Origin of the sequence: Roseateles chitinivorans (genome assembly GCF_050632235.1) — a bacterium.
Classification (GTDB): Bacteria; Pseudomonadota; Gammaproteobacteria; order Burkholderiales; family Burkholderiaceae_C; genus Roseateles; species Roseateles chitinivorans_A.
The window spans coordinates 2,436,715-2,491,727 of the sequence record NZ_CP192584.1 but is presented as its reverse complement, the minus strand read 5'-3'; the positions used below and the strand labels follow the sequence as shown (position 1 = coordinate 2,491,727).

Annotated in this window: 57 protein-coding genes and 5 pseudogenes (2 of these 62 only partly in view); 20 read left to right on the top strand and 42 right to left on the bottom strand. The window is 65.6% G+C overall.

Annotated elements, in window-relative coordinates; all coding sequences use genetic code 11:
* On the bottom strand, positions 1–591 hold the 5' end (the start) of the coding sequence (gene hemN / locus ACQ859_RS11285) for an oxygen-independent coproporphyrinogen III oxidase (protein WP_431265852.1). It extends 897 nt beyond the left edge of the window; only the first 591 of its 1,488 coding nucleotides appear in the window; the start codon lies at positions 589–591; its stop codon lies beyond the left edge, outside the window.
* Between the two features lie 305 nt (positions 592–896).
* Here hemN and ACQ859_RS11280 point away from each other — a divergent pair, with 305 nt between their 5' ends.
* Entirely contained in the window at positions 897–1,568 is a 672-nt protein-coding gene (locus ACQ859_RS11280) for a cyclic nucleotide-binding domain-containing protein (RefSeq protein ID WP_431265851.1), read from the top strand.
* A gap of 52 nt (positions 1,569–1,620) precedes the next feature.
* Here ACQ859_RS11280 and ACQ859_RS11275 read toward each other — a convergent pair whose 3' ends face one another.
* The 8 genes from ACQ859_RS11275 to ACQ859_RS11240 form a co-directional block, all read right to left on the bottom strand.
* Complete coding sequence (locus ACQ859_RS11275; protein ID WP_431265850.1) at positions 1,621–1,905, bottom strand: hypothetical protein; 285 nt, start codon at positions 1,903–1,905, stop codon at positions 1,621–1,623.
* Positions 1,906–1,954: 49 nt separating this feature from the next.
* Positions 1,955–3,400, bottom strand: a complete 1,446-nt coding sequence (gene ccoG / locus ACQ859_RS11270; RefSeq protein ID WP_431265849.1) for a cytochrome c oxidase accessory protein CcoG — start codon at positions 3,398–3,400, stop codon at positions 1,955–1,957.
* A 44-nt stretch (positions 3,401–3,444) separates the two neighbouring features.
* Complete coding sequence (ccoP, locus tag ACQ859_RS11265) at positions 3,445–4,347, bottom strand: cytochrome-c oxidase, cbb3-type subunit III (RefSeq protein ID WP_431265848.1); 903 nt, start codon at positions 4,345–4,347, stop codon at positions 3,445–3,447.
* Complete coding sequence (locus tag ACQ859_RS11260; RefSeq protein WP_431265847.1) at positions 4,340–4,516, bottom strand: cbb3-type cytochrome oxidase subunit 3; 177 nt, start codon at positions 4,514–4,516, stop codon at positions 4,340–4,342. The genes ccoP and ACQ859_RS11260 overlap by 8 nt, the downstream gene beginning before the upstream one ends.
* A 20-nt stretch (positions 4,517–4,536) precedes the next feature.
* The gene (ccoO, locus tag ACQ859_RS11255) at positions 4,537–5,163 is read right to left on the bottom strand and encodes a cytochrome-c oxidase, cbb3-type subunit II (RefSeq protein WP_431265846.1); all 627 of its coding nucleotides are present in this window, start codon (positions 5,161–5,163) and stop codon (positions 4,537–4,539) included.
* A gap of 21 nt (positions 5,164–5,184) precedes the next feature.
* Positions 5,185–6,645, bottom strand: a complete 1,461-nt coding sequence (gene ccoN / locus ACQ859_RS11250; protein WP_431266514.1) for a cytochrome-c oxidase, cbb3-type subunit I — start codon at positions 6,643–6,645, stop codon at positions 5,185–5,187.
* A 112-nt stretch (positions 6,646–6,757) separates the two neighbouring features.
* Positions 6,758–6,904: a cbb3-type cytochrome oxidase assembly protein CcoS gene (gene ccoS / locus ACQ859_RS11245; protein WP_431258473.1), complete on the bottom strand. Its 147-nt coding sequence runs from the start codon at positions 6,902–6,904 to the stop codon at positions 6,758–6,760.
* Between the two features lie 13 nt (positions 6,905–6,917).
* The gene (locus tag ACQ859_RS11240) at positions 6,918–9,227 is read right to left on the bottom strand and encodes a heavy metal translocating P-type ATPase (protein ID WP_431265845.1); all 2,310 of its coding nucleotides are present in this window, start codon (positions 9,225–9,227) and stop codon (positions 6,918–6,920) included.
* A 35-nt stretch (positions 9,228–9,262) separates the two neighbouring features.
* Here ACQ859_RS11240 and ACQ859_RS11235 point away from each other — a divergent pair, with 35 nt between their 5' ends.
* Positions 9,263–9,739: a DUF192 domain-containing protein gene (locus tag ACQ859_RS11235; RefSeq protein ID WP_431265844.1), complete on the top strand. Its 477-nt coding sequence runs from the start codon at positions 9,263–9,265 to the stop codon at positions 9,737–9,739.
* Positions 9,740–9,885: 146 nt separating this feature from the next.
* Here the strand turns inward: ACQ859_RS11235 and ACQ859_RS11230 are convergent, their stop codons facing one another.
* Positions 9,886–10,470, bottom strand: a complete 585-nt coding sequence (locus ACQ859_RS11230) for a superoxide dismutase (protein WP_431265843.1) — start codon at positions 10,468–10,470, stop codon at positions 9,886–9,888.
* 115 nt (positions 10,471–10,585) lie between these two features.
* A complete protein-coding gene (gene xseA, locus ACQ859_RS11225; RefSeq protein WP_431265842.1) occupies positions 10,586–11,950 on the bottom strand; it encodes an exodeoxyribonuclease VII large subunit in 1,365 nt (454 codons plus the stop codon).
* Between the two features lie 327 nt (positions 11,951–12,277).
* On the opposite strand from xseA, the pseudogene ACQ859_RS11220 reads away from it, so the two are divergent.
* From ACQ859_RS11220 to ACQ859_RS11190, 7 genes and pseudogenes are all read left to right on the top strand, one after another.
* Positions 12,278–12,882, top strand: a pseudogene (locus ACQ859_RS11220) (MotA/TolQ/ExbB proton channel family protein); the annotation flags it as partial.
* Positions 12,883–12,977: 95 nt separating this feature from the next.
* A complete protein-coding gene (locus tag ACQ859_RS11215) occupies positions 12,978–13,391 on the top strand; it encodes an ExbD/TolR family protein (protein ID WP_431258479.1) in 414 nt (137 codons plus the stop codon).
* Between the two features lie 25 nt (positions 13,392–13,416).
* Positions 13,417–14,472, top strand: coding sequence for a tetraacyldisaccharide 4'-kinase (lpxK, locus tag ACQ859_RS11210; RefSeq protein WP_431265841.1), 1,056 nt, complete (start codon positions 13,417–13,419; stop codon positions 14,470–14,472).
* Complete coding sequence (locus tag ACQ859_RS11205; RefSeq protein ID WP_431265840.1) at positions 14,453–14,656, top strand: Trm112 family protein; 204 nt, start codon at positions 14,453–14,455, stop codon at positions 14,654–14,656. The genes lpxK and ACQ859_RS11205 overlap by 20 nt, the downstream gene beginning before the upstream one ends.
* The gene (kdsB, locus tag ACQ859_RS11200) at positions 14,653–15,411 is read left to right on the top strand and encodes a 3-deoxy-manno-octulosonate cytidylyltransferase (protein WP_431265839.1); all 759 of its coding nucleotides are present in this window, start codon (positions 14,653–14,655) and stop codon (positions 15,409–15,411) included. The genes ACQ859_RS11205 and kdsB overlap by 4 nt, the downstream gene beginning before the upstream one ends.
* Before the next feature lie 147 nt (positions 15,412–15,558).
* The gene (gene adk, locus ACQ859_RS11195; RefSeq protein WP_431265838.1) at positions 15,559–16,212 is read left to right on the top strand and encodes an adenylate kinase; all 654 of its coding nucleotides are present in this window, start codon (positions 15,559–15,561) and stop codon (positions 16,210–16,212) included.
* 103 nt (positions 16,213–16,315) lie between these two features.
* Positions 16,316–17,074, top strand: a complete 759-nt coding sequence (locus tag ACQ859_RS11190; protein WP_431265837.1) for a 3-hydroxyacyl-CoA dehydrogenase — start codon at positions 16,316–16,318, stop codon at positions 17,072–17,074.
* Between the two features lie 111 nt (positions 17,075–17,185).
* Here ACQ859_RS11190 and ACQ859_RS11185 read toward each other — a convergent pair whose 3' ends face one another.
* The 15 genes and pseudogenes from ACQ859_RS11185 to tadA all read right to left on the bottom strand — a co-directional run bounded on the left by ACQ859_RS11185 (position 17,186) and on the right by tadA (position 34,190).
* Complete coding sequence (locus ACQ859_RS11185) at positions 17,186–18,436, bottom strand: hypothetical protein (RefSeq protein WP_431265836.1); 1,251 nt, start codon at positions 18,434–18,436, stop codon at positions 17,186–17,188.
* 84 nt (positions 18,437–18,520) lie between these two features.
* Entirely contained in the window at positions 18,521–18,952 is a 432-nt protein-coding gene (locus ACQ859_RS11180; RefSeq protein WP_197507166.1) for an ExbD/TolR family protein, read from the bottom strand.
* A gap of 12 nt (positions 18,953–18,964) precedes the next feature.
* Positions 18,965–19,393, bottom strand: a complete 429-nt coding sequence (locus tag ACQ859_RS11175) for an ExbD/TolR family protein (protein WP_431265835.1) — start codon at positions 19,391–19,393, stop codon at positions 18,965–18,967.
* 28 nt (positions 19,394–19,421) lie between these two features.
* Positions 19,422–20,117, bottom strand: coding sequence for a MotA/TolQ/ExbB proton channel family protein (locus tag ACQ859_RS11170; protein WP_431258484.1), 696 nt, complete (start codon positions 20,115–20,117; stop codon positions 19,422–19,424).
* 256 nt (positions 20,118–20,373) lie between these two features.
* On the bottom strand, positions 20,374–21,012 hold the full coding sequence (locus ACQ859_RS11165) for an energy transducer TonB (protein WP_431265834.1): 639 nt from the start codon (positions 21,010–21,012) through the stop codon (positions 20,374–20,376).
* Positions 21,013–21,598: 586 nt separating this feature from the next.
* The gene (locus ACQ859_RS11160) at positions 21,599–22,312 is read right to left on the bottom strand and encodes a 2OG-Fe(II) oxygenase (RefSeq protein ID WP_431265833.1); all 714 of its coding nucleotides are present in this window, start codon (positions 22,310–22,312) and stop codon (positions 21,599–21,601) included.
* A gap of 92 nt (positions 22,313–22,404) precedes the next feature.
* Complete coding sequence (locus ACQ859_RS11155) at positions 22,405–25,089, bottom strand: TonB-dependent receptor (RefSeq protein WP_431265832.1); 2,685 nt, start codon at positions 25,087–25,089, stop codon at positions 22,405–22,407.
* 512 nt (positions 25,090–25,601) lie between these two features.
* A complete protein-coding gene (locus tag ACQ859_RS11150) occupies positions 25,602–26,363 on the bottom strand; it encodes an ATP-binding cassette domain-containing protein (RefSeq protein WP_431266513.1) in 762 nt (253 codons plus the stop codon).
* Positions 26,281–26,595: pseudogene (locus ACQ859_RS11145) on the bottom strand (ATP-binding cassette domain-containing protein); the annotation flags it as partial. The pseudogene ACQ859_RS11145 and the gene ACQ859_RS11150, both read right to left, overlap by 83 nt.
* 5 nt (positions 26,596–26,600) lie before the next feature.
* Positions 26,601–27,539 (bottom strand): annotated as a pseudogene (locus tag ACQ859_RS11140) (ABC transporter ATP-binding protein); the annotation flags it as partial.
* A 13-nt stretch (positions 27,540–27,552) separates the two neighbouring features.
* Entirely contained in the window at positions 27,553–28,995 is a 1,443-nt protein-coding gene (locus ACQ859_RS11135; RefSeq protein ID WP_431265831.1) for an ABC transporter permease, read from the bottom strand.
* Between the two features lie 45 nt (positions 28,996–29,040).
* A complete protein-coding gene (locus ACQ859_RS11130; protein WP_431265830.1) occupies positions 29,041–30,024 on the bottom strand; it encodes an ABC transporter permease in 984 nt (327 codons plus the stop codon).
* 463 nt (positions 30,025–30,487) lie between these two features.
* Positions 30,488–31,912 (bottom strand): annotated as a pseudogene (locus ACQ859_RS11125) (ABC transporter substrate-binding protein); the annotation flags it as partial.
* Positions 31,913–32,482: 570 nt separating this feature from the next.
* Positions 32,483–33,486 (bottom strand): annotated as a pseudogene (locus ACQ859_RS11120) (LD-carboxypeptidase).
* Positions 33,483–34,190: a tRNA adenosine(34) deaminase TadA gene (gene tadA, locus ACQ859_RS11115; RefSeq protein WP_431265829.1), complete on the bottom strand. Its 708-nt coding sequence runs from the start codon at positions 34,188–34,190 to the stop codon at positions 33,483–33,485. The pseudogene ACQ859_RS11120 and the gene tadA overlap by 4 nt, the downstream one beginning before the upstream one ends.
* 49 nt (positions 34,191–34,239) lie before the next feature.
* On the opposite strand from tadA, the gene ACQ859_RS11110 reads away from it, so the two are divergent.
* Positions 34,240–35,382 carry a DUF72 domain-containing protein gene (locus tag ACQ859_RS11110; RefSeq protein ID WP_431265828.1) on the top strand — a complete coding sequence of 381 codons (1,143 nt, stop codon included), beginning with the start codon at positions 34,240–34,242 and terminating at the stop codon, positions 35,380–35,382.
* Between the two features lie 36 nt (positions 35,383–35,418).
* Here ACQ859_RS11110 and ACQ859_RS11105 read toward each other — a convergent pair whose 3' ends face one another.
* From ACQ859_RS11105 to ACQ859_RS11095, 3 genes are all read right to left on the bottom strand, one after another.
* Positions 35,419–35,970 carry a 2'-5' RNA ligase family protein gene (locus ACQ859_RS11105; RefSeq protein ID WP_431265827.1) on the bottom strand — a complete coding sequence of 184 codons (552 nt, stop codon included), beginning with the start codon at positions 35,968–35,970 and terminating at the stop codon, positions 35,419–35,421.
* A 40-nt stretch (positions 35,971–36,010) separates the two neighbouring features.
* Complete coding sequence (locus tag ACQ859_RS11100) at positions 36,011–36,223, bottom strand: hypothetical protein (protein WP_431265826.1); 213 nt, start codon at positions 36,221–36,223, stop codon at positions 36,011–36,013.
* 75 nt (positions 36,224–36,298) lie between these two features.
* On the bottom strand, positions 36,299–37,039 hold the full coding sequence (locus ACQ859_RS11095; protein WP_431265825.1) for an NIPSNAP family protein: 741 nt from the start codon (positions 37,037–37,039) through the stop codon (positions 36,299–36,301).
* 246 nt (positions 37,040–37,285) lie between these two features.
* Here ACQ859_RS11095 and ACQ859_RS11090 point away from each other — a divergent pair, with 246 nt between their 5' ends.
* Both ACQ859_RS11090 and ACQ859_RS11085 read left to right on the top strand, forming a co-directional pair.
* The gene (locus tag ACQ859_RS11090; protein WP_431265824.1) at positions 37,286–37,501 is read left to right on the top strand and encodes a hypothetical protein; all 216 of its coding nucleotides are present in this window, start codon (positions 37,286–37,288) and stop codon (positions 37,499–37,501) included.
* A 26-nt stretch (positions 37,502–37,527) separates the two neighbouring features.
* Entirely contained in the window at positions 37,528–38,004 is a 477-nt protein-coding gene (locus ACQ859_RS11085) for a type II toxin-antitoxin system VapC family toxin (RefSeq protein WP_431265823.1), read from the top strand.
* A 474-nt stretch (positions 38,005–38,478) separates the two neighbouring features.
* On the opposite strand, the gene ACQ859_RS11080 is transcribed toward ACQ859_RS11085, so the two are convergent.
* The 5 genes from ACQ859_RS11080 to ACQ859_RS11060 all read right to left on the bottom strand — a co-directional run bounded on the left by ACQ859_RS11080 (position 38,479) and on the right by ACQ859_RS11060 (position 44,169).
* Entirely contained in the window at positions 38,479–38,760 is a 282-nt protein-coding gene (locus ACQ859_RS11080; RefSeq protein WP_431265822.1) for a hypothetical protein, read from the bottom strand.
* Positions 38,757–38,966, bottom strand: a complete 210-nt coding sequence (locus ACQ859_RS11075) for a hypothetical protein (RefSeq protein WP_431265821.1) — start codon at positions 38,964–38,966, stop codon at positions 38,757–38,759. The genes ACQ859_RS11080 and ACQ859_RS11075 overlap by 4 nt, the downstream gene beginning before the upstream one ends.
* An 87-nt stretch (positions 38,967–39,053) precedes the next feature.
* Positions 39,054–39,620, bottom strand: a complete 567-nt coding sequence (locus ACQ859_RS11070; protein ID WP_431265820.1) for a hypothetical protein — start codon at positions 39,618–39,620, stop codon at positions 39,054–39,056.
* A 629-nt stretch (positions 39,621–40,249) separates the two neighbouring features.
* On the bottom strand, positions 40,250–42,031 hold the full coding sequence (locus ACQ859_RS11065; protein ID WP_431265819.1) for a UvrD-helicase domain-containing protein: 1,782 nt from the start codon (positions 42,029–42,031) through the stop codon (positions 40,250–40,252).
* Positions 42,031–44,169: an AAA family ATPase gene (locus tag ACQ859_RS11060; protein ID WP_431265818.1), complete on the bottom strand. Its 2,139-nt coding sequence runs from the start codon at positions 44,167–44,169 to the stop codon at positions 42,031–42,033. The genes ACQ859_RS11065 and ACQ859_RS11060 overlap by 1 nt, the downstream gene beginning before the upstream one ends.
* Before the next feature lie 138 nt (positions 44,170–44,307).
* Here ACQ859_RS11060 and ACQ859_RS11055 point away from each other — a divergent pair, with 138 nt between their 5' ends.
* From ACQ859_RS11055 to ACQ859_RS11025, 7 genes are all read left to right on the top strand, one after another.
* Positions 44,308–45,006 (top strand): hypothetical protein, encoded by a 699-nt coding sequence (locus ACQ859_RS11055; protein ID WP_431265817.1) that lies wholly within the window; start codon positions 44,308–44,310, stop codon positions 45,004–45,006.
* A 233-nt stretch (positions 45,007–45,239) separates the two neighbouring features.
* On the top strand, positions 45,240–46,010 hold the full coding sequence (locus tag ACQ859_RS11050) for a hypothetical protein (RefSeq protein WP_431265816.1): 771 nt from the start codon (positions 45,240–45,242) through the stop codon (positions 46,008–46,010).
* A gap of 639 nt (positions 46,011–46,649) precedes the next feature.
* Positions 46,650–46,820, top strand: coding sequence for a hypothetical protein (locus tag ACQ859_RS11045; protein ID WP_431266512.1), 171 nt, complete (start codon positions 46,650–46,652; stop codon positions 46,818–46,820).
* Complete coding sequence (locus ACQ859_RS11040) at positions 46,817–47,041, top strand: hypothetical protein (RefSeq protein WP_431265815.1); 225 nt, start codon at positions 46,817–46,819, stop codon at positions 47,039–47,041. Before ACQ859_RS11045 ends, ACQ859_RS11040 begins: the two co-directional genes overlap by 4 nt.
* 136 nt (positions 47,042–47,177) lie before the next feature.
* The gene (locus ACQ859_RS11035) at positions 47,178–47,396 is read left to right on the top strand and encodes a hypothetical protein (protein WP_431265814.1); all 219 of its coding nucleotides are present in this window, start codon (positions 47,178–47,180) and stop codon (positions 47,394–47,396) included.
* Between the two features lie 223 nt (positions 47,397–47,619).
* Positions 47,620–47,958 (top strand): H-NS family nucleoid-associated regulatory protein, encoded by a 339-nt coding sequence (locus ACQ859_RS11030; RefSeq protein WP_431265813.1) that lies wholly within the window; start codon positions 47,620–47,622, stop codon positions 47,956–47,958.
* Positions 47,959–48,010: 52 nt separating this feature from the next.
* Positions 48,011–48,412: a T6SS amidase immunity protein Tai4 family protein gene (locus tag ACQ859_RS11025; protein WP_431265812.1), complete on the top strand. Its 402-nt coding sequence runs from the start codon at positions 48,011–48,013 to the stop codon at positions 48,410–48,412.
* Positions 48,413–48,824: 412 nt separating this feature from the next.
* Here ACQ859_RS11025 and ACQ859_RS11020 read toward each other — a convergent pair whose 3' ends face one another.
* The 7 genes from ACQ859_RS11020 to ACQ859_RS10990 all read right to left on the bottom strand — a co-directional run bounded on the left by ACQ859_RS11020 (position 48,825) and on the right by ACQ859_RS10990 (position 53,945).
* Positions 48,825–49,028, bottom strand: coding sequence for a hypothetical protein (locus ACQ859_RS11020; protein WP_431265811.1), 204 nt, complete (start codon positions 49,026–49,028; stop codon positions 48,825–48,827).
* A gap of 318 nt (positions 49,029–49,346) precedes the next feature.
* Positions 49,347–49,922: a hypothetical protein gene (locus tag ACQ859_RS11015; RefSeq protein ID WP_431265810.1), complete on the bottom strand. Its 576-nt coding sequence runs from the start codon at positions 49,920–49,922 to the stop codon at positions 49,347–49,349.
* Positions 49,906–50,427, bottom strand: coding sequence for a glycoside hydrolase family 19 protein (locus ACQ859_RS11010; protein WP_431265809.1), 522 nt, complete (start codon positions 50,425–50,427; stop codon positions 49,906–49,908). The genes ACQ859_RS11015 and ACQ859_RS11010 overlap by 17 nt, the downstream gene beginning before the upstream one ends.
* A gap of 1,057 nt (positions 50,428–51,484) precedes the next feature.
* On the bottom strand, positions 51,485–52,501 hold the full coding sequence (locus ACQ859_RS11005) for a hypothetical protein (protein ID WP_431265808.1): 1,017 nt from the start codon (positions 52,499–52,501) through the stop codon (positions 51,485–51,487).
* A gap of 99 nt (positions 52,502–52,600) precedes the next feature.
* Complete coding sequence (locus tag ACQ859_RS11000) at positions 52,601–52,909, bottom strand: hypothetical protein (protein ID WP_431265807.1); 309 nt, start codon at positions 52,907–52,909, stop codon at positions 52,601–52,603.
* Between the two features lie 440 nt (positions 52,910–53,349).
* Complete coding sequence (locus ACQ859_RS10995; protein WP_431265806.1) at positions 53,350–53,583, bottom strand: hypothetical protein; 234 nt, start codon at positions 53,581–53,583, stop codon at positions 53,350–53,352.
* 65 nt (positions 53,584–53,648) lie between these two features.
* The gene (locus ACQ859_RS10990; protein WP_431265805.1) at positions 53,649–53,945 is read right to left on the bottom strand and encodes a hypothetical protein; all 297 of its coding nucleotides are present in this window, start codon (positions 53,943–53,945) and stop codon (positions 53,649–53,651) included.
* Between the two features lie 107 nt (positions 53,946–54,052).
* Between ACQ859_RS10990 and ACQ859_RS10985 the strand changes: the two genes are divergently transcribed.
* Complete coding sequence (locus ACQ859_RS10985; RefSeq protein ID WP_431265804.1) at positions 54,053–54,337, top strand: hypothetical protein; 285 nt, start codon at positions 54,053–54,055, stop codon at positions 54,335–54,337.
* A 123-nt stretch (positions 54,338–54,460) separates the two neighbouring features.
* Here ACQ859_RS10985 and ACQ859_RS10980 read toward each other — a convergent pair whose 3' ends face one another.
* On the bottom strand, positions 54,461–55,013 hold the 3' portion of the coding sequence (locus ACQ859_RS10980) for an IS5 family transposase (RefSeq protein WP_431265803.1). Its footprint extends 407 nt past the window's final position; 553 of the gene's 960 nt are visible here — the last part of the coding sequence; the start codon falls outside the window, past its right edge; its stop codon occupies positions 54,461–54,463.

Here is a 55,013-nt window from a genome sequence, read left to right as displayed (position 1 = left end):
CTGCTCGCGGTGCACGGCGCGCTGCACGTCGGGATCGAAGTCCTGCACGCCGAAGCTCAGGCGATTGAAGCCCAGCGTGCGCAGGTGGCGCAGGCGCGCGACGTCGATGGTGCGCGGGTCGACCTCGATCGAGATCTCGGCGTCCGCGGTCAGGCGGAAGTGGCGGTGCAGCAGCGCCATCAGCATCGACAACTCGCGGTCGGCAAGGAAGGTCGGCGTGCCGCCGCCGAAGTGCAGCTGCGACACCAGCGTCCGGTCGCCGAGCCGGCGGTGCACCAGGCTCATCTCGACCTCGAGGGCATCGACGTAGGCCGCGGCGCGCTCGTGATGCCGCGTGACGACCTTGTTGCAGGCGCAGTAGTAGCAGACCGAGGCGCAGAACGGGATGTGCACATAGAGCGACATCGGCTGCCGCGCCGCGGGACCGAACGCGCGCAGCGCGAGCATCTCGCCCTGGCGCCCGGCATCGACGCCCGGATGGAAACGGTCCGCGGTCGGGTACGAGGTGTAGCGCGGTCCCGCGATGTCGAAGCGGCGCAGCAGATCGGCATCGGGGAGGGGGCAGTCCCACGGGGTCGGGTCGGAGCTCATGGACGGGATGCTCACCCTTTGTTGGCAAAGCGTCATTGATTGATGTCATTGCCGGCGTCGATGCCCGAGCAAAGAATCCGCCGCTTCCTCGCATGCCCGATGAATTCATGCCGAGAGCCACCCTCCCCACCCCACGCCCGCCGCCCCTGCCGTCCGCTCCGGTCCCATCGACCGAGGCGATCCCTTCGCTCGCCCGGCACGCCTCGTCCGTTCAGGAGGTTCAGCTTGCACGGCCGCCCCACCCTGCGCCATCGATCCAGCCGGTCCCGTCCGACGCGACCCGGATCACCTGCGCGACCTGCGCGGTGCGACAGCTCTGCCTGCCGACGGGGTTGCCGACGGCCGACGTGCATCAGCTGGAACGCTTGATCTCGGACCGCCGGCAGGTCGCGCGCAACACGGTGCTGTTCAAGCCCGGCGATCCGTTCGAGGCGGTCTACCTCGTGCGCACCGGCTTCTTCAAGACCTCGGCCACGGCGGAGGACGGCCGCGACCAGATCACCGGCTTCCACATGGCCGGCGAGATGCTTGGCCTGGACGGCCTCTTCAGCGGCGCCTACGCCAGCCAGGCGGTGGCGCTGGAGGACTCGCACATCTGCGTCGTGCCCTACGGACGGATCGAGGACATGACCCGCGAGGTCGACCGGCTGCGCCGCCAGTTCCATCGCCTGATGAGCCGCGAGATCGTCCGCGGCCAGGGCGTGATGACGCTGCTCGGCTCGGTGCGCGCCGAGCAGCGCGTGGCGACCTTCCTGATCCACCTGATGCGCCGGCTGCGGGCGCGCGGTTTCTCGTCGTCCAGCGTCGTCCTGCGGATGACCCGCGACGAGATCGGCAGCCACCTCGGCCTGACGCTGGAGACGGTGAGCCGCACCTTCTCGCGGATGCAGGACGACGGCCTGCTCGAGGTCCGGGCGCGCGAGGTGCGCGTGCTCAAACCGAGGCAGCTGCTGCAGCTGGTCCGGCGCAGCGCCTAGCGCCCTCTCGACCCAATCGGCGTCGTCGTCGACGACATCGGGACCGGCGCGGTCACCGCGCCTGTCCGCCGGTGGCCGCGTGGTTGCGGGCCTTCATCGCGGGCGCCTTGGCGGCGTCGGTGATCTCGTCGGCGGCGACACCGCTGCGATCGACGGCGCTCGTGGACTGCACCACCGGGTCGGGGTGCGTGATGGCCAGCGTCAGCGTGGCCATGGATGCCACCACCACGAGGGTCGGTCCGCCGATCACCAGCCACATCATCGGATGCCGCCACCAGGGGCCGCTGGTCGGCAGGTCCGCGTCGCTCAAGTGTGTGGTCAGGCGCGTTGTCGTCATGTCCGCTCCTTGTGGAGAGGGAAAGGTGGAAGGATGGCTCCGGCCGCGCTCATCGCGGCACGACGAAAGTGGATTTCTCGAGCAGCGCGCGCTCGGCAGATGCATCAGGCGCGGCAGTCCCGGCGGGCTCACCGGACGAGGTCACGCGGCGGATGGCGAAATGCATCGGATGCGCGCCGGAGCCCAGCGCTCGCGCGGCCTCCGGCGGCAGACGGAGCGCCACGGTGACCCAGCGCGCTTCGGCGGGCCCGAGCGTCAAGTCGCCGGACGGTGACGCCACGCGCAGTCCCTCGATGCCCTGCACACCGAGGACGAAACGCTGCGTCGATTCCGCGGCGTTCATCAACTGGAGACGGTAGAGGTTCTCGACCACGCCGTCCTCGACCTCGCGCGCCAGGGTCGCGCGGTCGCGCACGACGTCGACCTTGAACGGCATCCGCACGGCCAGACTCCAGACCAGCCCGCCGGACACCAGCATCAGGATCGCGCCATAGACCAGCACGCGCGGTCTGAGCACGCGCCGCCACTGCTGCGCCGCGGTCCATCGATGCTTCATGCCGTTCTGCGTCGCGTAGCGGATCAGGCCGCGCTCGTAGCCGAACTTGTCCATCACGTCATTGCAGACGTCGATGCAGGCGGCGCAGCCGATGCACTCATGCTGCAGCCCTTGGCGGATGTCGATGCCGGTCGGGCAGACGTGGACGCACTGATGGCAGTCGACGCAGGCGCCCAGGCCGATCGTCGACAGGTCCGCCTTCTTCGAACGCGGACCGCGAGGATCGCCACGCGCGGTGTCGTAGCTGATGATCAGCGTGTCGCGATCGAGCATCGCGCTCTGGAAGCGTGCGTAGGGGCACATGTACTTGCAGACCTGCTCGCGCAGGTAGCCGGCGTTGCCGTAGGTCGCCAGGCCATAGAACAGGATCCAGAAGAGCTCCCACCCGCCGAGCGCGAAGGCGGCCGCGCTGGCACCCAGCGCGCGGACCGGCTCGAAGTAGCCGACGAAGGTGAAGCCCGTCCACAGCGACACCGCCAGCCACGCCGCATGCTTGCCGCCCTTGCGCAGCAGCTTCTCCGCGGTCCAGCCGGCGCGGTCGAGCCGGATGCGGGCGGCGCGGTCGCCCTCGGTGTGGCGCTCGATCCAGAGGAAGATCTCCGTGTAGACCGTCTGCGGGCAGGCGTAGCCGCACCACAGCCGCCCCGCCACCGCCGTGAAGAAGAACAGCCCGAAGGCCGACACCACCAGCAGCGCCGTCAGGTAGATGAAGTCCTGCGGATACAGGATCAGGTCGAAGATCAGGAAGCGGCGCGCTTCCAGGTCGAACAGTACCGCCTGACGCCCGTTCCACTGCAACCACGGCAGGCCGTAGAACAGCAGCTGCGTGGCCCACACCAGCGCCCAGCGCCATACGGCGAACCAGCCGTGCACGGCGCGGGGATAGATCTTGGCCTCGGACGCGTAGAGCGAGACCGCCCGGACTTCAGGGTTGCTCATGGCTCAGGACTGCACTAGGTTCAACACGGCTCATGGCCCATCGCTCAGGGCTGCTCGTGGGACAGTCCCCAGACGTAGCCCGCCAGCACGCGGATCTGCTCCGGACTCAGGCGCGAGCCGTGTTCGGGCATGTGGCTGTGCTTGCCGTTGTTGACCATGGCGACGATGGCGGATTCGCCCCAGCCGTGCAGCCACACCTTGTCGGTGAGGTTGGGCGCGCCCAGCGCCTGGTTGCCCTTGCCGTCCATGCCGTGGCAGGCCGCGCAGGCGCTGAACTTGGACTTGCCGAGCGCCGCCGCCACCGAGTTGTGCGGGCTGCCCGACAGGCTCAGCACGTAGTGCGCGAGGTTGCGCACGTCCTCGCCGCTGCCCACCGCCGCGGCCATCGGTGGCATCGTGCCCTCGCGCCCCTGGGTGATGGTCTGCACGATGGTGTCGCCGCTGCCGCCGTAGAGCCAGTCGTTGTCGGTCAGGTTGGGGAAGCCCTTCGAGCCCTTGGCGTCCGAGCCGTGGCAGGTCGCGCAGTTGTTGGCGAAGAGCCGTTCGCCGATCGCCTTGGCCTGCGGGTCGGCCGCCAACGACTCGACCGGCTTGCCGTCGAAGCGCGCATAGGTCGTCTGCATCTCGGCGCGCGCCTGGGTCTGCTCGTGCTCGTACTGGCCGGTGCTGGACCAGCCCAGCGAGCCCGCGTACGCGCCCAGGCCGGGATAGAGCGCCAGGTAGAGCCCCGAGAACACCACCGTCAGCACGAACAGCACCATCCACCAGCGCGGCAGCGGGTTGTTGAGCTCGCGGATGTCCTCGTCCCAGACGTGGCCGGTGGAGTTGTCCTCGGCCATCACCTTGCGGCGGCTGGCGATGATCAGCAGCGCCAGGCACAGCGCCAGGCCCAGCACCGTCGCCGCGGCCACGAACAGCGACCAGCCGTTCGAAATGAAATCACTCATGACGACCTCCTCGGGGCGCGCCGTCTTCATCCGAGAAGACAAGCGATCCCAGGTCTTCGAAACGTTCGCGGTTGTGCCGGGCATAGGCCCAGACGACGATGCCGACGAACACCAGCAGCGACACCACGGTCACCGCGGAACGCAGCGCATTCAGATCCATGTCGGGCATGGGAGCCTCCGTTCTGCGCTTCAGCGCTTCAGCGCGATGCCCAGCACCTGCAGGTAGGCGACCACTGCATCCAGCTCGGTGCGGCCCCTGACCTCGTCGCCCGCCTGGGCGATCTGCTCGTCGGTGTAGGGCACGCCGACGGTCCTCAGCGCGCGCATGCGCGGCGCCATCTCCTTCGGATCGACGGCCGCGCCCGCCAGCCACGCGTAGGCGGGCATGTTGGACTCGGGCACCAGGTCGCGCGGGTTGTTCAGGTGCAGGCGGTGCCACTCGTCGCTGTACTTGCCGCCGACGCGTGCCAGGTCCGGTCCGGTGCGCTTGCTGCCCCACTGGAAGGGGTGGTCGTAGACGAACTCGCCGGCCACCGAGTAGTGGCCGTAGCGCAGCGTCTCCGCGCGCAGCGGCCGGATCATCTGCGAGTGGCAGTTGTAGCAACCCTCGCGGATGTAGACGTCGCGGCCGGCGAGCTGCAGCGGCGTGTAGGGCTTGAGATGGTCGACCGGCTGCGTGGTCGAACGCTGGAAGAACAGCGGGACGATCTCGACGATCCCGCCGACGATCACCGTCAGCACCACCAGCACGATCATCAGGAAGTTGCTGGTCTCGATGCGTTCGTGGCCGCTGGCTGTGGCATGGGGGTTGGCCATGGCGTGCTCCTTGGCGGACGTTCAGGCGGCGGCCGCGAGTGCGGCGCCGGGGATGGGATGGCGGGCGGGCCGGCCGACGCGGACCGTCATCGCGACGTTCCAGGCCATCAGGCACATGCCGCCCAGGTACAGCAGACCGCCGAGCAGGCGCACCACGTAGAACGGGTAGGTCGCCTTGACGCCTTCGGCGAAGGTCCAGGTCAGCGTGCCGTCCGGGTTCACCGCGCGCCACATCAGGCCCTGCATCACGCCGGCGATCCACATCGCGGCGATGTAGAGCACGATGCCCAGCGTGGCGATCCAGAAGTGCAGCTCGATGGCGCGCTTCGAGTACATCTCGACGCGGCCGTACATGCGCGGGATCAGGTGGTACAGCGCGCCCATCGAGATGAAGCCCACCCAGCCCAGCGCGCCGCTGTGCACGTGGCCGACGGTCCAGTCGGTGTAGTGCGAGAGCGCGTTGACCGTCTTGATCGACATCATCGGCCCCTCGAAGGTCGACATGCCGTAGAAGGACAGCGCGACGATCAGGAACTTCAGGATGGGGTCGTCGCGCAGCTTGTGCCAGGCGCCGCTGAGCGTCATCACGCCGTTGATCATCCCGCCCCAGCTCGGCGCCAGCAGCACCAGCGAGAACAGCATGCCCACGCTCTGCGCCCAGTCGGGCAGCGCCGTGTAGTGCAGGTGGTGGGGACCCGCCCACATGTAGGTGAAGATCAGCGCCCAGAAGTGGACGATGGAGAGCCGGTAGCTGTAGACGGGCCGGTTGGCCTGCTTGGGGATGTAGTAGTACATCAGCCCGAGGAAACCGGCGGTCAGGAAGAAGCCGACCGCGTTGTGGCCGTACCACCACTGCACCATCGCGTCCTGCACGCCGGCGTAGGCGGAGTAGCTCTTGGTCAGCGAGGCCGGGACCTCGGCGCTGTTGACGATGTGCAGCAGCGCGACGGCGATGATGAAGGCGCCGAAGAACCAGTTGGCCACGTAGATGTGGCGCACGCGCCGCACACCGATCGTGCCGAAGAAGACGATCGCGTAGGACACCCAGACGACGGCGATCAGGAGGTCGATCGGCCATTCGAGTTCGGCGTATTCCTTGCCGGTCGTCATGCCGAGCGGCAGCGTGATCGCGGCCAGCACGATCACCAGCTGCCAGCCCCAGAAGGTGAACCAGGCAAGACCTGGCGCGAAGAGCCGCACGTGGCTGGTCCGCTGCACGACGTGGAAGGCCGTGGCCATCAGCACGCAGCCGCCGAAGGCGAAGATCACCGCGTTCGTGTGCAGCGGCCGCAGGCGGCCGTAGCTCAGCCAGGGGATGCCGAAGTTCAACTCCGGCCAGGCGAGCTGCGCGGCGATGACCACGCCGACCAGCATCCCCACCACGCCCCACAGCACCGCGGCCAGCGAGAAGGCGCGGACCACGCCGTCCTCATAACTGGGTGCATCACGGGGTGCACCACGGGGCGCATCCCTGGACGTGATGGCGCGTCCTCCCTCCGACTCTGATTGGCTTGCCATGCTGGCTCCTCGAGGCGCTTGTTGCGCGGATGCCAGCGATTGTTCGGCGCCCTCCCGAAGCGCGTGTTGACGCGCGTCAAGCTTGCGCGTCGTCCTCGAGGATTCGTTGACCTTCCCGGTCCAGCGACTCGAGTTGGCCGTCCTGGACGGCCCAGCCGAAGACGGCCAGCACCACCAGGACGAGCACGACCGACAACGGGATCAGCAGATAGAGGATGTCCATGATGGGGCGTCCTTCAAGCGTCGGCCGTTTGCCCGAGCGTCTGCCCCGCCACCAGAGAGCCCATGGGTGTGGTCACCGCGCGGCCGAGCCGCGCCGCGTTGGCGACCACGAGCAGCGAACTCGTGGCCATGCCCAGGCCGGCGGCCCAGGGCGGCAGCCAGCCGACCAGCGCCATCGGCAGGCACACGGCGTTGTAAAGCGCCGACCACGCCAGGTTCTGGCGCACGACGCGGCGCGTGCGTCTGGCCAGCCGCAGCGCGGCCGTGATCGCGTCGAGCCGGTCCGAGGTCAGTACCGCATCGGCGCGTGCCTTCGCGAGATCCGCGCCCTGCCCCATCGCGATCGACACCTGCGCCCGTGCCAGCACGGGCGCGTCGTTGATGCCGTCGCCGATCATCAGCACGCGATGGCCGCGCGCCTGCAGCGCGGTGACCTGCTGGAGCTTGTCTTCCGGCCGGGCGCCGCCGCGCCAGCGCGCGATGCCGGCCTGTCTGGCGGCGGAGGCGACGCGCTCCGGCGCGTCGCCCGACAGGAGCTCGACCGCCAGACCCATCGCCTGCCATTCGGCGATCGCCGCGGACGCGCCCTCGCGCAGGCTTTCGTCGGCGTGCCACGCGGCGCGGAGGGCGCCCTCGCAAGACAGGACGATCTGAGCGCCGGACAAGTCCCGCATCGCGCCCGTCAAGCAGCCTGAATCGACCGCCCACGGGTACGACCCGAGACGCCAATGCCGCCCGCGAGCATCGCGGCCTTCCAGGCCCCGACCGCTGAATTCCTCGATCGTCCACGTGTCCTCGGCGCCGGACGGCGCGGGCAACGCCGCAGCGAGCGCTTTCGACAACGGATGAAGCGAGCCACCGGCCAGCACCGCTGCCGCCACCATCGCATCCACATCCACATCCACATCCGACGCATCGACCCGCACGCTGCGCAGTCGCGGCGCGGGATCGGTCAGCGTGCCGGTCTTGTCCATGACGATGCGGTCGACGTCGGCGAGGGACTCGATCGCGTCGAGCCGCGACAGCAGAAGGCCGCGCCGCGCGAGCGCGCCGGCGGCGGCGACCCAGGCCGCCGGTGCCGCCAGCGACAGCGCGCAGGGGCAGGTCACGATCAGCACCGACACGGCCACGGCCACCGCGCGCGATGGATCGACGAACTGCCAGACGAGCGCGGCCGCGACGGCCAGCACGAGGACCGCCGCGAGGAACCAGCCCGCCACGCGATCCGCCGTGCGCAGCGTCGTCGGCCGGTCCTGGAATGCCTGTGCCATCAACTGCCGGATGCCTGCAAGACGGGTTTGCTCACCCACCTGCCGCACGCACAGCGTGAGCACGCCCGAGAGATTGAGGCTGCCCGCGAGCACGGCATCGCCCGGCGCCTTCGCGACCGGGCGCGATTCGCCGGTCAGCAGCGACTCGTCGGCAGCGCCGGTGCCGGCCTCGACGACCGCATCGGCCGGCATGCGCTGCCCCGCCGCGACACGCACCCGATCGCCGACCGCCAGCGCCTCGATCGCGACGCGCTCTACCGAGCCGTCCGCGCGCAGGCGCTCGACCTCGCCGGGCAACGCGTCCGCCGCCTGTTCAACCGCCGCCGCCGCGCGATGCCGCGAGCGCAGCTCCAGATACCGCGCGCCGAGCAGGAAGGTCACGAACATCGTGATCGAGTCGAAGAAGACCTCGTGCCCGAACGGACCGCCCGGGTCCAGCGTCGCGCCGCTGCCGGCCACGAAGGCGACTGCCAGACCGAGTGCCACCGGCACGTCCATCCCCAGACGCCGTCCGCGCAGCTGGCTCAAGGCCGCACGGAAGAACGGCCCCGCGGACAGCAGCATCACCGGCAGCGTCAGCACCCACTGGCCCCAGCGCAGCAGCGCGGCCTGGTCAGGCGCCAGATCGCCCGGCGCGGCCACGTAGGACGGCCACGCCAGCATCATCACCTGCATCATCAGGAAGCCGGCGACGAACAGCCGCCAGAGCGCCTGCCGATGCTCGCGCCGGCGCAGGTCGCGCGCCGGCCCCGCGAGGTCGGGAACGAAGTCGTAGCCCGCCGGCGCGAGCACCTGCCGCAACTGGTCGAGCGTCACGCGGTCCGACCACCAGTCCAGCACCAGCGTCTGCGTCGACGGATGGACCTCGGCCCGGCGCACGCCGCGCTGCGCGTGCAGCAGGGACTCGACCAGCCCGGCACACGTGGCGCAATGCAGGCCGGACAGCCGGAACCGGCCGCGCGTCATCGCTGCGTCGGGAGCCGGGCGATTGGCGCGTCCGGCATCGGCGCCCGCGGCGCCGGCCGGCACCGCGGCGGCTGGGGCGGGCAACATGGCCGTGATAATCGGTCAAACCTTGAGGTGACAACATGCTCAATATCAAACACGCGGCATCCTCCGTCGTTCTTTCGACCGTCCTGTCGATCGCCGCCCTGGCGGCCGCCGGCCCGGCCGCGGCCCAGCAGATTCCCCAGACCGGCCTGCCGGTCGTCGAGCTCGGCGCCGGCATGCACCTGATCCACGCCGAGGTCGCCCGCACCGACGAGCAGCGCGCCATCGGCCTGATGGCCCGCAAGGAGATGGCGCAGAACGCCGGGATGATCTTTGTCTTCGAGCAGCCGTCGCAGCAGTGCTTCTGGATGCGCAACACGCTGATCCCGCTGTCGGCCGCCTTCGTCGGCGACGACGGCACCATCGTCAACATCGTCGAGATGCAGCCGCTGTCCGACGTCTCGCATTGCTCGACCAAGCCGGTGCGCTACGTGCTCGAGATGAACAAGGGCTGGTTCGACAAGCGCGGCCTCAAGGCCGGCGCCAAGCTGCGCGGCGGCCCCTGGCCCAAGTGATCGCGCCGGCGGCCACCGTGCCGGGAGGCCTCGAGCCGACGACACGGCAGCGACAGCGGCGATTCGGACGCTGAAATGACAACGGCCCGGGAAGCGATTCCCGGGCCGTTCCTTCATCGGCACCCGCTGACGCGGGCGCCGGTGGGTCAGTTGCCGAAGTTGGCCTGGGCGAAGTCCCAGTTCAGCAGGCTCTTCAGGAAGGTCTCGACGAACTTCGGACGCGCGTTGCGGTAGTCGATGTAGTAGGCGTGTTCCCACACGTCGATGGTCAGCAGCGCGGTGTCGCCGGTCGTCAGCGGGGTGCCGGCGGCGCCCATGTTGACGATGTCGACCGAACCGTCGGCCTTCTTCACCAGCCAGGTCCAGCCGGAACCGAAGTTGCCCACGGCGCTCTTCTGGAAGGCTTCCTTGAAGGCATCGACGCTGCCCCATTTGGCGTTGATCGCCTCGGCCAGCTTGCCGGTCGGCGCGCCGCCGCCGTTGGGCTTCAGGCAGGACCAGAAGAAGGTGTGGTTCCAGATCTGCGCGGCGTTGTTGTAGATGCCGCCGCTGGAGGTCTTGACGATCTCTTCCAGCGTCTTGTTCTCGAACTCGGTGCCCTTCTGCAGGTTGTTCAGGTTGTCCACGTAGGCCTTGTGGTGCTTGCCGTGGTGGTACTCCAGCGTCTCGGCGCTGATGTGCGGCTCCAGCGCCTTCTTGTCGTACGGCAGCTCGGGCAGGACGTGTTCCATGTGGGACTCCTAATCGGTGGTTGATGGGACGGGATGTCGCGGGAGATTGTAGGCAGCGGATCCATGCCCTTGTAGTGAGCACGCATACCGCGCCACGGGAGGCGCAGGGCGCCCTTCAGACGTCCTGGCGAACGATGCGCCCGACCTGGAGTTCGGCCTCGCCGTCCGCCAGCACGGCGCGCAAGTCCTGACCCTCGTGGAGCTGGTCCACCGAGCTCAGCGCCCGGCCCTGGCCGTCGTCCAGCCAGGCATAGCCGCGCGCCAGCACCTGGCGGGGATCGAGGGCCTGCAGGCGGGCTTCGAGCGCGTCCAGCCGGTGCGCACCGCGTTGCGCCTGCTGCGGCAGCGCACGGTCGAGGCGCTGCGCCAGGTGTCTCAGGCGCTGGGTCTCCATCGCCGCCGCGCGAGGAGCGGTCTGGTTCAGGCGCTGTTCAAGATGCCGCAGGCGTTGCGACTCCAGGGACACCGTTCTAGGCACTACCTGGCCCAGCCGTTGCGAGAGCAGGTCCAGCCGGCGTCTCTGTCTTGCCAGCGCATCTCCCGGTCTCGCCAGGCGCAAGGCCAGGCGGTCGAGCCGTTGCGCGGCGCCATCCAGCCGCTGTTCGACACGGCGCACCAGTTGACGCTCCAGCGCCTCCAGCGTCTCCAGGCACTGCTGACGGGAGACCGTCGCCAGCTCCGCCGCCGCCGTGGGCGTCGGCGCGCGCAGGTCGGCGGCAAGGTCCGCCAAGGTGATGTCGGTCTCATGCCCGACGCCGCAGATCACCGGCAGCGGCGATTCGGCCACCGCCTGGACGACGCGTTCGTCGTTGAAAGCCCACAGGTCCTCCAGCGAACCACCGCCGCGCACGAGCAGCAGCACCTCGGCGTCGGCCCGTTGGTTGGCAGTCGCCAGCGCGCGAACAATCGCCGGCGGCGCCTCGTTGCCCTGGACCAGGGTCGGATAGATGAAGACGCGGGCGTGGGGCGCTCTCCGGCGCAAGGCGGTCAGCACGTCCTGCAACGCGGCCGCACCGGTGGACGTGATCACGCCGATGCGGCGCGCGTAGGGCGGCGGCGGGCGCTTGCGGTCCGCATCGAAGTAGCCCAGCGACTCCAGCTTGGCCTTCAGACGCAAGAACTGTTCGTAAAGCGCCCCCTCGCCGGAGCGCCGCATCGCCTCGACGATGAACTGCAGTTCCCCGCGCGGTCCGTACAGGTCGAGCCGGCCGCGCAGCTCCACCGTCATGCCGTCCCGGGGCGCGAAGTCCATCAAGGACGCGGCGCGACGGAACATCGCGCAGCGCAGCATCGCCGGCTGGCCTTCCGCGTCCTTCAGGCTGAAGTAGCAATGGCCGCTGGCCGCGCGCGTGAACCCTGACAGCTCGCCTTGCACCGTGATGACGGGGAATCTGGCCTGCAATGCGTCGGAAAGGGCCGTCAACAGGGCCGCCACCCCCCAGACCATCCGTGGCGATGCGGGTTTGGAGGCGTCAATCATGCGCAAACCCAATGCCGGCGCGGGTCCGGAACTCCACAGCCGCGTCAATGCTGGCTCCGCGGGCCATATTGGCCGTCATGCCCGCGTCACAGAGCGATAAGCGCTTGTTTTTCAAAAGCTTTTTCCTGCCTTTTTTGGAGCAGCCTAATCCTCGCCGTTTGGCGACGGGCCCTGGCGCGGTTCCGAGACCAGTTGCCCACAAAGTTATCCACAGGAACGGTGGATGTTTGTAAGGGCTTGTGATGAGGGTCCGGAGTGGTCGGCGAGGCCGTCGCGGGGCGCCATAATGCGCCGCCGGGCCGGAGATGCCCGTACGGAGGGATAGCCTTGTTTTCGATCATACAAGCCGCCGGCTGGCCGATCTGGCCCTTGCTGCTGTGTTCCGTCGTGGCCCTGGCGCTGATCATCGAGCGCGTCGTGAGCCTGCGTGCCGCGCGCGTCGCACCGCCCAGCCTGATCGAGGAAGTCCTGGGCGTGACCCAGCTCCAGATCCCGAGCGGTGAAGTCGTCGGCAAGCTGGCCGAGAACTCGCTGCTGGGCCAGGTCCTGGCCGCCGGGCTGCGCACCTCGCAGGCCGATCCGCGCGCCGGGGAGACCCGGCTGCGCCAGGCCTTCGAGCTGGCCGGCCGCCACGCGATCCACCAGATGGAGCGCTACCTCAACACGCTGGGCACGATCGCCGCGGCCGCCCCCTGCTGGGTCTGCTGGGCACCGTGGTCGGCATGATCGAGATCTTCGGCAGCCAGAGCCCCGGCCCCGGCGGCAACAACCCGGCGCTGCTGGCGCACGGCATCTCGATCGCGCTGTACAACACCGCGTTCGGTCTGGTCGTCGCCATCCCGTCGCTGATGTTCTACCGCTACTTCCGCGGTCGCATCGAGTCCTATGTCGTCGACATGGAACAGGCCAGCGAACGGCTGCTGACGCATCTGATCAACCGCGCGATGCCCGGCGCCCACGCCGTGAACGCCGGCCCGGCCAACGTGCCGCCGCCGGTCGCCACGCCGGCCTCGGGGAAGGCCAAGGCATGAAGTTCCGCCGTCGCCAGGGCGAGGAACCGGAGATCAACCTGATCCCGTTCATCGACGTGCTGCTCGTCGTGCTGATCTTCCTGATGCTGTCGACGACGTACTCGAAGTTCACCGAGCTGCAGCTCACGCTGCCGACCGCCGACGCCCAGCAGATGAAGGAGCGGCCGGCGGAGATCATCGTGGCGATCTCGGCGGACGGCCGCTACTCCATCGACAGCAACGCCGTCGAGGGCCGCAGCGTGGACCTGCTGACCGCGGCGATGCTGCAGTCGGCGCAGGGCAAGCAGGAGCCGGTCGTGATCATCTCCGCCGATGCGGCCACGCCGCACCAGGCGGTGGTCAACGCGATGGACGCGGCGCGGCGCGCCAACCTCACGCGACTGACCTTCGCGGCCAACAAGCCTCAATGAGCGTGGCCATGGACCGGGACCGGACATGACCCGGCCGGCCCTGGAGGACCGGCTGCAGCGCGCCTGGCGCGATGACGACCGCCTCGCCCACCTGCTGCGGCCGCTGGCCGCGCTGCACGGCGCGGTGCTGCGGTTGCGCGTGGCGCTGTACCGCTTCGGCCTGAAGAAGGCGGGGAAGCTGCCGGTGCCGGTGATCGTCGTCGGCAACTGGGTCGTCGGCGGCGCCGGCAAGACGCCCACGACGCTGGCCCTGCTGGACACGCTCCGGCGCATGGACATCCGCGCCGGCGTGATCTCCCGCGGCTATGGCCGCGCGGATGACGCGCAGGTCCGCGTGATCGCCGGCGGCGACCGCGCCGAGGACGTCGGCGACGAACCCCTCCTGATCAAGCTGCGCGCCGGCGTGCCGGTGGCGGTCGGTCGCGACCGCATCGCGGCGGCACGCGCGCTGCTCGAGGCCGACCCCGGTATCCAGGTGCTGGTCTCCGACGACGGCCTGCAGCACTGGCGGCTGCCGCGACAGCTCAGCGTGCTCGTGTTCGACGAACGCGGCCTCGGCAACGGCCGCCTGCTGCCTGCGGGGCCGCTGCGCCAGGCGCGCGCACTGCCGCCGCCGCCGGGCTCCTCCGCGGACACGCTGGTGCTCTACAGCACCGGCCGGCCGAGCACTGCCCTGCCCGGCTACGTCGGCACGCGCCAGCTGGCCGGCGCGGTCGCGCTGGCCGACTGGTGGCGCGGCGAACCCGGCCGCCTGGAGCGCCTGCACGCGCTGCGCGGCAAGCCCTTGCTGGCTGCCGCCGGACTGGCGCGGCCACAACGCTTCTTCGACATGCTCGGCGAGCAAGGACTGAACTTCCGCGCGCTGGCGCTGCCCGACCATGCCACGCTGGATCCCCTGCCCTGGGCCCGCACCGACGAGGTCGTCATCACCGAAAAGGACGCCGTCAAGTTGCGCCCGGAGGCGCTGCAAGGCTGCCGCATCTGGGTGGTGGCGCTAGACTTCCGCCCCGAACCCGCTTTTGAAGAGGCGCTGCAGCGCGAGCTGCGGCGGCTGATCCCCCATGGACCATCGACTGATTGAGATGCTGGTGTGCCCCGTCTGCAAGGGCCCGCTGGACGACCGCCGCAACGCTCCGGACACCGGCCTGCCGGACCGCGAACTGCTGTGCCCGGCCGACCGCCTGGCCTTCCCGATCCGCGACGGCATTCCGGTCATGCTGGCCAACGAGGCCCGTTCCACGGACGCCGACGGCGACACCGCGTGAGCGCCGCCTTCCACATCGTCATCCCGGCCCGGCTGGCGTCGACGCGCCTGCCCAACAAGCCGCTGGCCGACATCGCCGGTGCGCCCATGATCGTGCAGGTGGCGCGCCGTGCGGCGCTGGCGGGCGCGGCGCAGGTCGTCGTCGCGACGGACGCCGTCGAGGTGAAGGCCGCCTGCGAGGCCCACGGCATCCGCGCGCTGATGACGCGCGCCGACCACGCCAGCGGCAGCGACCGTCTGGCCGAGGCGGTCGAGCAGCTCGGCCTGCCGGATGACGCGCTGGTCGTGAACGTCCAGGGCGACGAGCCGCTGATCGCGCCGGCAATGATCCGCGCCTGCGCCGACCTGCTCGCCGCGAAGCCGCAGTGCGCGATGGCCACCGTCGCGCATGCGATCGACGACGACGCCGAGTTCGCGAATCCGAACGTCGTCAAGCTGGTCACCGATGCCCAGGGGCTGGCGCTGTATTTCTCCCGCGCGCCCATCCCGTGGTGGCGCGACGCCCCCGGCGGCGGCGCCCGCGTGAAGCCGGACGCCGTGCTGCGCCATGTGGGCCTGTATGCCTACCGGGCTGGCTTCCTGCGCCGCTTCCCGACGCTGGCGGTGTCCCCGCTGGAGCAGATCGAGGCGCTCGAGCAACTCCGCGTGCTGTGGCACGGCGAGCGCATCGCGGTGCATGTCAGCAGCGAGCGACCGGGTCCCGGCGTGGACACGCCCGAGGACCTCGAACGCGTCAGACAGCTGATGACAAGCTGAATCGCGGCCCGGCCCGACAGGGTTACACCGCAGTTCATTCGCCTGCCGCGTCAGCGGACCGTAGGCCAGCGCGTGCTATTCTCGCCCGCAGTTTTCGAGGGCGCGTCGGCCCATGCGACGCGCCCTCTCCCTATATCGAGGAGACCCATGCGACTGATTCTTCTGGGCGCCCCCGGCGCCGGCAAAGGCACTCAGGCCTCTTTCATCTGCAACAAGTTCGGCATCCCGCAGATCTCCACCGGAGACATGCTGCGTGCCGCCGTCAAGGCCGGCACCGAACTCGGCATCGCCGCCAAGAAGGTGATGGACGCGGGAGGCCTGGTCAGCGACGAACTGATCATCAACCTGGTCAAGGAACGCATCGCGCAGCCGGATTGCGCCAAGGGTTTCCTGTTCGACGGCTTCCCCCGCACCATCCCGCAGGCCGACGCGATGAAGGCGGCCGGCGTGAAGCTGGACTTCGTGCTCGAGATCGACGTGCCTGACAGCGCCATCGTCGAACGCATGAGCGGCCGTCGCGTGCACACGGGCTCGGGCCGCACGTACCACACCAAGTTCAATCCGCCCAAGGTCGAGGGCAAGGACGACGTCACCGGCGAGGACCTGATCCTGCGCGACGACGACAAGGAAGAGACCGTCAAGAAGCGCCTGGAGGTCTACCAGGCGCAGACGCGTCCGCTGGTCGACTACTACTCCAGCTGGGCCGCCAGCGGCGACGCGCAGGCACCGAAGTACCGCCGCATCGAAGGCATCGGCACGGTCGACGAGATCACCGGCCGCGCCCTCGCCGCGCTGAGCTGAGCTCACCCCGACCCGTGACGATGGCGGCCCGCGTGGCCGCCATTTTTTCGTCGACAATTGACGTTTACGTCAACGGCAACCAACAACTCGGAAGGAGACATCCATGGACATCACGAACAAGGTCTTCATCGTCACCGGCGGCGCCTCGGGCCTCGGCGAAGGCACGGCCCGCATGCTGGCGCGCGAAGGCGCGACGGTCGTCATCGCCGACCTGCAGGTCGAGCGCGGCGAGGCACTCGCCAAGGAACTGAACGGCGCCTTCGTGAAGTGCGACGTCAGCCAGGAAGCCGATGCCCAGGCCGCCGTGGCCAAGGCGGTGTCGCTGGGCAAGCTGATGGGCCTGGTGAACTGCGCCGGCATCGCACCGGCAGCGAAGACCGTCGGCAAGGACGGCGCGCATGCGCTGGCGACCTTCTCGAAGGTGATCACCGTCAATCTGGTCGGCAGCTTCAACATGATCCGCCTCGCTGCGGAGGCCATGAGCAAGAACGAGCCGGAAGCCACCGGCGAGCGCGGCGTGCTGATCTCGACGGCCTCGGTGGCTGCCTACGACGGCCAGATGGGCCAGGCGGCCTACGCGGCGTCCAAGGGAGGCGTCGTCGGCATGACGCTGCCCATCGCGCGTGATCTGGCGCGCAACGGCATCCGCAACATGACGATCGCTCCCGGCATCTTCGGCACGCCGATGCTGTTCGGCATGCCGCAGGAGGTGCAGGACGCGTTGGCCGCCAGCGTGCCCTTCCCCTCGCGCCTGGGCCGCCCGGAGGATTACGCCAAACTGGTCCACCAGATCGTCACCAACGACATGCTCAACGGCGAAGTCATCCGCCTGGACGGCGCGATCCGCATGGCGCCGAAGTAAGCCGAAAGCTGACCGATCCGCCAATGAGAAAGGCCTCCCGGTGTGAGCCGGGAGGCCTTGTCGTCGATCGCGTTGATCGCGACCCGGCGGACCGGGTCGTGAGGCGAAGGATCAGTGCTTTGCGCTGCGCGAGTACACGGTCCACAGGCCGGCCAGGTCGGCCGAACCGTCGGCGCCCTTGACGGTGCGCCACGTGGCTTGCGCCTTGGCCTTGTCGCCGCCCAGGAACTGCGCCAGACCCAGGTAGAGCTTGGCGTCGTCCGGACGCTTCAGGTTGCCCTTGGCGATGCCCTCTTCCATCAGCTTGATGCCGGCGGCGGCTTCACCGCGCTGCACCTGCGCGAATCCGACCTTGACCAGCTCGTCGCCTTCGCGGGCGCCGCGGGCGGCCTTCTCGGCCTCTGCCGCGCCAGCCTTGGCTTCGGCGATGCGCTTGTCCAGCAGATCAGCCAGACGCTTCGGGCGGGCGTTGTCGTCGGTCGGCTTCAGGACGCCAGCGGCGAAGCCCTTGTCCAGCACCTTCTTGCCTTCTTCCGGATAACCGGCGGCACCGGCGAGCTGGGCGAGTTCCATGTAGTCGTTGGCACCGGTCATGTTCTCGGTGACCAGGCGCAGACGCAGCACGTCGACCTGGTAGCGACCGGCGGCGAAGCCCTTCTTGGCCTGCAGCGTGCCCAGCGACTGCGCCCACAGCTGCTTGGTCGGGTAGTAGTTCAGCAGCTTCTGGATCAGCACCGACTCGGTACCGCCGTCGCCCTTCTTGTTGGCCGCCCACAGCGCCGTGTTCAGCTTGTCCTGCGACGGCGTGCGACCGGCCTTCTCGTCGGCGGAGATGTCGGCCAGCGTGTCCTTGAGGATCGTGGTGACGTCGCCCGAGCGCAGTTGCGCCGCGGCCTGGACCTGCTTCATCGCCGGGCTGTTGCCGCCAGCGGCGTTGTACTTGTTGACCCACTCCAGCGCCTTGGCGCCGTTGCCCGCGCGCAGGTAGGTGCCGGCGATGGCTTCCATCGTCGGCAGCTTGTTGGCGGCCGGCAGCTTGCCGGCGGCGGTCAGCGCGTCATAGGCCTTGACCATGCCGTCGGCATCGCCCAGGCGCGAGGCGGCGGACAGGCGCAGGCCTTCCAGCGTCGCGTTCTCGTCCGCGTTGCGGCCGGGCACGGCCTCGGCTTCGCGGATCTTGCCCATGGCTTCCTGCGCCTTGCCCGCCTTCAGCAGGTCGGACGCGGCCTTCAGGGCGCCACCGACTTGCGGGCGCACCTGCGCGGCGGCTTGGGACAGGACGCTCAGGCTGCCTTCGGGCGTGGAGCCCAGCACCAGCGCAGCGGCGCCGACAGCGGCGGTTGCCAGCAGTTTGAGTTTCATTCGCTTGCTCTCCAAAGAAGAAAAACGCGCCGCCCTTTCGGGCAGGCGCGTTCTGTTCAGACACCGATCAGGCGGTCATCCGGCTCAGTTCAGGAACTGTTCGTTCCCGACCATCGCCATTTTCTTGACGCCCAGGCGCTGCGCCGATGCCATCACATTGGCAACGTAACCGTACTCGGCCAGCTTGTTCGGCTTGATGTGCACCTCGGGCTGGTCCGGCATCGCGGCAACCTCGGTCATCTTGGCCTCCAGCGCCGCGTGGTTCGGCACCGCGGCGCCGTCCCAGAACACCGTGCCGTCGAAGTCGATCGCCACTTCGTGGACGACCGGCTCATTGGGCGGCGGATTGTTGTTCGGCGGCGGCATGTCCAGGTTGACCGAGTGCAGCTGGATCGGGATGGTGATGATCAGCATCACCAGCAGCACCAGCATCACGTCGATCAGCGGCGTCGTGTTGACGTCCAGCATGGTTTCCGGCTCGTCACTGCCGCTGGAGCTTCCAACGTTCATACCCATGTTTCAGCTCCTTCAGCCACCCCGAGCCGGCGGCTCGGTGACGAACTTGATGGACATGATGCCAGCACGCTGGCACGCCACCATGACCTTGCCCACGTTCTCATAGCGGGACTTGTCGTCGCCGCGGATGTGAACTTCCGGCTGAGGATTCAGAACCGCCACCTTCTTCAGGCGCGTCACCAGCGTTTCCACGTCGGGAACCGGCTGCACGCCCCAATAGATGTCGCCATCCTTGGTCACCGCGATTTCGATGTTCTCCGGCTTGGTGACGCGGACGACGTTCGTCTCCTTCGGCAGGGTCACCCCCACCGATTGCGTCACCACCGGCACGGTGATCAGGAAGATGATCAGGAGCACCAGCATCACGTCCACGAGGGGCGTGGTGTTGATGGTCGAGACCACTTCGTCGTCGCCACCGGACGAACCTACGTTCATCCCCATATTGCGTCTCCGGAAACTTCGGTGCGGATTAGCGGCCTGCGACCTTGCGGCTGCCCATCAGGACGCCGTGCAGGTCAGCAGCGAAGGCACGGACCTGGCCCATGACCGTCTTGTTGCGGTTGACCAGCCAGTTGTAGCCCAGCACGGCCGGAACGGCGACGGCCAGACCGATGGCGGTCATGATCAGCGCGGCGCCCACGGGGCCGGCGACCTTGTCGATCGAGGCTTGACCGGCCACGCCGATCTGCGTCAGCGCCTGCAGGATGCCCCACACGGTACCGAACAGGCCGATGAAGGGGCTGGTCGAGCCGACGGTCGCCAGGAAGCCCAGGCCGCCTTGCAGACGGGTGTTGACTTCGCTCACGGCGCGGTCGATGTTCATCGTGACCCACGTGTTGTGGTCGATGTTCTCGGTCAGGGCGCCTTCATGGTGCTCCGAGGCTTCCACGCCGGTCTGGGCGATGAAGCGGAAGGCACCGGTTTCGCTCAGGCTCTTCAGGCCTTCCTGCAGGGAAGCCTTCTTGAAGAACGACGCGCGGACGTCCTTGGCTTCGCGGGAGATCTTCGAGGTGTCCCACAGCTTCGTGAACAGGATGTACCACGAGCCCATGGACATGATGGCCAGGATGGCCAGCACGGCCTGGTCGACCACGTTGCCGTGGGCGACGATGTTGCCCAGGCTGTACGGGTTGTCGACCGGCTTGGCGGCGGCCGGTTCGGACACGGCGGCGGGAGCGATGTCGGCAGGAGCGGGGGCGGTGTCAGCGGCGGAGGCGGCGGCCGAGGCAGCCTGGTCCTGCGCTTGGGCGGCCAGGGGGAGACGGCCAGGGTCGCGGCGCACGCGACGGCCGCAAACAAGGCAGACAGACGAGAGATCATGGAGGGTGCTCCTACGAGAAAAGTCTTGAACTCAGGTTGAGAGGTCGGGGCGCGTCAGGCGCCCCGTGTTCGATCGATCGCGGGTGGGACAGTCCCGCGGATCATTCCATGTTGAACACGAATTCCTGTTCGAGGATCGCGTCCGTGCACTGGTATTCCGTCAGCGCCGCCTGGATGGCGTTCTTGAGCGCGCGTTCGGCCTTGCGGTCGTTGGCGCCGCGCAAGGCGGTGAAGGTCACGTCAGCCACCTTGCCGCCCTTGACGGTGAAGGTCGCCTTGTAGCTCGCGGTGCCGCTCCAGTTCAGGGCCGGCATTTCGGGCTTGGCCATCTTGGTGCAGTTGCCGATCGCCGACCGGGGCTTGTCCGACGGCGGAGCCGGCGGCGCGGGTGCGGCGGGCGGCGGGGCCGGACGGAAGTCCTGCGGCGGCGGCGTTGCCGCCGACTGCAGCACCGGCGCCTGCGTCACCGGCGGCGGCGCCGTCACGACGACTTCCGGCGGCGGCACGAACGGCGGCGGCGGGGCCTTGATGTCCGGCGGGGGCGGCACGACCTTGTCGGGCGGAGGCGGCGGTTTCACCTTCTCCTCGACGACCTTGACGTCGATCGGGCCCTTGACGGCCTCCTTGATCTTGGTCGCCAGACCGCTCGCCAGCGCCCAGATGATCAGGACGTGGATGACGATGACGATGCCGATGCCAGTCACGCGCGATGACCCAGCTTTATCCTGCGCAAAGTTCATGCGCGCTCCTTCATCAAACTGCGAATTTCTTTCATCGAATCTACAAGGGGAGTTCGACTCAACACAGCGTCTGGTCGGATCAGGCGTTCGCGCCGCAACCTGGGGTCAGCAGCGCCTGTCTTGCCGGCTGTGCGAGCGACGGAGACGTGCGGTGCCACATCGCCGAAGCGCCACGGACCGCCACCCCGCCGAAGGCAGGAGGGACACACGAAGACTCGAAAACCCAGGGCACGATACGAACCCGACTCAACAAAAATGCCCGTCAGCTTGTGGCCGCGGGCGTCTCGAGGATCGGTCAAAATCCTGTAGCAAAACTACAGATTTCGACTACCTTTCACGACCTTGATCATAAACGACATGCACAAGCCGCAAGCCATGGGGTTTGCCCGAGCATGCGCGCATCGCCCATCGCACGGGGCACCAGCGGTTACAGCCGATGCACCGTCCGACGATCGAAGCCGTCGACCCTGGTATTCTACTGGTATGCCCCTCCACCCCTCCCCGGGAGTCGTAGGGGCTAACCCGCAAAGCCGTTACCAGACGAACTGCTCTTCGAACGAGGCAATCCTCGTGCCAGCCCGTCTTTTCACGGCGCCGCCGGGGCGGCAATCAGCCAGCCGGTGATCGCCTGGCGCTCCGCCATGGCGAATGGCGGCACGTAGGAGACGAAATGTCGCTGGGGGACGGTGAACAGCGACAGTGAATTGAAGTGGGGGAAGTAGGTATCCAGTACCGACCCGTCCTCCGCCGTGAAGTGGAGCATGCCGCCCCAATCCGGGCGCCATCGCGGGGTGAGGTTGATCACGTAGGCGATCCGGCGGTCCTCGCGGTCCACATGGTCGTCGTGGGTGGTCAGGAAGTTACCGCGCGAGTACATGGTCGCCTGCGCATAGACGCCATTGATTTGAGGGTCACCGCTCAATTCCCGCATGGGCGAAAGGAACGCCTCCCCCGCCATCCAGCGCATGAAACGCGCCAGGAGATCGTCCCGGCCGTCATGGATGGCCTTGACGAGCGAGTCCGAGAAGAAGGAAAACTGGAATCGCTCGCGAGCGACCGAGTGGATGCCCTCCGTGAGCTGCATCCGCTGCTGCGGCGTCAGTCCGCGCAGCTGCTCGCCGGTGAGGCGACGGTCGCCATTGACGTCGCGATAGACCAGCTCCCAGTCGATCGCCTGCAAGGCCCGGTCGAGGGCCTCGGCCACCTCGGGTGCGAAGAAGTCGCGGATCTGCACCCGCCCCTGCGTCCGCAGCGTGTGGCCGAGCGCGGCGAGGTCCAGGTCGGAGTTCAAGTAGTTCATGGGCAATGGGCCGGAATGAAAGCAGGCCCCGAAGGGCCTGCATGAGTCCGTGAGGGTTCGCTAATCTATGTCAGATCAGCAAGCCGCCTCCATCAGAAACGGTAGTTGCCGCGGACGTAGAAGGAACGCTGCTGGACCGCCGCGTAGGTCGGGTCGAAACCGACCTGGAAGTAGTCCTGCTGGTTCGTGACCGGCGGCTTCTTGTCGAACAGGTTGCGGATGCCGGCCGTGATGGTCACGCCCTTGATGCCGCGGAACTGCCCCTGGACGTCGAACAGGTCATACGCCTTCACGTGCGCCTTTTCGTCATAGTCCTCGTAGCCGTTCTGGCGGAAGTAGCGGATCGACGCGCCCCAGGCATCCTTGTCCCAGTCCAGCGTGAAGGTCTGCTTGAGCTTCACGACCGGGCCGCCCAGGTTGTACTTGCCCAGGTTGTCGCGGGTCGTGCCGGTACCGACGATCGATTCCTCGCTCTTGGTCAGCAGCGTGGCTTCCCAGCCGGGCGTGAACGAACCGAACTCGGTGCGCAGGCGCCCCCGCGCGCTGAAGTCGAAGCCGGCCGTGCGCAGCTTGCCGACGTTCTCCCAGGAAGCGCGGACGTAGTTCAGGTAGCCGGTGGTCGGATCGACGACCAGGCGGTTCGCGAAGATCGACGTGCTGGTGAAGGTGCCCGGGACCTGATGCTTGTACCAGTCGCGCATGATGTCGTCACCCGACAGGAAGCGCAGGCCGTTGGTGATCTTCATGTCGAAGTAGTCCACGCTCAGCGTGGTGTCCTTGATCATCTCGAACACCATGCCGACGTTGAAGGTCTTGGACTTCTCCGGCTCCAGCGCCGTGTTGCTGTTGTTCTGCACCGTCAGCTGGGTGTCGCAGTAGTTGGTGTTGGACACCACCGTACAACCCTTGATGCGGTCGTAGTTCGGGTCGGTGAAGTTGCCGCCCGAGTTGGTCAGCGACGCCGGTGCGAACAGGTTGTCCAGCGCCGGAGCCCGGAAGCCCTTGCCAGCGGAAGCCCGGAACAGCAGACCCGTCATCGGCGTGAACTTCACCGACAGCTTGGGACTGGTGGCCGACAGGTCCTTGGTGTCGGCGCTGCCGTCGCGGGAGCTGCCGTGCGTGCCGCTGTACTTGTCGTAGCGCACCGCCGCGTTGATCTCCAGGCTCTTGAGCACCGGGAAATTGGCCTCGCCGAACAGGCCGCCGACGTCGCGGTTCGCCTGGACCTTGCCGGCGGTGCCGTTGCCGCCGACCACGTCGCCGGAGCCGGCGATGTCGGAGTAGCCGTCGAGGTACTTCTCCTTGCGCAGCTCGCCGCCGAAGGCGACGCCCAGGTTGCCGGCGCCCACGTTGAACAGCTCGCGCGACAGCGTGATGTCGCCGCCCGTGTTGCTGGTCTTGGAATTGCGGTTGTTGCCGCTCAGCTCGGCGCTCTTGAGCGCGGCCAGGCCGGCTGCGTCATTCGGGCCCCAGGGGTTGATCAGGCCGGTCTTCAGTGCCTGCACCAGACGGGCGTCGGAATAGTTGCCGCTGATGAAGTCCTCGCGGGCCTTGCCCTCGGCGTAGACGAACGCGGCCTTGTAGTCGAAGCCTGCCAGCAGGCCTTCGGCGCCCAGCACGGTGCGGGTCACCTGGTTGGTCACCTGGGTGCGACGCTGACCGCCGTCCACCATGCGCCAAGCCAGGACCAGGTCGCCGCGGTAGCCGGGGGACACCGCATCGACAGCCGCCGTCGGATAGTACTTGCCGCCGGCCGGGTACAGGTAGTCGTCCTTGCCGGTCGTGGTCGAGGGGGTCTGCGAGGAGCCGAGAATGATCTCGTTGCGGCTGTAGGCGACTTCCGCGAACAGCGTGTTGTCCTGGTTCGCCGCCAGCGTGCCCTTGACCAGCGCGCCATAGCGATCGGACTCGGGCACCAGGTCGATGTAGTGCGTGTAGTCGTAGCGGCAGTTGCTGCGGCCGCCGTAGGAATCGGGCGGTGCGCAGTTCGGGAAGTTCGACGCGCCGGGCACGTAGGCGCCGGTCGTCGCCAGGAAGGTGTTGGCGGGGAAGGTATTGCCGGAATCCTTCACCACGCCGATGTCGGGGCGGTTGCCGGTGGAGGCGTAGGCGCGGTCTTTCGCGCGGATCGGGTCGTACTTCTGGTAGTTGAAGGTGCCCAGCAGGTTCCACTTGTCCTTGGCCAGATCGCCGACACCGCCGCCGCCCGACAGGGAGACCACGTCGCCCACGGACTTGGGCATCTCCAGGCCGAAGGACACGTCGAAGCCCTGGAAGTCCTTGCGGGTGATGAAGTTCATCACGCCGCCGATGGCGTCCGAACCGTAGGTCGCGGACGCGCCGTCACGCAGCACTTCGATGCGCTCGATCGCAGCCAGCGGGATCGAGTTCAGGTCCACGCCCTGGCCGGAGAACGGGTACACCGGCAGGCGGCGGCCATTCAGCAGGACCAGCGTGCGGCCGCGGCCCAGGCCGCGCAGCGAGGCGCCCACCTGACCGTTGGCGGAGCCGTCGCCGATGGACTGGCCCAGGGCCAGGCCGCCGCCGTTGTTGTAGCTCAGGCGGTCGACCAGTTCCTGGACGTTCGAGGCGCCCGACTTGTTGATCGACTCGCGGTTGATGACGCTGACGGGCAGCGAGGTTTCGGCATCGATGCGCTTGATCGACGATCCGGTGATCTCGACGCGGTCGAGCTGGGTGTTCTGTGCGGCAACCGGCAGCGCTGCGGCGCCCAGGGCGAGCAGCGCGGCCAGATTGATGCTCTTGCGTTTGAACATGAAGACTCCTTAACCAGAAACACAGGTTGTTGTGTCGCCGGGAACACGGGGGGCCGCGGTGTCGGCCCAACCCTCCGAGCGGTGTTCCCGACGTAGGGCCGGCACAGTTTCTTTTCCGGTTCGAAAAGGAATCCCCCGTAATCACCCTATGACATCCGTTGACTAGCGCTTTACAGAGGGAAATCGCGGGTAAGCCCCGAGGGCGAATGGCGACACGCGTTGCTGTGGCGCTACGCGAGAATTTCGCCCAAGGCAATGGTTTTTTGGATGTAAAAGGTCGTAATACGCACCAAAAGTGCGCACGCCGTGCTGCCTGATCGACGGGGATCGCCCAAACTCCCGGAAAGGTGGCATTGGAGCCGGTCATGCCCATGTCATTCGTCCTGGCGATTGCTGCAGAAATCGACAGGGATGCCTGACGACACCAAAACGGTGCAGCACCCTCCCGAACATTGTTCCCAGAACGACAAAGGGACCGCATCGCGGTCCCCTGGCGTCATGCGGGAGGTGGGTCAGCTCGTCGCAGGGCGTTCGACCCGGGGCACGGCGGCGAGCAGCGTGCGGGTGTAGGGCTCGCTCGGCTGGCCCAGCACGGCGTCGCAGGCGCCCGACTCCACGATGCGACCAGCCTGCATCACCGCCACCTCGTCGGCGATGTATTCGACGACACCGATGTTGTGGGTGATGAACAGGTAGGACAGCCCGCGACTGCGCTGGAGGTCGCGCAGCAGGTTCAGGATCTGCGCCTGGACCGAGACATCCAGCGCCGAGGTCGGCTCGTCGCAGACGATCAGGCGAGGTTCGACCGCGAGTGCGCGGGCGATGGCGATGCGCTGGCGCTGGCCGCCGGAGAACTCGTGGGGGAAGCGAGCCAGCGCGTCGCGGCGCAAGCCCACCTGATCGAGCAGCTCGTGCAGCAAGCGCAGGCGTGCCGACGCATCGAGCTCGGGCCGCAGTGCGAGCAGGCCTTCTTCGAGCACTTCCTGCACGCGCAGACGAGGATTCAGCGACGCGAACGGATCCTGGAAGATGATCTGGACCTGCCGCCGCGCCTCTCTCAAGGCGAGGCCGTCGAGGTGGAACAGGTCCGTCGGCGCCCCCCTGCCCGGCCGGGCTGGCGGGCGGATGCAGCAAGGCCTGACCCTCGATGACGGCGACCCGACGCAGCAACTGGACGATGGCCTTGCCTGACGTCGTCTTGCCGCAGCCGGACTCGCCGACGAGCGCGAGCGTCCGGCCGGCCTCGATCGAGAACGAGACACCGCCGACTGCATCGAACCAGCGCTTCGTCCCCCGAAGAACCCGCGCGCCATCGGATACCGGACCCGCAGGTCCCTGACCTCCAGCAACATCGCGGCCGACGGCGCCAAGCCGGAGGCGCCGGTGCCGGTGCCCCTCGAAGCGAACCCTGAGCGAAGCGAAGACTGTGAGCGCAGAGGGGCACCGGCACCGGCGCCTCCGGCGCTCCCCGCCACCGCTTCCCGGGGATCCGTATAAAGCAGGCACCGCACCTCATGCGCCGCGGTGTCCCCCGCGACCGCCGCAAGCCCCGGCCGCGTCGAACCGCAGTGGACCATGGTCCGATCGCAACGTGGCGCGAAGCGACAGCCCTCGAAGGTCTGCCACAGCGGCGGCACCGTGCCGGGAATGGCGGCCAGCGGCTCTCCGCGTCGCCGCGCATCGGGCAGCGCCCGCAGCAGCAGCCGCGCATACGGGTGTTTCGGCGCGGCGAAGAATTCGGCCGCGGGTGCCACCTCCACGATCTGCCCCGCGTACATCAGCGCCACCTGGTGCGCCATGCCCGACACGACACCCAGATCGTGCGTGATCAGCAGCAGGCCCAGGCCGCGCTCGCGCTGCAGGTCCTTGAGCAGGTCCAGGATCTGCGCCTGGATGGTGACGTCGAGCGCGGTGGTCGGCTCGTCGGCGATCAGGAAGTCCGGTTCCGCCGCCAGCGTCATCGCGATCATGATCCGCTGCTTCTGGCCGCCGGACAGCCGGAACGGGTACTCGTCGATGCGGCGCTCGGGCTCGGGGATGCCGACCCGGCGCAGCCAGTCGATGGCCTTCCTGCGCGCCGCCTCGCCGCGCAGCGGCGTGTGCGCCTCGATCGCCTCGACGATCTGCGCGCCGACCTTCATCACCGGATTCAGGCTGGTGCCCGGCTCCTGGAAGATCATCCCGATGCGGCCGCCGCGCACGTCGCGCATGCGGGCCTCGCTCAGGTCGAACAGGTCCTGGCCGTCGAGGTCCAGCCGGCCCCCGGCGATGCGCCCGTTGTCGGGCAGCAGCCGCATCAGCGCCAGCGCGGTCATGCTCTTGCCGCAGCCGGACTCGCCCACCAGCGCGAAGGTCTGTCCCTGGGCGAGCGTCAGGCGCATGCCGTCGATGGCGCGCACCAGGCCGGCGTCGGCATCCAGGTGGACGTGGAGGTCGTCGATCTTCAACATGTGGCGGCGTCCCTCATGAAGCCTTGTTCTTCTTCAACGACAGCACCATCGGCCGCAGCTTGCGCGCGCGCGGATCGAAGGCGTCACGCACGCCGTCGGCGAACAGGTTGGCCGCCAGCACCAGGCTCACCATGAAACCGAAGGCCGCCACGAAGCTCCACCAGACGACCGGATCGCGGCTCATCTCCGAGCGCGCCAGGTTGATCATCCCGCCGAAGCTGTTCATGCCTGGATCCACGCCGACGCCGACGTAGGTCAGCACCGCCTCGTACAGGATCAGGTCGGAGAAGTTGAGCACCAGCGAGATCAGCACCAGGTGCATCACGTTGGGCACGATGTGGCGGACCATGATCGTCGTGTCGCGCACGCCGAAGGCGGTCGCGGCCTGGACGAAGTCGGCCTCGCGCAGCTTGAGCGTCTCGCCGCGCACCAGCCGGCACAGCGTCGCCCAGCCGGTCACGCCCAGGATCACGCACAGCAGGAAGATCTTCAGGTCGGCGCGCTCGGCGCCGGTCTCGAAGGCCTCGGGATGCTTGTCCATGAAGACCTGCACCATCAGCACGCAGGCGGCGATCAGCAGCACGTTGGGCACCGAGGTCAGCACCGTGTAGAAGTACTGGATGACCTCGTCGACCCAGCCCTTCAGGTAGCCGGCGAGGATGCCCAGCACCAGCGCGAACGGCAGCGTCGCCAGCGTCGACAGCGCGCCGATGACGAAGGCGGTGCGGATGCTCTTGAGTGCCTGGTAGAGGACGTCGTTGCCGGTCTGGTCGGTGCCGAACACGTGATAGTGGCCCATCAGCGCGATCACCGGGCCGGCCAGCAGCGCAATCACCGACAGCGTCGCGAGCGCCGCACGCCACGGATAGTGCGTGCGGTCGCCGAGCAGGTCCTTCAACCCCTGGCGGAAGCCGCCGTGATGCGGCGCGAGGATCGCCGCCATCAGCAGCGCCATCAGCGCCGACGCGACGGCGCCCAGCGCCAGCCCGGTCAGCGCCCGCCGCGCCAGGTCGCCCTGCCAGTCGCGCTCAGGATCCTGCAGATGCGCGCCGCCGAAGGCCAGGCGCGGGAACTCCCGCACCACCGCCTCGCCGTGCGCGACGCTGTCCAGCGTGAAGCCCTGGTACGCGAGCGGTGCCGAATAGCTGGTCTCGCGCATCTCGATCTGGCGCGCCAGCACCAGGTCCAGCACGGACTCGGTGCGGGTCTCGTAGAACTGCTGGCCGGCGGGGCTGTCGGCCAGCGCGCGGCGGAAGTGCAGGCTGTCCAGCGCGGTCACGCCGAGGAACAGCACCAGCACCATGCCCGCGCTCAGCGCGGCCGGATCGCGCAGCACGCGCTGCCAGTTGGCGCGCAGGTGCGGGCGGCGGACCAGCCGCCCGATGTAGAAGACCAGCGCCGCGAACATCGCCCACAGCGCCACGTCGGTCCAGAGGAAAACGACCTTGAATCCCATGTCGGCTCTCGTGTCCTGTCTCGAATCCCGAACGCGCCCGGCGCGTCAGGTCAGCCGCACCCGCGGATCGACCCAGGTATAGACCAGGTCGATCAGCGCGTTGCTGGCGATGTAGAGCAGCGCGCCCAGGAACACCATGGTGCGCACGATGGCGAAGTCCTGGCCGGTGATCGCCTCGATGACGAAGGCGCCCAGGCCGGGGATGCCGAAGAAGCTCTCGAACACCAGACTGCCCAGGAACACGTAGGGCAGATAGGCGCCGGCGCTGGTGATGATGGGGATCAGCGCGTTGCGCAGCACGTGGCGCATCAGCACGACCGGCTCGGACAGCCCCTTGGCGCGGGCGGTGCGCACGTAGTCCTTGCCGACTTCCTCGAGCAGCATGGCGCGGTACAGCCGCGCCTCGCCGCCCAGGCGCGACAGCAGCGACAGCGCGATCGGCAGCGCCAGGAACTTGATCGCGTCCAGGCCCGGCTCGTAGCCATTGATCGGCACCAGCCGCAGGATGCGCGAGAAGAAGAACTGCCCCACGATGATGTAGAACAGGCTGGAGATCGACAGCATCAGGACGCAGATCACCACGCCCCAGAAGTCGATGCGGGAGTTGCGGAAGAAGGTGAGCAGCACCGCGAAGGCCACGCTCACGATCAGCTGCAGCACGAAGATCGGCACCGCGAGCTGCAGGCTGACGCCCATCCGAGTCTTGATCTCATGGCCGATGTCGACGGCCTGGCGCGCGTCGGAGCGGCCGAAGTCGAGCAGCATCAGCGAGACCGAGCGTTCCCAGAACACCGTGTGGGTGACGCGCTCCGCACCGGCCCGCGACGCGTCCCAGTAGAGCGGCTTGTCGTAGCCGCGCTCGGCCTTCCACTTGTCGATCTGCTCCTGCGACACCCGCTTGCCGCCGATGTTCAGCCGGGCCATGTCGTCCGGCGTGTTGACGGTGAAGAACAGGAAGAAGGTCAGCAGGTTGACGCCGACCAGGATGGCCAGGCCGTAGACCAGCCGGCGGGTGAGGTACTTGAACATCAGTCGGCTCCCCGGGGGCGTTCGGGGCGACGGGCGCCGCGGTCGGCGCGGCGGTACCGCGCGCGGTGGCGGTCTCGCGCTTGCGGAAGCTGCGGCGCGTCATCCACACGATGGCGAGGCCGCCGACGACCAGCACCAGCAGCGGCCACCAGACCGGCCGGTTCCAATCGGCCTGAAGTTGCGCGCGCTGCCGCGGATCGATGCGGTAGTAGCGGGCCGGATCGCGGATGACGATGCTGGGCTTGCCGTTGTGCACCCATTGCTGGAAGGCCTGCCCGGTCCAGGCCCAGTAGCCGAAGGCCCACGGCGAATCCTGCTGGACGATCTCCACCATGCGGTCGATGACCTGCTGCTTCGCGGGGCCGTCGTCCAGCACCTGGACCTGCTTGAACAGGCGGTCGTACTCGGCGTTCTCGTAGTTGGCCGAGTTCTCCCCTTCGTGCAGCGACTTGCTGTTGGGCCCGTACAGCAGGAACAGGAAGTTCTCCGCGTCCGGATAGTCCGCGAACCACCCCCACCAGAAGACCTGGTGCTTGCCTTGGTGCAGCTTCTCCTGGAACTGGTTGTAGTCGGTGGCGCGCACGTCGAGCTGCACGCCCAGCTTGGCGAACTGCTTCACCAGCCAGTCGTTCTCGGCCTTCACCTCGGGCGTGACGGTGCGCATGAAGTCGTAGTTCAGCACCAGCGGCTGGCCGCTCTTCGCATCGCGGCCGTCCGGGTATCCGGCCTCCGCGAGGAGCTGCTTCGCCTCCTCGATGGAGCGGCGCTCGATCCTGCCGTCCACGCGCTTGTGCGTCACCGGATTGAAGAAGCCCGGCTGCGCCTCGCGTGAGCCGAACACGCCGGGCGGCACGGGGCCGTAGGCCGCCACGCCGCCGCGGTTCTTGAAGATCCGGCCGTAGCCCTCCTCCCAGTCGATCGCGATCGACAGCGCCTGGCGCAGCTTGCGATGGCGCGCCTCGTCCTCCGGCGTCTTGCCCTTGCCGATCACCGGATCCAGCATGTTGAAGCCGAGGTACCAGTTGTTCGGGTCGGTCGAGCGCGGGAAGGCGAAACCACGCTGCTTGAAGAAGGCGTCCGTCTGGGCCGAGTCGCTGGCGTCGGCGTAGAACTCGACGCCCCAGTCACCGCGCTCGAGGTCCGGGATGTCCAGGTAGCCCTGCTTGAACATCTCCTTGCGAGGCACCCGTTCCTTGATCAGCGTGGCGACGATCCTGTCGATGAAGGGCATCGGCTTGCCGCAGTCGGCCAGGCGGCCGGCGGGGCCGTCTTCAGGCATGCCTTCGCAGGGATACAGATCGTCCTTGCGGTAGTTCGGATTGCGCGACATCACATGACGGCGGTCCTGCTGATACGACGTCATCATGTACGGGCCGGTGCCCACGGGCCACTGGTTCCAGGACATGCCATGCTCGGCCATGCCGGGCTGCGCATAGAACAGGTCGACCTCCCAGGGGATGGGCGCCATGAAGGTCGTGGACATCCAGTAGGTCCACTGCGGGTACTTGCCCATGATGCGCACGCGCAGCAGATGGTCGTTCACCGCCTCGGCGCCGGCTAGCGGCCACTTGCGGAAGTCCAGGAAGGGCTTGTCGGGCGAGTTCTCGGGCAGGCCCTTCAGCAGCTTGGCGTTCTCCTCGCGGATCAGCGCGCCGTAGGCCTTCAGGCCGAGGACGTGCTCGGAGAACAGGCCGTAGATCGGCGCCTCGATGCGCGTGGTGGCGTGGCGCTTGAGCGCGAACACGAAGTCGTCGGCGACCAGCTCGCGCGTCCCCTGATGCTCGAACTGCCACGGCGAGCGCTTGTCGCCGAGATCCTTGGCCGTCAGATGGTGGTAGCGGTAATGACCCTGCGCGTCCTTCGCGAACGCGGGACTGGGCGCATACATCACGCCGGGCCGGATCGGCACGTCGTAGACGCTCTGGGCGATGCGCTCGGCGGGGGCGTCGTCGGGCAGGCGCTTGCCGTCGGCATCCAGGTAGTACGGCTTGATCACGGACGCCGCGGCGCGCGGGATCAGTTCGTACGGCCGCTTCAGGTAGTGGTAACCGTACAGCGGCTCGGCGATCTGGTAGGTGTAGACCGACTCGGGCGTGGTGTAGGACGCGGTGGGGTCCAGATAACGCGGCGAGCGCTCGTCGAAGGACAGGTACAGCGTGTTGTCCTTGGCCGCGCCGGCCGGATAGGGGCTGTTGTTGCAGGCGGCCAGGAGGACGGCGGCCAGCAGGCCCGCCATCCGTGCCGTCAGGGCCACCATCCCCGTCCCGCGCCTGCCTTCAGCCGCGTGCAGCGACGCATTCCACAGCCCCGACGACATCGTCATCCTTCCAAAACGCAAACGCCGCATCCTGGGGATGCGGCATTGCCAGATTGTTGCCAAGGCCGAGCCTCCCGGGGAGGCCGGCCGATGCCGGGGCGGATCATAGCGGCCCGGTTCGCGGGGCGCCTGTGACGTCAGTCAGTGGTCGTGATGGCCGTGACCGCCGTGACCGTGCCCATGGTCGTGGTCATGTCCGTGATCGTGGCCGTGATGGTCATGGTGGTCATGCCCATGGCCCACATGGCCCCAGGCGACGATCACGTCGCGGCCTTCCACCATCATCTCGGCCTTCGCGCCGACCGGCAGGCACACCTTGGTCGGCACATGGCCGAACGGCAGCCCCGTCAGGATGGGCACCTTGACGCGCTCGCGCAGCGCCTCGACGCAGGTCTTCATCGAATAGCCGCGATCCAGCGGCGACTTCTTCCAGCCACTGAAGCTGCCCAGCAGCACCGCCTTCTGCGCGTCCAGCACGCCCGCCTGCCAGAGCTGCAGCAGCATGCGTTCGACGCGGTACGGGTGCTCGTTGACGTCCTCGAGGAACAGGATGCCCCCTTGATGCGCGGGAAGTGCGGCGTGCCCAGCAGCGAGCACAGCACCGTCAGGTTCCCGCCCCACAGCGTGCCGCGGGCCTCGACGCCGTCCAGGCCGGTCTCGGTGCGGAAGCCGATGGCTTCGAGCGAGCCGTCCATCGCCTCGAGGAAGCAGTCGCGGGTGATCTCGTCGACGCCGCCGTCGGCATCGGCGCGGCCGAAGTCCTCGCAGGCGATCGGACCCGCCCAGCTGGTCTGCTTCGTGTGCGCGAGCAGCGCCAGCTGCAGCGCGGTCACGTCGCTCAAGCCGACCCAGCGCGTGCCGCGCTCGACGCTGCGGGCGATCGTCGGCCAGTCGATCCGGTCCAGCAGCCGCGTCAGGCCGTAGCCGCCGCGCGTGGCCAGCGCCACCGACGGGGCCGACTCGGCCACGCGGTGCAGCGCGGCCAGCCGGGTCTCGTCGTCGCCGGCGAAGCGCTGGTGCTTCGCCAGCGCGGCCTCGTCGATGGCCACCTCGAAACCGAGCGCCGTCAGCCGTTTGGCCGCGCGCTTGAGCGGTTGGGATTGCGCCAGGACGCCGGACGGGGTGTAGAGGGTCAGGGAGCTCATCGCTGCTTGTCGTCCTGCATGTTGTCCTGCGAAGGATCGGAATTCATGGAAAGGTACTGCGCGTCGCCCACGGGGATCTCGGGGAACTCCTGGACTTCGGGCAGCGCGCTGAGCGTGTCGACGGCGTCGACATCGAGGCCCTCGCCGGCCGGGCCCGCGTCGGCCGCCGCGCGGCGACGCGCTTCGCGCAACTGGCGCGCGGCCTCGCGGCGCTCGGCGAAGAACTCGCGCAGCAGCCGGGACGACGCGTCGGCGAGCACGCCGCCGTGCAGCGCGGTGTGATGGTTCAGCTGCTTCTGCCCGAACAGGTCGAGCACCGAGCCGGCGACGCCGGTCTTCGGATCCGGCGCGGCGAAGACGACGCGCTTGAGCCGCGCGTGCATCATCGCCATCGCGCACATCGCGCAGGGCTCGAGCGTCACGTAGAGCTCGCACTCCGGCAGCCGGTAGTTGCCGAGCAGCTGTGCGGCATGGCGCAGCGCGACGATCTCGGCGTGAGCGGTCGGGTCGTGGGTGGTGATCGGGCGGTTGTAGCCGGTGGCGATCACCTGGCCGGCACGCATGATGACGGCGCCCACGGGCACCTCGCCGACGAGCCAGGCGTTCTGCGCCTGGTCGAGGGCGAGCCGCATCGCGTACTCGTCGGCGGGATCCGCGGGTTGGACAGGGTCGACGGGGAGGATCTGGGGGGACTCGGTGGTCATGGCGGCACTCGCGCGGCAGTGTAGCCGCGCCCCGCTATGCTGCCGGCCCATGCAACAGGAGTTCCCCGGTCAGCAGGATGATCTCTTCGGCGAGCTGCTGCCGCCTGCGCCCGCCGCACCAGCGCGGAAGGCGGCCGCGCGCGACGACGTCGATCATGATGACGATGGCGTCGATGACGACGACGACAGCGGCAAGTCCGACGCAGTGGCCGCCCCGAAGCGCCGCCGCGCCGGCATCCAGGCACAGCCGGCGGACGAGGCCCAGGTCGCGCTCGCGGCCGCGCTGTCGCCGAGGATCCGGCTCGGCACCTCGTCATGGAGCTACCCGGGCTGGCAAGGCATCGTCTGGGCGGGAAGACACGGGGAGTCCAACCTCTCCCGCAACGGCCTGACCGCCTATGCGCAGCAGCCGCTGCACCGCGCGGTCAGCATCGACCGCGGCTTCTACCAGTCGCTGACGGCCAGCCAGTACGAGCGCTACGCGCACCTGGTGCCGGAGGACTTCCGCTTCACGGTCAAGGCGCCGAGCCTGATCACCGACGCGCAGGTGCGGTCCGAGGACGGTCGAGGCCGTCAGGCCAACACGGCCTTCCTCGATCCGCGGCTGGCGGTCCAGGAATTCCTGGCGCCGGCGATGGAAGGCCTGGGCGGGCGCATCGGGGCGCTGGTGTTCCAGCTGAGCCCGCTGCCGCTGGCAATGCTGGACCGCATGCCGGAACAGCTCGACCGGCTGCACGCGATGCTGGCCGCCCTGCCCTCGCTGCGAGACGTGGCGCCCGAGGCGGTCGTGGCCGTGGAGGTGCGTGATCCGGAATGGCTGACGCCGGACTTCGTCGCCGTGCTCAAGGACTGCGGCGCGCGCTACTGCCTGGGCCTGCATCCGAAGCTGCCGACGATCCAGGAGCAGTTGCCGCTGCTGCGCGCGATGTGGCCGGGGCCGCTGGTCTGCCGCTGGAACCTGCACCGGATCCACGGCCCGTTCGGCTACGAGGACGCGGAGAAGAAGTACGGGGAGTACGCCGAGATGATGGACCCGGATCCGGAGACGCGGGCCGTGCTCGCGAAGGTGATCCGGGCGACCGCCGAGGCCGGGCATCCCGCCTACGTCACAATCTCCAACCACGCCGAGGGCTCCGCGCCGCTGAGCCTGCGGGCGCTGGCGCGGGAGATCGTCGCGCCGGGCGAGACCTGATCCGGACCCGGATCCCGGCGGGGCGCCCCGGCCTGCTCAGGCGAGCGGCCAGCGGCCGAGCTCGACGTGCGTGGACTGCCCCTGCAGGCTGTCCAGCAGCAGGATCTCCGTCGCCGTCCAGCCAGGAACGATGAAGGGTTGCGGCGCCACGGCGTGATCGTCGTAGAACAGCGTCAGGTGCGGCGTGAAGTGCGGATCGGTGCTCAGCCCGCTCGCCCGCAGGCGCTCGCCGAGCGCGGCCCGCATCGCCCGCACGGCGGCCAGGCATTCGCCGCCGCTCAGCACCAGGGGCAGGTTCCGCTGCTTGCGGGTGAAGCTCAGCAGCTGGTCGAAGTCCACGCGGACCGGCCCGTGCCGGAAGGACGCGGCAGCGGCTTCGGCCAGCGACCTCACCTCCGCCATCACGTCCACCTGGTCGGTCTGGTCGTCATACCAGCCGAGGTGATGCAGCGTCACGTGCAGACGCTCCGTGCGAGGCGGGCGCACCCGCATCCGGAAGCGCCGGGCGACATCGTCGGAGATCGCGCCCAGCCTCGCCGCGGTGCCCGGATCGGGTCGCAGGCAGAAGAAGAGCGCGTGGACCGTCATGGTGGACTCACGATGCGATCACGACGCGATCACGACGCCTTCACTGCGCTTCCGACGCGCGTTGCTCGCCCTGCTTCATCAGGTCCTGCACCTGCCGGCCGACCGCCTCAGGCTGAGGCAGTCCCGACGATGCCGCCGACGCCGACGGGTCCGCCGAGACCGGTGGTTTCATCGCCTGCATCTGCTTCTTCGCGGTCAGCATCACGATGGCGAGCACGATGACGAGGGCGAGGATGGACAGGGCGCTGCGCATGCGAGGACTCCGGAATGAAAGCGGGGATGGCGCGAAGCATAGCCACACTCGGCCGTCCCGCCCTAGCGCGCCGGATCAGCGCGGCGCCGGGGCGACGCCCGGTCGCAGCCGCAGGATCTGCGGCGCCCGCTCCTGCGCGTCGCGCCAGCGCGGCTCGAGCGCCCGCCAGGCCGGCGAATGGCGGCAGTCGTTCCAGCGCAGGGCCCAGTCGTCCGCGTCCGCGGCGCGGGTCATCCAGGCGAAGAGCTTCTCCCCTTCGCGCACCGGCAATCGCGGGAAGTTGTTGGGCGAGCGCTCGGGCACGAAGCTGCCGATCACCTGCAGGCCGGCCGCCTCGATGACCGGCGCGACCTCGTGCTCGAAGAAGCGCGCGAAGCCGTCGTCCGGATCAGCCGGGTCCTTCCACAGCGTGCAGAGATGAAGGATCACGAGCCCGGGCACCGATTCCCGCTGGAAAGTGCCGACTGCCCGTGCGGCATCGATGCGCGCCGGATGCGGCGCGGCAGCCGGGCTCCTCATCAGCAGCACGTTGTCGTTGTCGACGAGCAGCGGATTGGCCTCATCGCGATGGGCCTGCCACACGGGGCCGAAGTAGAACTCACCGAGCATGCGCTCTCGCGCCGCCATGTCGTCGAAGCCGCGGATCCAGACGAACCGGTCCGAATCATCGAGATCGGCGAACTGTCCGTACAGCCGCATGCCGACAGCCTCCTGCGAGTCGACGAAGGCGGCGTCGAACAGCCTCATGAAGCGGTCGCGCTCGCCCTTGACGATCTTGTACTGGCGCAGTTCGTAGACGGGGTGGTCGTCGGCCATCGGAGGTCTCCGTGAGGGTGTCGAAGCAGTCCGACGATTCTGGACAGAGCCCCTGACATCGCGTGTCAGGACAGGACTCCCCGCGGACACCACGGATGGGTCGAACTTCAATCGCACATGCGAGTGGACGTCATACCGATCTCAGGCACTGCGAGCCCGCCGCATACCGTTCGAGGCCGTGGCTCTTGAAGAACCTGAGGCGAAGAATCGACGGCTTGTTGATTCGCTGAACGCACTGGAGGCCCCATGCCCGCACCTGTCATCACGATGTCCCCCGAGAGCCATATTCATCTGCCGGAAGAGCTTCGTCAGCGCTATGACTGGAAACCCGGTCAGTCCCTCATGATCGTCTGCCGCGAGACCGGCGTCTTCATCTGCCCGCCCGTCCCCGTCGAAGAGGCCCATGGCATCGCCTTCGGCGCCAACACGGACTTCGATCCCGACGTCGCTCAATTCTTCTAAGTCATATCCGCCTGGGAGCTATCTCCATGCACAAGAACCTGAGGGTGGTAGACACCTCCGCCTGGATTGAATGGTTGAGCAGGACGGAACTCGGAAAGCGGCTCCATTCCGACTTCCCGGTCCCTGACTGCTGCTTGGTCCCAGCCCTGGTGCAGTACGAACTGGCGGCATGGGCGCATCGAGAACTAGGTCAATCTGAGCGCGAGCGGGTCATCGCATTCACGGAGAACTGCAGGTTCGCGCAACTCACGCGTGAGACGACCTTGGCTGCTGCCGCGCTACGCCTCGACAGGCGTCTGCCCACGGCGGACCGCCTCATCTACGCCACGGCGCGGAAACTTGGTGTGGATGTGCTGACCTGCGACGCTCATTTCGAAGGGTTGCCACAGGTTGTCTTCCATCGAAAGATAGCGCCAGCCACAGCGAGCGTCAGCGAACCGCGAGCCGGGTACATCCGAGGCCGCGTGCCAATGGCAGCGCACTCGTCCTCCAGCCTCATGTGATCCGCCTCGACCATCGTCGAAACGAAGATCTGTATCCATTCGGCGATCAGGACATCGCCGAGTACTGTCGGCATTGCGACCCGCGAGTGGCGTCAACTTCGCCTCCGCGCATCGAATGACCAAAAGTAGACAGGGGCCCATCGGGCCCCTGTCTGCTCTCAGCGCGAAGCGCTCATTCCCATTCGATTGTCAACCCGAGAAGCTCACTCCAGGCACGGTTGCAGGAATCTGCCGCACCATCTGGAGCGATACCGTCAGCGATACCGTCGACTCTGACCGGCTCCGAATTCAAGGCTGCCATCTCAGCGTGCTCGGCGGTGCCTATCGCCGTGCGGACGAACACCCAGGACTAGGGTGTTTGACGGTATCGGAGCGCGCGACTTTGTCCGCATCGACGGTATCGGCGACGGTACCAGGTCCAAGGCGCGCGACCTGGCACATGCGCGCCGCAACGTACACCGAGCGGGTTCTGGGCTATCGCCACTGCCGGGATTCGTGACCAGCACCGCCCGTCCTCAATGTCGCGAAGATCAGGCGACCTGCTTCCAATGCTTCGAGGTTCTCTCCATCGGACAGGCTGTCCAGGTGGAAGCCATCTGAGGCATAAATCGGCCCCGCTTCATCAGCGTCCGCTGCTAGGCCGCCCTCCCCGACCGCGTGATAGGCCATGACGTCAACGCCCACCAGCCTACCCAGGTGGACCCAGGTCCAGACTTCCTTGAGAGTGACCTCAAGGCCGGCGGCCAACGCCTTCATCGCCGCAGTGTCACCCTGCCTCGCAACGGCTCGCAGCGCCAGCCGTGCATCCTCTCGCGGCCGAAGAACAACGCGACTTCGGCCAGCCTGGCCGCTTGCTTGACCCCGGCCAGACCTGCGGCATGTTCGAAGTTCTCATCGGTCGGCTCGATTTCCAACTGCCTCAGCGCCGCCTCTGCGCTCCCCAATTCCACTGCTCGGCGCATGCCGGTCGAGAGTAGCGGATACGCCCGTCAAGGTTGCCTAGAATGGGCAGCACGGCTCAACAGTGTTCGTTGTTATCGGCACTTGGATCATTGAGCCTTTTCCGCGTCAAGCTGATCCCTCAGTCGTTCGCGCCAGCTCCACAGAAGCTCTTTTGACTCCTCGAGCGCCTCGTCGACCTCGACAAGCTCTTCATTTTCAAGATCGAGGTTGGGAAGACCTCGGTACCAATACAGGCGGTCCCTAGATTTCTCAACCACGTCGATCTTCGAGTCAATGTCCTTCGCAGAGCTTCCATCCGGCAGATCGCCCTGCAAGCGATGCGTCAACAACTTCACCTCGTTGAGCGCCGCTTTCCTGCGACGCTCAAGGAACTCAGCCTGCTGCTCGTCGGAAAGGTTGCCGGCGCGATATTGCTCCTCGACGTGGCGGATCGAATGCATCGCCGCTGCAGGTATGCCTTGGTCAACCGCATATTTGCCAACGGCCACCACCGCAGCTGCCACACCTTTCGCAGAGGCAAGAAGGAACTTGCCGGGCTCGCTCTGAATCTGGTCCCGAGTCTCTCGAGCACGATGACCCATCTCCTTGCCGAACTCTTCCGTTGACTCCTTGATGCCGCGACCGATCTTCTTGAGCTCATCAAAGAACCCCATGAATTGCTCCGCGGCAGCTTCGTGCTGCGCTAGCTTGTCCGCGATGCACGATCTTGGCGAAGCCTGATCGGCGCTCCATTGCTCAGGTGTACTTTGCGCCGCAACCTCGGCACTTGCCGCTGAACACCTTCAGCTCGTTGCAGTTTGAGCACTTCGAACCGCGACCACCTTTGCCTTCGTTGGCCGGCAAAACCATGGTGTGGTCGCATTTGGAGCACTTCCGCCCAGTGGGTGTCTGAAAAAGTCTGCTCTCCGCAGCTCGGGCACATCTTTCCGGCCATCACTCCCTCATGTATGTAAATGTGTATGAACTGACGGTAGTTGGGGTGCCGGATCGGGTCAAGCAATTGCCGATCGATGCCGTGTCATTCGTGATCTTTTTGGGATGACTTGCGTCGCACTGGAAGCATTCATGGTGCGCCAAAGCGCCAATGGGCTTTCATACGGTCGTCTTGGCCCGGATGCAGCGCCGATGTTGCTAGAACAGGCTGGGCTTCAAATTGAAGGCGTTCAAGAGAGCTCCGGACCCTCTGGAAAACAACTCGCGATTCCTGCTGAAAATATGAGCGACGCGCCGGCGGGGTCGACATCGATCAGGCGGGTTTCCCGAGGCCTTCTAATGGCAGCCTTCAGTACCCGTTGTAATCAAACGCACAGCGGGCCAGCGTCGCAGTGGGTTCGTAGCCCCCATATCTCCCGAGCGAGCGACCGGTCTCCGATATCAAATGCAGGTGCTTTCGAGCGCGCGAGGCCAGAACGTAAAGCAGCTTGCTGGCTGCGATATCCCCGTCCGCGTCGCTGAAATGGGGCACCATGCCTTGTAGAAGCCCGAATGCTATGACCACGTCAAACTCCGCCCCCTTGACCCCGTGAATCGTCGACACTGTGATACCGGTCCGCTCGCGAAACACCTTCTTGAAGAACGACAAGTCGGTGATGTAGCCAGCACCTGAGCTCTGCAGCTTCTCCAGCCGCGCCTGGGAACTCGCGAAGAATGCCTGGCGGTGCTCCAGCAGCGCGGGGAAGGTATTCAGGTTGATCCCCAGGCGGTCGAGCAGGGCGGTGAACGCCTGGTCCAGATACGCCATGCCTTCCGTTTCGGCAATGGCAAGAGAGTTGGACTCTCGCAGCAGCGTCCGCTGCGTGATTCTGGATGTGTCAACGCCGCAATCTCGCAGATCGGCGATGACGTCCCTGGCCCATCGCATGCGCCGCACCAACATCTGCGGCGACGACTCGGTTAGCAGGATCTTCGAGAGCTTGAACCAGAAGTTGTCGGGATCATTGCTGAACGGGACCAGCCCCGGCCCGTCGAATTGCTGGTGGGGAAGCAGCGCCACCAGCTTTCTCGTGGTCGATGCCAAGAGCAACCACCGCGGCGCAAGCACACAAATCTCTTCCGGTGGATGCCCTTCATCCAAGCTCTTTTGAATTAGCCTGATCAGCTCATCGTGCAGGCCGTCGTGCGCAACGAGTCGGTTGTACGAGACTTGGCTCGGAAAACCGACCATCTTTCCCGCGCCTTCGATATCAGTAGCGTGCACACTGAAGTTCGAGAAGTGCCCGATGATCCGCGCGCTTGAGCGGTAGTTAAAACGCAGCGCCATCTCCCGGATCGGGATGCCCGTGAGCGCGCGAAAATCTGCCACTGAAATGGCATAGCCGCCAAGCGAGCCGTAAATCGCTTGGTTGGGGTCGCCCACGATGAACGTTTTGGTGTTGCCGGCGCCCGCCCGCAGGATGGCCCCCACCAAGTTGTACTGGATCCGCTTCGTATCTTGGTACTCATCGACGAGGACATGGGAAAAGACTTCAGAGAGCAGCGCCGCAATATGCGGCTGATTCCGGATTAGCACCTGGGAGTACCAGAGGATCAACTCGAAATCGATGCGTCTGGTGTCCGCCAGTTCTCGAAAGTAGGCTGCCAGGACCCAATGGATGCTGTCGTGCTTTCGCGTGTCGGCGCATCCCAGCCGGTAACCATCCCCTTCGAAGTAATAGTCGCAGTCCCACAAGGTCACGCCGCGGTACGCCGCGCACAGTCGCTCGAGCATCTTTTCGCGGTCGTGCCGGTCCAAGACCGTGTACCCATGGGCGAGCTCCGGAACATAAATTCCGTAGGGCTTGATGATCCATTCGAGACAGAACGAATGGATGGTCCCGATCCACAGAGCCGTGGTGTCGACCCCAAGGGCCTCGATTCGCTCCTGGATCTCGTCAGCGGCCCGGTGCGTGTAAGTGATGGCTACGACGATGCGCTTGTCCATGCGCCGAGACAGTTCGTAGGCGATCTTGTAGGTGAGCGCGCGCGTTTTTCCGCTGCCTGGGCAGGCGACCAGAAATACGCTCGACGGTTCTTCGACGGCGGCTGCTTGCTCGGGATTGAGCTCGGTGGCATCCCAGACAAACATCAGGTCACCCCATCAAGGAACGCATGGACCACGTCTCCTGGCAACGCCGTCGCGGCTGCGGCACGAAGGGTCGGTAGATCGATCTCCGAGCGCCCGAACCGCTCCACCTCGGCGTCGAAGGCCGTCAGGCGCGGACGTGCAGCGCGATCGATGCCCACCAGGCAGTTCATCCGATACCGCAGGATTCGCATGATCAGCTGGCGCGAAAACTGGCCATGCGCGAAAAGCACCGCTTCTCGGATGTAGGCTGGCACCACGACGTTGTGATCCAGGGTCTGCGCGAGCAAGATGGCGAACCACCCCTTACCTTCCTGCTCGGCCATCGTCAAGGTCCGGTAGCCACTTTGATGGATGAGGCCCGAGCGAAGGTCGGTTCTGGCCTGCGTGATCGTCGCTTGCGCCGAGTAGACCTTGTCGACGCAGCGAACGAAGGCTTCATGATTGCCCGAGCCGACCAGATCCACCTCGAAGGTGTGTGTGGCGTAGAAGCTCCGCACCCACGCGTTGCCGGCGCCAAAAGCGTTTAAGTCGATTCTTCGCTGTGCGCCGGCCACTTGCGAGCCGATCGCCTTTCGCCTTCTCGCAGCCAGGGCGTCGCTATCCGCCGGGTTCGGCGTGGTGTCGAAGAAGGTCGTGTCCAGGTCCGTGACGATCGCGCAACGCTTGCGGATCCGGGTGTCGTGGAACAGTACCGCGACGTTCTTGAATCCGGTGCTGCGGATGTTGATGACGCTGATCCCCAACTCGTCCACGCTAAGGCCCAGGACCCGCTTCACGAGCACGGGGATCAGGATCTCTTCGGCATCACCCTCCACCAGGATCACGCTCTTAGCGAACAGCAGGTTGCTCCGCACCGCGTCCAGGTACCGCTGGATGCTCGTCACTTGGGCAGGCTCCAATCCGGTCGCTGGTTGGTAGGCCTCACAGAATGCGCCGCGCCGCCCCAGAATGTTGACGTTGCTCACATTGCTGACTTCGGAGATGTGCGTGGAGTGCGTCGTGTAGATCACCTGGGCATCGTCGTATGCGATGCGATCGAACAGTGTCTTCTGGATATGGGTGTGAATATGCGCTTCGGGCTCTTCGATGAGCAGGAAGTTCGCGATCGCCATCTTCTGGCGCTGGTACTTGAACTCCAGCAGCTTGAGGGTCAGGTAGATCAGGTTGGCGCCGCCAAGGCTGAGCTCGTTGATGGTCCCTTCATACCCGTCCTCCGATTCCCCGACAAACAGGCGCAGCGACTGAAACAGCTGCTCTGCTTGCTCGGGCAGGTCCGACCGGATCGACAGCGAAGTGGGGGAGTAGGTTTCGCCGGCGGTGTCCTTGATCGTCTGACGAATGTGTTTGCGCACCGACTGCACGTCGTCGAGCCCTTCGATGGCGCCATTCAGATCGCGCACTTTGTCGATGATGGGGACGAGGGCCGCCGCATCGATCTCACCGCTCTTGCTTTTGAGCAGGGTGAGCAGCGGATTGGTGCGATTGTTGTGAAACTCGGCCACGACGTCGCGCAGCGCCTGGATGAAGGTGAGTGACACCTCCTTGGTGACCGACAGGAACCCCGGCACCTTCGCCCCAAGTTCAGGGAACTCGGTTTCGGCGCTGAAGAGGCCAAAGCCGAAGTCTCCCACGATCCGTTGATACACCGCCGGATCGCTGAAATCAGCGCTGCTCCTGCCGGTGAAGACGGTCTCGTAGTCGTCGATCGTGATGCCGTCGCGGATGGCGTTCAGTGCTGCGACGTCGAAGTCATCGAGGGCCGCAAGCTTCAGCCGGATCTCCTTCTTCGGGCGGAAGATCAGGTTGTAGGTGGCCTTGGCAATCGGTCCGGCGTGGATCCCGGCCGTGCCGTGCAAGAACAGCGCTTGGACCGCCTCGTCGGGACTGAGGTCCTCGAACTCCATGCTGATAATGATCCAGTGGCCCCGCCACTGATCCAGCGCGCGGCTGAAATCGGACTCCTCCAGCCGATAAGCGGAGCGGACCATGGTGTCATCCAGTAGCAGCCGGATGGCGCGGAGAATGTTGGACTTGCCCGCGCCGTTCTCTCCGATGATCGTATTGACGCCACGCTGAAACGTCAGACTGGTGTTCCTGAAGTTCCGGTAATTGACCAGCGTGAGTTTGGAGATGTGCATGTCTTTGGCCCTCGTGCTCCCTGGGGCGCTAGTGTCTATTTGTAAGCTATCGTAGCGTGACAGGGATTGCGAGAGCGCAGGTCTCGGCGGCCGATTGCCGCAAACTCGCAAGGAGAGAAGGTGTCCACACGAGAGGGGTTGACCTGGAAGAGCGTCGACCGCACCGGCCGCCGACTACGCAGAGCGGCGACGTTGCTGGACCATCGACGCATGAACTGGCGGCACGTGGCCGCGCCGCGTGCCTGGCAGGCATTCAGCGAGCTGCGCCTGCAACTGCGCGATTCCAACCTGCCCTTTCAGTTCTTCGTGCAGCATGTGCAGACACCCAACGAAGAGGTGATTCAGATTCGCGCGTCGCAGACCCACACCGGCGTGTTCAACAGGAAGAACCACGCGCCATGGCACGACCCTCCCTACGTGGACACAGCCATTTGGGAGTCGGGCGGCGAGTTGGTCCTGTCGCAGTCCGCCACGGGCCACGTCTATTTCGTCGCGACACCCCGACGCTCGGAGCGGAGCACCCCCGATAAGCAGGAGCTCATCTTGCTCGGGCCGCTGGACCCCACGGATGTGACAGCATCGGTGCTGAAGAAGGCCGTCAAACGCTACATGCTGCTGCTTCGATCCACGTCCAACTTTGGGGGCGCCGATGCGCTTGCGCCTTGGGAGTGGCTGACCTTTCAGTGGACGTACACCTGGGAACTTCGGGAGCGACAACGGCTCATTCGTTCCGCCTTGCGCCTGGAAAACGAATGGCTCAAGGCGATGATCTCCGCAGGGCTGCCCATGTTGCTCACCTTTCTTCTGGGCCTTTATTTCGGAACAAAGTCGTCCTGAAATGCGATCGCCCGGCTGATGTGGCCACTGGACGTCATCAACGACCGCCGGAGCGAGGACAGAACGCACTCCCCCTGGCCTGGCACGCGCCGCACGGCGGTTGGGAGAGGAAGTAAGAACGCCGGACGCGCGCGTACGCCACCGAATTGGCCGCGATGCCGCTCGTGAGGAGCTGAAGTGGATTTCACAATCCATGCCACGCCGGAGGCGGTGGCACCTTGAGGGAACAAAACATGGTCGACAACGACGCTTCAACGGATCTGGCGCCGGCGGGTAAGCCGGTTATGGCCCCGCGCGCCCTGTTCAGCGATCACCAAATCTTCGTGTCGCTGCTGCCGCACATGAAGGCGTACGCCCTCAAGGGCCTGCACGAGTACGAGACCGGGCAGAACGGAGGCAAGTTCAACGCCACCCCTTTGGAGCAGTACTCAGCGCAGGTTCTTGAACGCGTCGACGCGCTGGACAGCTGCATCTCATCGTTGCGCCTGGCACTGAGCTTCATCGAGGACCTGGACAGAGCACATTCCCGCGTCGTCGAACTCTACAGGTACCACCACGAGAACTTCCTGCTTCGCCTCACCGGCGTCGTAGATCGCGCGCACCGACTCGTTGGCGCGTCGTTGGTGATCTGCGCCAAGGATTTGGAGAAAGTCGGAGCTAACAAGCTCGTTGAACGAGCCGTCATCACTGACTACCCGGACGTCCACCGTGCGCTGAAGAAACTGACCGATGCCGTGGCGGCGCACAAGAATGACAGGAACATGGTCGCCCACTCGGCGGCCTACTCCACCCGTGAACTTGGGCTGTTCACCGCAATCACCACGATGAATCTGGGACTCAAGGGGATCGATCTCGATGAGCTCATGGAGCATTATTTCTCCAAGGGGGCGGTCAGCATGCTCGCGCTCATCGGCGAGATGGTGCTGGGCATCGAGGAGCTGCTGGACACGCTGGTGCCAATTTACGCTGCCATCACCGGAGGCACACCCCATGGATCTGCTTGACGATGCCCCTCAGACGCGCCGCCGGCTGCGGCCGGCCTGGTCGGCCCCCGGCGCAACGTCGTGGCCGGCCGGAGCTGCAGCGCTACATGTAGAACCCGGGACTGGATCAGCGGCGTGTCGCCGTCCTCGAGGTACTTCATGATTCGCCGACCTTTCGTGCGCAGCCATCCACCTTCGCAACACGTCCACTAACGTGTCGCCAAGAATCGCCCGGCAACACCCAAATGGTCTCGCTCCCATAAGGCTCAGTCAGCTGCAACGATTCGTCAGCGACGGGACCTAAGTCACTACTGCGACGCGTCGCTCTCACCCTAGGCTTCCAGCTACTCACAGCTTGGGGCACGAATGACCGCCACAGTACTGAAGGATGTCCTTCTATCGTTGAACGAGGTGGAGCGCTACTTCGAAGGCAAGGTGCCGGTGCATCTTTGGAGGGCCTTGAACGCCCGTCGGGGCGGCGGACTCTTCGACTTCGTGGAGGAGTCAACCGTTCTGCCCAGTGGTCGCGATAGGCCCGCAGACATCACCATTGTCAGTCGCAGTGGCACAAAATGGGTCACGGTGCGAAATTCCCCGCGAGGGATTAGTACTTTTGACAAGCCAGGTCTCCCCGCTGGCAAGGACTGATCCTATTTCCGGATCAACGCCGGTACGAGGCTTCCCACTGGCCTAGCGGTTGTACGAGACAATAAGAACGTGAACTACGACGCCACCCATTACACCATTGCTCCTGCCTTCGACATGCCTCTTGAACAGTTCAAGTATTTGCTGAACGAATTGGCGAAGAACGCAATAAAGGAGGTTGCATGATCACGATTCCTAACGGCTACGCGCCCATGCTGTTGCAGGCCGTTCGAGACGCCGCGCTGTATCACGAAGGTTTGATGCATAGCGAAACCATCCGCGATGAAGAACGCGCCGACTACGAGGAGTACCACGTCTTGCTCACGCAGTTTCTGGCCTTCCTGAAAGGCGAGTATGCGCGTGACGAGGCTGAAATCGGCGTTCCGCTAGAGCGGCTGCGCGTCTAAGGATGGTGTTTGTCTGCGTTCGTTCGCCACACGTCCTCCACCAGTCCAGAGGACTGTTCAAAAAGGCGGGCATGAAGCCGCTTCGCGTGTTCGCCAGGCAGGGCAAGCGAGGCATGCAACCATGAGATCGCTAACTGTGGCGCTGACCCGCTGGGAGGCCCAACGCATTCTGGAAGCGCTGACGGAGTTGGACGCCAAATGGGCGAACATCTGCCAGACCTCCAAAGACGAGGACGAAGTGGCCGATTACGGCAACGACTTGACTGAGCTGCGGCTGACCCTCAATTCGTTCAAGGCGCAGGCCATCGAGGCGTACGGCCCGGGGGTCGCAAACTTCAGTCGCGAGCCGCTCTGACCCGCATTGAAAAAGGGCACTTGTGCCCTTTTGTTTTTCATCGAATATTCAACGGGGTGTGCGGGTGAGTTCATCGAGGTTTTCCGGTTGATTTCTCGAGCGAAGCCGCACAACAGACTGGAATCTGGTTCTCAAGTGATAAGAGGCCACCACCCGAGCGCCGGTTCCAACGACTCCAATTGCGGTTAGCATCGCGGACCGCTTTATTCGTCCGGAGTTGTAGATGTCCAATGTTGATGTATCCAAGTTGTCGTATGCCGAATTGATTGCGCTCAGCAGGCAACTTGAACAGCAGATCGCGGAGAAGCGAGGCGAAGAATTGAAGGTACTGGTGGACGGGTTCGCCAAGAAGCTGAAGGCGGCCGGGTTTTCGATCGCTGAAGGTGTCCAGGCCTTGAAGCCCTATCTGCCGCAAGGCGCCGAGCCCCGCGCCGCAGCGAAAGTGCTATACCGGGATCCGAGCAACGCCAGTAACGCGTGGTCCGGTCGCGGACGCGCGCCGAAGTGGTTGTCTGACCTGGAAGCGCAGGGACGCAGTCGCGACGAGTTCCGAGACAACTGAACTCCCCGCCGGCGGTTCACGTTCTCCCGACGAGCGCCACCCGGACCTTGAGATGAAAGCTCAACTCATTGGCCTCGCCGGCCTCGCGTTCCTCTCGCCTGTAGCGTGGGCCCAGGCAGCGCCGCCCGGCCCCGGGCAGCCCACCATCAGCGCGACGCCCAGCTATTCGCAGCAGACGCTGCTCAAGAACTGGGCCACCAGCGTTTGCCTGGCCACGGTGGCGAGATCCCCGGAAGCAAAGGACGATGCGAACGCCACGGCGAGCGCTTACATGGAGTTTGGGAAGCAGCCCCTCGCTGCCTACGCGCCTCTGCGTGACCTCGCCGTCAGCTTCGCGAAGCGCACGTATGCAGGAGCCTCCCCGTCAGAGTTCAACACCATGAAGTGCATCGACCTGATGCACAGCAAGGAACTCGACGCACTGACCGCGCGGTTGGCCAACTCCGCCAAGTAGGTTGGCGTCCATCGACCGCATTCGACTGCGAGCGCGGGGCCATTGAGCGTTCCACGGTTGCGGCGTGCTGGGGTCACCGGCATCAGTCCGGACGCAGAACACACCGCGCAGTGAACGGCGAAAGCTGGGCCACGTCGGAGTGCACCGAGCAGTCGTTGAGTTGCTTCATGACAATACTTGCACGCGTCGTATGGCTTCCATCACCCTCTGGTGCTCGACCTTTTAGGGACTCGAAGCGTCTTGCCCGACGCCAATGGAGATCCCGACATGAATCGCGGACCGCTCGCCGGTCTTGCTTGGAGAGGCCCATCGGCCCGAACAAATTCCCGAGTTTGTCGAGGGCTACCTCTGCAGCATGGCTGCAGAGCTCCTGTTCGCAAGATCAGGGTTCTTTGTTTTGGAGCAGCCCGGATTACTTAAGCTCCAAGTCCCAATCAGCCTTGGCGGCATTTTGGATGTTTTTGAACATGTATTCCACCTTTTCCAGATCCTCGTCAACGAAAAGCTGTTGGTCTTCGTCCTCCGTGGTTTCGGAAACATGCTCCAGATGCTGTTGGTAATGCTTTAGCGCCTTCCAAAGGATATTGTATTCGCTAATAATAAGCTTAACGGCCATTATTAGACCTCCATAGTAATTAATTGGACCCGTGCGGGGTCCATACCAAGTTCTTCAAGAGTGCCAAGATATTTCACCAACTAGCATGTTTCCGCCGGCGCCAGCATGTAATACCCATTACACCAGGTGCGCATACCAATGATAGGCAGATCGCGTGCTCGTCGCTCCAGCAAGTCGCAAACCGCGCCGACCGACTCCCACCAGCCGCTCACTCAAACAACGCAGCGCTGGATTCATCGAAATTGAGCGGATTACGTGCCTCGCGATGGCTGCCTATCAGCGATCGTCGGAGCGTTCCATACTACCGTCAGACGCAGCTCATTTCGCCGTCCCATACAACTCGAAGGCGCCGTTGTCTGCTTCCTCGATACGCAATAACGGCGTTGAAGACTTGCTCTCGGCTGGATTGGATCCGAACTTGACCAGCTCGCGCGAGAACGCAGGCAGCCTCACCCCTGCTGGGCGTTGGCAAGAGGCGTTCATGACCATGCGCTCACCGTTGAACACCGTCAGGCCTGCGTGGCGCGAGCAGTCGCCCCCTACGCACTCGGTCATCAGGTAACGATAAGTGGAGCGGTCGAACCAGACCTGACTGACCCATGCCCGCGGCGAGGCTGGAGCAACCGTGCCACCGAACGTCTTGCCGTTGGCCGTGGTCGCGACATACTCGTTCTCGACCTTCTGACCAGCACCGTACCGGTAGGCCAGGAGCGTCGGCGCGGCCTCGGTTGGCGACGCGCACAACGAGGCGGTCTTCTTGCCGGTGAAGCAATTGAAGACGACGACCTCCTCCGGCTTGCACAGCGAGTCCGAATTCTGATCAGAAGCTACAGCCAGCGACGGCAGCGCGAGTACGAAGCCCGCCACGGCCATCAGCCTAATCAAAGTGCTCATATGCAGTCTTGAAGTGATGTTGGCGCTCCTTGTAGCTGTGCGTGTTCGCGTTGACCACGCGCGTTACGCGGTCCACGTCAGCCGCCGAGCTACCTTTGTCTGCGAGACGAGGCAGGCGGTTGATCAGCCAGTAGCAGATCGCGGAGCGCAGTGAGTAGGGAAACACCGTCAACAGATCGGGGTCTCGCTCGAAGTTGACCGACGCATCACCGAAGACCGACGCGTGCTTCGCTGACACCGCAGCGTAGTTGGAACGCCCGGTCACCTGGATGAAGCCACGCCCTCTGTACTTCCAGCCGTCCCCGCTCTTCTCGTCGCCATTGCCGTTGCGACCGCCATAGGCCTTGTTCGCAATGTCTTCCTGGATGGCTTTGCGCTTGAAGGTGCCCTTAGGGCCTCGTTCGTAGCCGTCAGTATCCGCTTCATCAGGATGCTTGCTGTAGTACGCAAACAAGCCTTTGAGCCCAGCGGGCGAGTAGGTCAGATCCTCGGTCTTCGCGTCCATGGATGGGCCCGTCTCTTCTCGTACCTGAGCAAAAAGTGGGCGCGGCGCAGCTTGGTGTCGAGCTGGTAGACCTGCGGCTTGCGGTTCACCTCATCGGCCACCTTCGCGAGCAAGTCGGAAGGGGCCAACTCAAACAGCCGCTTGAGCTGTGCCGACGTGATGTTGCTCGACGTCGCGAGTCGGTCCGATACGGAGAGCCAGCCACCCGTCAGAGCGGTCCCATCCTTTGTCCTCGCCGGATTGGCGACAAAGCCAGATTGGGCCAAGAGCGGCGGAAGTTCGGCGTCAGCAAGATCAAAGAACCCCAGCGGGCCGGGCGTGTCGCCAACCCTCGTACAGACATCGGGATCGCCATGGTCATTCAGGCCAAGCGGACCAGGCGTGGCGGCCGCGGGCCACTGATCCGCTGAACAAAGGGGGCCAGGCGGCCGAGAAGTTGCCATGGTGCTGCGAGACGAGGACTACCGCATGATGGTAAGCGCCTCGTTCGCCCTGCGCGCCGTGACCTTGGTCAACGCGATGTAAGAGGCATCTCATCATCCCAGGAGCGCGGCGAGCACCGCACATCGAAATTCGCCAGCCCGGAATACCGTTCGCGAGGTTTAACCGAACCGAGCAATGCACGCAGCTCGCTTTCAGATTGGATCTGGGATCTCGATCTTGTCGATGACGTGAAGGACGTCGTTGCGCGCGCTGAGCCACAGCGGCTAGGACGCCCGCCATCGAAGTCCAGTGATGCCTGAGGTGCTGCGGTGGGCGTCGCTCGCAGTGCCGTAGACACGTCGGTGCACGGGAGCTTCAGCACATGCGCAGCGTTGGTTCGGCGCGCTTCCCTGGCTGAGGCTTGTGCTGTACACGAAACGTGTACGACGCGATTGAGCAGAGCAAAAAATTGGGCCCCGGCGTCGCCGAGGCCCCAACAGCTCATCGCGGTTTGACTTGCTGCATGCTCAGGGAGGGAAGAGCATGGAGCGCAAAGGCTCGGGCCGGATTCTAGACTCGCGATACAAGCCGCAATCAGGGCGGAGTTGGCGACCCAGGTTCGTCGGTCGTAGGTCTAACGTTGAGGCTCAGCGGACGCCGAAGCATGCAGTCTCGCCAGCTCGGCGAGGAAGAGGTAGGTTTGGATCATCACCATCCGCGCCTCTTCGACCGTCACGTCCGCGTGAACGCCTTTGCACGCCTTGTCGTAAACGGCGTCGAGTCGGGCGGCGAGGTGTCCGAGCTGACTCTTGAGGATCTGCTTTGTCGAGCCGCTCTCGATCCGTGCGTCGGCGTAAGCAAGGAGCCGATTGTTGTACTGGTCGGCCCCCACTTTTCGCGACTTGCGGTCCGAGCCTACGTACTCATCCGCCTGGGCCGGGAAGAGCGAGTCGGCAACCGTGTTGAGCACTCGCCTGCACGAGGTCAGACTTGCGGATAGCGCTTCGTCTGTACCCTCAAGCAGGCGATCATTCGCAGCTAGCAATTGTTCGGCAGCCTTCGGCGCATGATCGCGGATGAACGCATCGGTGAGTTGACGCGCCGACTGAAAAAGATCTTCCGCCACATCACCAAACTCCAAGGCGATCAGTGTGTCCGCCGCGAATCGGTAAAGGTGCGACTTCATGCGTTCATAGATCGCGACCGCATTGGTTAGAGCATCGCTAGCATTGGCGATCTGTGCCGAAACGCTTTGATGCAACTGCTGAGTAGACCTCAGCTCTGTGAAGTTGGCCGTCTTCGCGGCCGTGGGCGCTTTGAGCTTGTCCAGTACAGACCGGTTGGCTTCCACCTGCGCCTCAAGGGCCGGCAAGCTAGTTCGAAACACTTTTGGTCCGTCACCGATCAGGGCTCGATGCGCATACTTTGCGCAAGAACCTAACTGGGCTAGCTCCATCGTCTCAGGGTATCCGCGACTCTCTAGATCGAGCCAACGCTGCGCATCGGAATCGCGCAAGAGGCGCGCCAACCGCTGCGCCTTCATCAAGTTCTGTGCGATGGCGACGACGCCGGCTTCGAGGTCATCGACCAGTTCCCGCGCCACCGTCAATGCCTGGGTCCGACGGTCCGCACTCCCGCTCGCAGTAGCCACGGCTCCTCCCTGATGTTTACCTTTGTAGGGTGAGGCTTGATCTGTACACGAAGTGTGTACAGAGTCTAGCCTGCCGAGAATCACGGGCGCGCTGAGCGCTTACTCAGCGCTTCCGCTCGCAAGAACGAGCACTGCCGCGGTGACCTGAATATTGCTCTGATCTTGCTCGACCCAAAGCATACATCCTGCACCGTGCTGCGACTGCACTTCAGGTATGAAGTGAATGCCACTCCATCCCTTTTCGTGCGCAGTTTTAAAGAACCATTCGCGAACCTTCTTTGAGATCTTCACCGCTGGCTTTTCATGCTCTTGGTTATAAATCTTCAATACGCGCTCCGCAGTGCAGAAAACCGCAGGCTTGTTTGGCGAACGCGCTTTGGAGTCTGGGAACTTGAATTTTGATGCCATGTTGCCTCCTCTGATTGGCGACACTAGTTTGCACGTACGGCGTTCTTGTCCGTACGCGGAACAATACCTAGCTGGGCACGGAAAAATTGCCTCGATCCCGTCGAGGCCTGAGGGACCGGCGAGGCTGCCGCCCAAACCAATGCTCAGAGCAGGATGTAAACGAGGAGGAAGTGGCTGCCACGACCGGACGCAGCAAATTGAGCTGCAGCAGGGGCCGGACGGTAGGGTGCGCTCGCTCAACCCAATGTTTATCTTTGTAGGTTGAGGCTTGGGCTGTACACAATGAGTGCACCGCGAGAGTGAGCAGAGCAAAAAAAGCGGCCCCGGCATCGCCGAGGCCCCAACAGCTCATCGCGTTTGACTTGCTGCATGCTCAGGGAGGGAAGAGCATGGAGCGCAAGGCTCGGCGGAGATTCTAGACCGACGCTGCCGAGCGGCAGTCAGCGAGGAGTTCGGTCGAAGACGAGGATTTGCTCACCAAATTCGGCGACTGACTTCTCTTTGATCGAGTCCATCGCCATGCCGAGCTCAACGAGGTCATTCCCATAGTCGGCTTGGATGTCTTCATCGGTGGTCGTGTTGCAGATGGTCCGCCACTTCTCTTTCAACTCGGCCATTGCGAGGAGGACCAGCCTAGCCTCCCACTCCAGTAGCTCAACGGTTACCTTGCTCATACCTGCGACCCTTGCTTGTAAAACACTCTGGTTGCCTTCAATGCTAACTCCTCTAGCAGCCCCTTTTACTTGTCGAGAGGCATGTCGGATGTCGGAGCAATGCAAAAGTGGCCCGGTTTTTCATTCACCAGCTTGAGCCCAGTTGGGAATGGCGTGCTGGGAGCAAATTTCCAGACCCAACCGCTCATATCGGTTCGAGCTATCCCGTCATTGTCGAAGACGCTGATTCCCTTGTTGTTCGCGATCACAACGGTGATGCCGTTAATCACTGTCTGTCGTACGTCATGCGGGCGAACGTGAGCGAGCTTCGGGCTGGATGAATTGCCGAGGCGGAACACCTCTTCGGGGACGATGAAGAACACTACATGATCTGTTCGGCTACTAACATGCCGATGGACAAATACAAAGGACTCTTGGAGGAGGTGGGTGTGAAGGCATTTCGCGTCTTCTTTAAGCAGGGCAAGCAAGCATGAAGACTTTGGACCTGGAACTGACGCACTGGCAAGCGCAGCGCATTCTCGAGGCGCTCACGGAGCTGGACGCGAAGTGGGCCACCATCTGCCAGACCTCAGACGACGAGGATGAAGTTGCGGATTACGGGAATGACCTGATCGAGCTTCGTATGACGCTGGAGCTGGTGAAGACCAAAGCGGAGGACGTTTTCGGTTCTGGCGTGGCCAACTTTGATCGCACATCGTTCTGGTCGTTCCGGTACCTTAGGGATGGTCTGCAAAACACGATCCGCGGCACATGACGAGTCGGCTGTCGCTTCGTGCTCGTCGATCCGCGCGGGGTCAGCTCTTGAGGGCGTCCAACTGAGGCGCTTGGCTGCTGTTTTCAGCCTCTGACGCGGCCATTCTGGCCACCTCAGACGGACTCATCCCCGCATCTCCAGCAGCTGTTTACGCGCCATCCACAGATTGGCCAGAGCGAACAGGGTGACGATCTGGCCGGTGTTCTTGAACAACCCGCGGTATCGCACCTTCGTGAACCCGAACTGCCGCTTCAGCACCCGGAACGGATGTTCGACCTTGGCCCGGATGCTGGCCTTCATCTTCTCTGCGCGCTCGGCGATGAAGTCGGGCTCGATGAACGGGTTGAGCAGGCGCCGTTTGCCTGGGTGCATCGCGACGTGCCACGTCGGCCCTGCTGCCTCGGGACGCTTGTGAACCCATTGATAGCCGGCGTCGCCGAACGCGACCTCTTCATCCCCGTGGAGCAGCGCGCCGGCCATGTTGATATCGCTGACGTTGCCCGACGTCGTGACCACGGTGTGCACCAGGCCCGAGACCGTGTCCACGCCAATGTGCGCCTTCATCCCGAAGTAGTAGTTGTTGCCCTTCTTGGACTGCTTCATCTCCGGGTCTGGCTCGCCTTCGATGTTCTTGGTCGAACTCAGCGCCGCAATCAACGTGGCGTCCACGGCGGTC

Bases quoted from the DNA above. Each gene is read 5' to 3' on its own strand.
- ccoP (WP_431265848.1), bottom strand. From the start codon at position 4,347: ATGAGTGATTTCATTTCGAACGGCTGGTCGCTGTTCGTGGCCGCGGCG.
- ccoO (WP_431265846.1), bottom strand. From the start codon at position 5,163: ATGGCCAACCCCCATGCCACAGCCAGCGGCCACGAACGCATCGAGACC.
- ACQ859_RS11085 (WP_431265823.1), top strand. From the start codon at position 37,528: ATGCACAAGAACCTGAGGGTGGTAGACACCTCCGCCTGGATTGAATGG.
- ACQ859_RS11075 (WP_431265821.1), bottom strand. From the start codon at position 38,966: ATGCGCCGAGCAGTGGAATTGGGGAGCGCAGAGGCGGCGCTGAGGCAG.
- tadA (WP_431265829.1), bottom strand. From the start codon at position 34,190: ATGACCACCGAGTCCCCCCAGATCCTCCCCGTCGACCCTGTCCAACCC.
- ACQ859_RS11025 (WP_431265812.1), top strand. From the start codon at position 48,011: ATGAAAGCTCAACTCATTGGCCTCGCCGGCCTCGCGTTCCTCTCGCCT.
- ACQ859_RS11095 (WP_431265825.1), bottom strand. From the start codon at position 37,039: ATGGCCGACGACCACCCCGTCTACGAACTGCGCCAGTACAAGATCGTC.
- ACQ859_RS11050 (WP_431265816.1), top strand. From the start codon at position 45,240: ATGGTCGACAACGACGCTTCAACGGATCTGGCGCCGGCGGGTAAGCCG.
- ACQ859_RS11215 (WP_431258479.1), top strand. From the start codon at position 12,978: ATGAAGTTCCGCCGTCGCCAGGGCGAGGAACCGGAGATCAACCTGATC.
- ACQ859_RS11060 (WP_431265818.1), bottom strand. From the start codon at position 44,169: ATGCACATCTCCAAACTCACGCTGGTCAATTACCGGAACTTCAGGAAC.
- ACQ859_RS11175 (WP_431265835.1), bottom strand. From the start codon at position 19,393: ATGGGGATGAACGTAGGTTCGTCCGGTGGCGACGACGAAGTGGTCTCG.
- ACQ859_RS10995 (WP_431265806.1), bottom strand. From the start codon at position 53,583: ATGAGCAAGGTAACCGTTGAGCTACTGGAGTGGGAGGCTAGGCTGGTC.
- ACQ859_RS11155 (WP_431265832.1), bottom strand. From the start codon at position 25,089: ATGTTCAAACGCAAGAGCATCAATCTGGCCGCGCTGCTCGCCCTGGGC.
- ACQ859_RS11000 (WP_431265807.1), bottom strand. From the start codon at position 52,909: ATGGCATCAAAATTCAAGTTCCCAGACTCCAAAGCGCGTTCGCCAAAC.
- ACQ859_RS11160 (WP_431265833.1), bottom strand. From the start codon at position 22,312: ATGAACTACTTGAACTCCGACCTGGACCTCGCCGCGCTCGGCCACACG.
- ACQ859_RS11275 (WP_431265850.1), bottom strand. From the start codon at position 1,905: ATGACGACAACGCGCCTGACCACACACTTGAGCGACGCGGACCTGCCG.
- ccoS (WP_431258473.1), bottom strand. From the start codon at position 6,904: ATGGACATCCTCTATCTGCTGATCCCGTTGTCGGTCGTGCTCGTCCTG.
- ACQ859_RS11130 (WP_431265830.1), bottom strand. From the start codon at position 30,024: ATGTTCAAGTACCTCACCCGCCGGCTGGTCTACGGCCTGGCCATCCTG.
- ACQ859_RS11240 (WP_431265845.1), bottom strand. From the start codon at position 9,227: ATGTTGCCCGCCCCAGCCGCCGCGGTGCCGGCCGGCGCCGCGGGCGCC.
- ACQ859_RS11180 (WP_197507166.1), bottom strand. From the start codon at position 18,952: ATGGGTATGAACGTTGGAAGCTCCAGCGGCAGTGACGAGCCGGAAACC.
- ACQ859_RS11065 (WP_431265819.1), bottom strand. From the start codon at position 42,031: ATGTTTGTCTGGGATGCCACCGAGCTCAATCCCGAGCAAGCAGCCGCC.
- ACQ859_RS11185 (WP_431265836.1), bottom strand. From the start codon at position 18,436: ATGAAACTCAAACTGCTGGCAACCGCCGCTGTCGGCGCCGCTGCGCTG.
- ACQ859_RS11080 (WP_431265822.1), bottom strand. From the start codon at position 38,760: ATGAAGGCGTTGGCCGCCGGCCTTGAGGTCACTCTCAAGGAAGTCTGG.
- ACQ859_RS11100 (WP_431265826.1), bottom strand. From the start codon at position 36,223: ATGCGCAGCGCCCTGTCCATCCTCGCCCTCGTCATCGTGCTCGCCATC.
- ACQ859_RS11090 (WP_431265824.1), top strand. From the start codon at position 37,286: ATGCCCGCACCTGTCATCACGATGTCCCCCGAGAGCCATATTCATCTG.
- xseA (WP_431265842.1), bottom strand. From the start codon at position 11,950: ATGATTGACGCCTCCAAACCCGCATCGCCACGGATGGTCTGGGGGGTG.
- ACQ859_RS11030 (WP_431265813.1), top strand. From the start codon at position 47,620: ATGTCCAATGTTGATGTATCCAAGTTGTCGTATGCCGAATTGATTGCG.
- adk (WP_431265838.1), top strand. From the start codon at position 15,559: ATGCGACTGATTCTTCTGGGCGCCCCCGGCGCCGGCAAAGGCACTCAG.
- ccoG (WP_431265849.1), bottom strand. From the start codon at position 3,400: ATGAGCAACCCTGAAGTCCGGGCGGTCTCGCTCTACGCGTCCGAGGCC.
- ACQ859_RS11015 (WP_431265810.1), bottom strand. From the start codon at position 49,922: ATGAGCACTTTGATTAGGCTGATGGCCGTGGCGGGCTTCGTACTCGCG.
- ACQ859_RS11260 (WP_431265847.1), bottom strand. From the start codon at position 4,516: ATGCCCGACATGGATCTGAATGCGCTGCGTTCCGCGGTGACCGTGGTG.
- ACQ859_RS11235 (WP_431265844.1), top strand. From the start codon at position 9,263: ATGCTCAATATCAAACACGCGGCATCCTCCGTCGTTCTTTCGACCGTC.
- ACQ859_RS11230 (WP_431265843.1), bottom strand. From the start codon at position 10,470: ATGGAACACGTCCTGCCCGAGCTGCCGTACGACAAGAAGGCGCTGGAG.
- ACQ859_RS11135 (WP_431265831.1), bottom strand. From the start codon at position 28,995: ATGGGATTCAAGGTCGTTTTCCTCTGGACCGACGTGGCGCTGTGGGCG.
- ACQ859_RS11150 (WP_431266513.1), bottom strand. From the start codon at position 26,363: ATGCAGTCGGCGGTGTCTCGTTCTCGATCGAGGCCGGCCGGACGCTCG.
- ACQ859_RS11110 (WP_431265828.1), top strand. From the start codon at position 34,240: ATGCAACAGGAGTTCCCCGGTCAGCAGGATGATCTCTTCGGCGAGCTG.
- ACQ859_RS11105 (WP_431265827.1), bottom strand. From the start codon at position 35,970: ATGACGGTCCACGCGCTCTTCTTCTGCCTGCGACCCGATCCGGGCACC.
- ACQ859_RS11070 (WP_431265820.1), bottom strand. From the start codon at position 39,620: ATGGGGTTCTTTGATGAGCTCAAGAAGATCGGTCGCGGCATCAAGGAG.
- ACQ859_RS11165 (WP_431265834.1), bottom strand. From the start codon at position 21,012: ATGAACTTTGCGCAGGATAAAGCTGGGTCATCGCGCGTGACTGGCATC.
- ACQ859_RS11040 (WP_431265815.1), top strand. From the start codon at position 46,817: ATGATCACGATTCCTAACGGCTACGCGCCCATGCTGTTGCAGGCCGTT.
- ACQ859_RS10985 (WP_431265804.1), top strand. From the start codon at position 54,053: ATGAAGACTTTGGACCTGGAACTGACGCACTGGCAAGCGCAGCGCATT.
- ACQ859_RS11205 (WP_431265840.1), top strand. From the start codon at position 14,453: ATGGACCATCGACTGATTGAGATGCTGGTGTGCCCCGTCTGCAAGGGC.
- lpxK (WP_431265841.1), top strand. From the start codon at position 13,417: ATGACCCGGCCGGCCCTGGAGGACCGGCTGCAGCGCGCCTGGCGCGAT.
- ACQ859_RS11020 (WP_431265811.1), bottom strand. From the start codon at position 49,028: ATGGCCGTTAAGCTTATTATTAGCGAATACAATATCCTTTGGAAGGCG.
- ACQ859_RS11190 (WP_431265837.1), top strand. From the start codon at position 16,316: ATGGACATCACGAACAAGGTCTTCATCGTCACCGGCGGCGCCTCGGGC.
- ACQ859_RS11010 (WP_431265809.1), bottom strand. From the start codon at position 50,427: ATGGACGCGAAGACCGAGGATCTGACCTACTCGCCCGCTGGGCTCAAA.